General features: G+C 63.4%; 55 protein-coding genes (2 of these 55 cut by a window edge). 20 read left to right on the top strand and 35 right to left on the bottom strand.

The genetic code is table 11. The annotated features are described in order from the left end of the window. The 4 genes in view from NKI17_RS02135 to NKI17_RS02120 are tightly spaced (at most 20 nt apart) and all read right to left on the bottom strand, a layout consistent with a single transcriptional unit that may run on beyond the window. Positions 1-470 carry the 5' portion of an ABC transporter substrate-binding protein gene (locus NKI17_RS02135; RefSeq protein ID WP_352905337.1) on the bottom strand. 718 nt of this gene lie to the left of the window's left edge, so the window shows 470 of its 1188 coding nt (coding positions 1-470); its start codon is at positions 468-470; its stop codon lies off the left edge, out of view. 20 nt (positions 471-490) lie between these two features. After that, the gene (locus NKI17_RS02130; RefSeq protein ID WP_352575676.1) at positions 491-1633 is read right to left on the bottom strand and encodes an extracellular solute-binding protein; all 1143 of its coding nucleotides are present in this window, start codon (positions 1631-1633) and stop codon (positions 491-493) included. 20 nt (positions 1634-1653) lie between these two features. Next, entirely contained in the window at positions 1654-2814 is a 1161-nt protein-coding gene (locus NKI17_RS02125; protein WP_352569300.1) for a CaiB/BaiF CoA transferase family protein, read from the bottom strand. 3 nt (positions 2815-2817) lie between these two features. Then, positions 2818-3369: a MaoC family dehydratase gene (locus NKI17_RS02120; protein ID WP_023676078.1), complete on the bottom strand. Its 552-nt coding sequence runs from the start codon at positions 3367-3369 to the stop codon at positions 2818-2820. 190 nt (positions 3370-3559) lie between these two features. Here NKI17_RS02120 and NKI17_RS02115 point away from each other — a divergent pair, with 190 nt between their 5' ends. Next, entirely contained in the window at positions 3560-4657 is a 1098-nt protein-coding gene (locus NKI17_RS02115) for a lactonase family protein (protein WP_352569302.1), read from the top strand. Between the two features lie 7 nt (positions 4658-4664). On the opposite strand, the gene NKI17_RS02110 is transcribed toward NKI17_RS02115, so the two are convergent. Beyond that, the gene (locus tag NKI17_RS02110) at positions 4665-5378 is read right to left on the bottom strand and encodes a GntR family transcriptional regulator (RefSeq protein ID WP_023676076.1); all 714 of its coding nucleotides are present in this window, start codon (positions 5376-5378) and stop codon (positions 4665-4667) included. 258 nt (positions 5379-5636) lie between these two features. Here NKI17_RS02110 and NKI17_RS02105 point away from each other — a divergent pair, with 258 nt between their 5' ends. The 6 genes from NKI17_RS02105 (at position 5637) to NKI17_RS02080 (ending at position 11574) form a co-directional block, all read left to right on the top strand. Next, positions 5637-6725, top strand: a complete 1089-nt coding sequence (locus NKI17_RS02105; protein WP_352569303.1) for an ABC transporter ATP-binding protein — start codon at positions 5637-5639, stop codon at positions 6723-6725. Positions 6726-6761: 36 nt separating this feature from the next. Then, a complete protein-coding gene (locus NKI17_RS02100) occupies positions 6762-8051 on the top strand; it encodes an ABC transporter substrate-binding protein (RefSeq protein ID WP_023676074.1) in 1290 nt (429 codons plus the stop codon). 203 nt (positions 8052-8254) lie between these two features. Then, entirely contained in the window at positions 8255-9166 is a 912-nt protein-coding gene (locus NKI17_RS02095) for an ABC transporter permease (protein ID WP_023676073.1), read from the top strand. A 4-nt stretch (positions 9167-9170) separates the two neighbouring features. Beyond that, positions 9171-9989, top strand: coding sequence for an ABC transporter permease (locus NKI17_RS02090; protein WP_352451583.1), 819 nt, complete (start codon positions 9171-9173; stop codon positions 9987-9989). A gap of 2 nt (positions 9990-9991) precedes the next feature. Beyond that, complete coding sequence (locus tag NKI17_RS02085; protein ID WP_023676071.1) at positions 9992-10732, top strand: aspartate/glutamate racemase family protein; 741 nt, start codon at positions 9992-9994, stop codon at positions 10730-10732. A 5-nt stretch (positions 10733-10737) separates the two neighbouring features. After that, positions 10738-11574 (top strand): GNAT family N-acetyltransferase, encoded by an 837-nt coding sequence (locus NKI17_RS02080; protein WP_352569307.1) that lies wholly within the window; start codon positions 10738-10740, stop codon positions 11572-11574. Positions 11575-11625: 51 nt separating this feature from the next. Here the strand turns inward: NKI17_RS02080 and NKI17_RS02075 are convergent, their stop codons facing one another. From NKI17_RS02075 to NKI17_RS02050, 6 genes are all read right to left on the bottom strand, one after another. Beyond that, positions 11626-11772: a hypothetical protein gene (locus tag NKI17_RS02075; RefSeq protein WP_352452379.1), complete on the bottom strand. Its 147-nt coding sequence runs from the start codon at positions 11770-11772 to the stop codon at positions 11626-11628. A gap of 76 nt (positions 11773-11848) precedes the next feature. After that, positions 11849-13141 carry an NAD(P)/FAD-dependent oxidoreductase gene (locus tag NKI17_RS02070; RefSeq protein WP_352782114.1) on the bottom strand — a complete coding sequence of 431 codons (1293 nt, stop codon included), beginning with the start codon at positions 13139-13141 and terminating at the stop codon, positions 11849-11851. Then, the gene (locus NKI17_RS02065; protein WP_352782149.1) at positions 13138-14115 is read right to left on the bottom strand and encodes a branched-chain amino acid ABC transporter permease; all 978 of its coding nucleotides are present in this window, start codon (positions 14113-14115) and stop codon (positions 13138-13140) included. Before NKI17_RS02065 ends, NKI17_RS02070 begins: the two co-directional genes overlap by 4 nt. Beyond that, positions 14112-15020: a branched-chain amino acid ABC transporter permease gene (locus NKI17_RS02060; RefSeq protein ID WP_352634462.1), complete on the bottom strand. Its 909-nt coding sequence runs from the start codon at positions 15018-15020 to the stop codon at positions 14112-14114. Before NKI17_RS02060 ends, NKI17_RS02065 begins: the two co-directional genes overlap by 4 nt. Next, a complete protein-coding gene (locus NKI17_RS02055) occupies positions 15017-15766 on the bottom strand; it encodes an ABC transporter ATP-binding protein (protein ID WP_352452381.1) in 750 nt (249 codons plus the stop codon). Before NKI17_RS02055 ends, NKI17_RS02060 begins: the two co-directional genes overlap by 4 nt. After that, positions 15763-16560, bottom strand: coding sequence for an ABC transporter ATP-binding protein (locus NKI17_RS02050; RefSeq protein ID WP_352796150.1), 798 nt, complete (start codon positions 16558-16560; stop codon positions 15763-15765). The genes NKI17_RS02055 and NKI17_RS02050 overlap by 4 nt, the downstream gene beginning before the upstream one ends. Before the next feature lie 126 nt (positions 16561-16686). Here NKI17_RS02050 and NKI17_RS02045 point away from each other — a divergent pair, with 126 nt between their 5' ends. Genes NKI17_RS02045 through NKI17_RS02020 form a run of 6 tightly spaced genes read left to right on the top strand, consistent with a single transcriptional unit; the run spans position 16687 to position 21066 of the window. Next, positions 16687-17424 (top strand): GntR family transcriptional regulator, encoded by a 738-nt coding sequence (locus NKI17_RS02045; protein ID WP_352505374.1) that lies wholly within the window; start codon positions 16687-16689, stop codon positions 17422-17424. Next, the gene (locus NKI17_RS02040; protein ID WP_031211593.1) at positions 17421-17909 is read left to right on the top strand and encodes a DUF3830 family protein; all 489 of its coding nucleotides are present in this window, start codon (positions 17421-17423) and stop codon (positions 17907-17909) included. Before NKI17_RS02045 ends, NKI17_RS02040 begins: the two co-directional genes overlap by 4 nt. Next, positions 17910-18269 (top strand): TIGR04076 family protein, encoded by a 360-nt coding sequence (locus tag NKI17_RS02035; protein WP_352472221.1) that lies wholly within the window; start codon positions 17910-17912, stop codon positions 18267-18269. Beyond that, on the top strand, positions 18266-19321 hold the full coding sequence (locus NKI17_RS02030) for an aldo/keto reductase (protein WP_352796148.1): 1056 nt from the start codon (positions 18266-18268) through the stop codon (positions 19319-19321). The genes NKI17_RS02035 and NKI17_RS02030 overlap by 4 nt, the downstream gene beginning before the upstream one ends. Then, the gene (locus NKI17_RS02025) at positions 19318-19758 is read left to right on the top strand and encodes a DUF4440 domain-containing protein (protein ID WP_352569313.1); all 441 of its coding nucleotides are present in this window, start codon (positions 19318-19320) and stop codon (positions 19756-19758) included. Before NKI17_RS02030 ends, NKI17_RS02025 begins: the two co-directional genes overlap by 4 nt. A 48-nt stretch (positions 19759-19806) precedes the next feature. Beyond that, a complete protein-coding gene (locus NKI17_RS02020; RefSeq protein ID WP_352569314.1) occupies positions 19807-21066 on the top strand; it encodes an ABC transporter substrate-binding protein in 1260 nt (419 codons plus the stop codon). 75 nt (positions 21067-21141) lie between these two features. On the opposite strand, the gene NKI17_RS02015 is transcribed toward NKI17_RS02020, so the two are convergent. From NKI17_RS02015 to NKI17_RS02005, 3 genes are all read right to left on the bottom strand, one after another. Next, complete coding sequence (locus NKI17_RS02015; RefSeq protein ID WP_352575528.1) at positions 21142-22059, bottom strand: sigma-70 family RNA polymerase sigma factor; 918 nt, start codon at positions 22057-22059, stop codon at positions 21142-21144. A 10-nt stretch (positions 22060-22069) separates the two neighbouring features. Further along, the gene (locus tag NKI17_RS02010; protein ID WP_023676056.1) at positions 22070-22609 is read right to left on the bottom strand and encodes a dihydrofolate reductase family protein; all 540 of its coding nucleotides are present in this window, start codon (positions 22607-22609) and stop codon (positions 22070-22072) included. A 140-nt stretch (positions 22610-22749) separates the two neighbouring features. After that, a complete protein-coding gene (locus NKI17_RS02005; protein ID WP_352452390.1) occupies positions 22750-23289 on the bottom strand; it encodes an Lrp/AsnC family transcriptional regulator in 540 nt (179 codons plus the stop codon). A gap of 48 nt (positions 23290-23337) precedes the next feature. On the opposite strand from NKI17_RS02005, the gene NKI17_RS02000 reads away from it, so the two are divergent. Then, positions 23338-24519 carry an MFS transporter gene (locus tag NKI17_RS02000; protein ID WP_352796145.1) on the top strand — a complete coding sequence of 394 codons (1182 nt, stop codon included), beginning with the start codon at positions 23338-23340 and terminating at the stop codon, positions 24517-24519. Positions 24520-24568: 49 nt separating this feature from the next. Continuing rightward, positions 24569-25000 (top strand): GNAT family N-acetyltransferase, encoded by a 432-nt coding sequence (locus NKI17_RS01995; RefSeq protein WP_352796142.1) that lies wholly within the window; start codon positions 24569-24571, stop codon positions 24998-25000. Here the strand turns inward: NKI17_RS01995 and NKI17_RS01990 are convergent. The 9 genes from NKI17_RS01990 to murA form a co-directional block, all read right to left on the bottom strand. Beyond that, positions 24997-26112, bottom strand: coding sequence for an anhydro-N-acetylmuramic acid kinase (locus tag NKI17_RS01990; protein ID WP_352796241.1), 1116 nt, complete (start codon positions 26110-26112; stop codon positions 24997-24999). The two genes, NKI17_RS01995 and NKI17_RS01990, sit on opposite strands and share 4 nt — an antisense overlap. Positions 26113-26122: 10 nt before the next feature. Then, positions 26123-27124 carry a serine hydrolase domain-containing protein gene (locus NKI17_RS01985; protein WP_352569319.1) on the bottom strand — a complete coding sequence of 334 codons (1002 nt, stop codon included), beginning with the start codon at positions 27122-27124 and terminating at the stop codon, positions 26123-26125. A gap of 69 nt (positions 27125-27193) precedes the next feature. Continuing rightward, positions 27194-28942 (bottom strand): ABC transporter ATP-binding protein, encoded by a 1749-nt coding sequence (locus NKI17_RS01980; protein ID WP_352569320.1) that lies wholly within the window; start codon positions 28940-28942, stop codon positions 27194-27196. Continuing rightward, a complete protein-coding gene (locus NKI17_RS01975; RefSeq protein WP_352569321.1) occupies positions 28939-29778 on the bottom strand; it encodes an ABC transporter permease in 840 nt (279 codons plus the stop codon). The genes NKI17_RS01980 and NKI17_RS01975 overlap by 4 nt, the downstream gene beginning before the upstream one ends. After that, a complete protein-coding gene (locus NKI17_RS01970; RefSeq protein ID WP_352569322.1) occupies positions 29778-30737 on the bottom strand; it encodes an ABC transporter permease in 960 nt (319 codons plus the stop codon). Before NKI17_RS01970 ends, NKI17_RS01975 begins: the two co-directional genes overlap by 1 nt. A gap of 34 nt (positions 30738-30771) precedes the next feature. Further along, positions 30772-32292 (bottom strand): ABC transporter substrate-binding protein, encoded by a 1521-nt coding sequence (locus tag NKI17_RS01965; protein ID WP_352569323.1) that lies wholly within the window; start codon positions 32290-32292, stop codon positions 30772-30774. A gap of 99 nt (positions 32293-32391) precedes the next feature. Next, complete coding sequence (gene murQ / locus NKI17_RS01960; protein ID WP_352569444.1) at positions 32392-33315, bottom strand: N-acetylmuramic acid 6-phosphate etherase; 924 nt, start codon at positions 33313-33315, stop codon at positions 32392-32394. A gap of 185 nt (positions 33316-33500) precedes the next feature. Further along, complete coding sequence (locus NKI17_RS01955; protein WP_352569325.1) at positions 33501-34391, bottom strand: glucosamine kinase nucleotide-binding domain-containing protein; 891 nt, start codon at positions 34389-34391, stop codon at positions 33501-33503. After that, positions 34388-35644, bottom strand: coding sequence for a UDP-N-acetylglucosamine 1-carboxyvinyltransferase (murA, locus tag NKI17_RS01950; protein WP_352569326.1), 1257 nt, complete (start codon positions 35642-35644; stop codon positions 34388-34390). Before murA ends, NKI17_RS01955 begins: the two co-directional genes overlap by 4 nt. 186 nt (positions 35645-35830) lie before the next feature. Here murA and NKI17_RS01945 point away from each other — a divergent pair, with 186 nt between their 5' ends. From NKI17_RS01945 to NKI17_RS01935, 3 genes are all read left to right on the top strand, one after another. Then, on the top strand, positions 35831-36679 hold the full coding sequence (locus NKI17_RS01945) for a MurR/RpiR family transcriptional regulator (protein WP_352569327.1): 849 nt from the start codon (positions 35831-35833) through the stop codon (positions 36677-36679). Positions 36680-36921: 242 nt separating this feature from the next. After that, the gene (locus tag NKI17_RS01940; protein WP_352569328.1) at positions 36922-38031 is read left to right on the top strand and encodes a carbohydrate kinase; all 1110 of its coding nucleotides are present in this window, start codon (positions 36922-36924) and stop codon (positions 38029-38031) included. A gap of 12 nt (positions 38032-38043) precedes the next feature. Beyond that, positions 38044-38973 carry a pseudouridine-5'-phosphate glycosidase gene (locus NKI17_RS01935; protein ID WP_352569329.1) on the top strand — a complete coding sequence of 310 codons (930 nt, stop codon included), beginning with the start codon at positions 38044-38046 and terminating at the stop codon, positions 38971-38973. A gap of 35 nt (positions 38974-39008) precedes the next feature. Here the strand turns inward: NKI17_RS01935 and NKI17_RS01930 are convergent, their stop codons facing one another. The 12 genes from NKI17_RS01930 to NKI17_RS01875 all read right to left on the bottom strand — a co-directional run bounded on the left by NKI17_RS01930 (position 39009) and on the right by NKI17_RS01875 (position 54713). Then, the gene (locus NKI17_RS01930) at positions 39009-40409 is read right to left on the bottom strand and encodes an FAD-binding oxidoreductase (protein WP_352905336.1); all 1401 of its coding nucleotides are present in this window, start codon (positions 40407-40409) and stop codon (positions 39009-39011) included. Between the two features lie 185 nt (positions 40410-40594). Next, positions 40595-41851, bottom strand: a complete 1257-nt coding sequence (locus NKI17_RS01925; protein WP_352905335.1) for a VWA domain-containing protein — start codon at positions 41849-41851, stop codon at positions 40595-40597. After that, positions 41844-44102: a DUF5682 family protein gene (locus tag NKI17_RS01920; protein WP_352905333.1), complete on the bottom strand. Its 2259-nt coding sequence runs from the start codon at positions 44100-44102 to the stop codon at positions 41844-41846. Before NKI17_RS01920 ends, NKI17_RS01925 begins: the two co-directional genes overlap by 8 nt. Positions 44103-44106: 4 nt before the next feature. Continuing rightward, positions 44107-45186, bottom strand: a complete 1080-nt coding sequence (locus NKI17_RS01915; protein ID WP_352905332.1) for an ATP-binding protein — start codon at positions 45184-45186, stop codon at positions 44107-44109. A gap of 20 nt (positions 45187-45206) precedes the next feature. Next, a complete protein-coding gene (locus tag NKI17_RS01910; protein WP_352905331.1) occupies positions 45207-46640 on the bottom strand; it encodes a DUF5691 domain-containing protein in 1434 nt (477 codons plus the stop codon). Continuing rightward, a complete protein-coding gene (locus NKI17_RS01905) occupies positions 46637-48037 on the bottom strand; it encodes an SWIM zinc finger family protein (RefSeq protein WP_023676035.1) in 1401 nt (466 codons plus the stop codon). The genes NKI17_RS01910 and NKI17_RS01905 overlap by 4 nt, the downstream gene beginning before the upstream one ends. A gap of 192 nt (positions 48038-48229) precedes the next feature. Beyond that, complete coding sequence (locus tag NKI17_RS01900) at positions 48230-49510, bottom strand: amylo-alpha-1,6-glucosidase (protein ID WP_023676034.1); 1281 nt, start codon at positions 49508-49510, stop codon at positions 48230-48232. A 32-nt stretch (positions 49511-49542) separates the two neighbouring features. Then, the gene (locus NKI17_RS01895; protein ID WP_352455248.1) at positions 49543-50583 is read right to left on the bottom strand and encodes an ABC transporter ATP-binding protein; all 1041 of its coding nucleotides are present in this window, start codon (positions 50581-50583) and stop codon (positions 49543-49545) included. A gap of 21 nt (positions 50584-50604) precedes the next feature. Continuing rightward, positions 50605-51447, bottom strand: coding sequence for a carbohydrate ABC transporter permease (locus tag NKI17_RS01890; protein ID WP_023676032.1), 843 nt, complete (start codon positions 51445-51447; stop codon positions 50605-50607). Further along, a complete protein-coding gene (locus NKI17_RS01885) occupies positions 51444-52289 on the bottom strand; it encodes a carbohydrate ABC transporter permease (protein WP_352905330.1) in 846 nt (281 codons plus the stop codon). The genes NKI17_RS01890 and NKI17_RS01885 overlap by 4 nt, the downstream gene beginning before the upstream one ends. A gap of 75 nt (positions 52290-52364) precedes the next feature. Then, positions 52365-53633, bottom strand: a complete 1269-nt coding sequence (locus NKI17_RS01880; protein ID WP_352575559.1) for an ABC transporter substrate-binding protein — start codon at positions 53631-53633, stop codon at positions 52365-52367. 36 nt (positions 53634-53669) lie between these two features. Next, the gene (locus NKI17_RS01875) at positions 53670-54713 is read right to left on the bottom strand and encodes a LacI family DNA-binding transcriptional regulator (protein WP_352569335.1); all 1044 of its coding nucleotides are present in this window, start codon (positions 54711-54713) and stop codon (positions 53670-53672) included. 228 nt (positions 54714-54941) lie between these two features. Here NKI17_RS01875 and NKI17_RS01870 point away from each other — a divergent pair, with 228 nt between their 5' ends. Both NKI17_RS01870 and NKI17_RS01865 read left to right on the top strand, forming a co-directional pair. Next, positions 54942-55916: a sugar-binding transcriptional regulator gene (locus NKI17_RS01870; RefSeq protein ID WP_352905329.1), complete on the top strand. Its 975-nt coding sequence runs from the start codon at positions 54942-54944 to the stop codon at positions 55914-55916. 44 nt (positions 55917-55960) lie between these two features. Beyond that, positions 55961-56010, top strand: the 5' portion of a protein-coding gene (locus NKI17_RS01865; protein ID WP_352905328.1) for an ABC transporter substrate-binding protein. The gene runs 1396 nt beyond the window's last position; the window shows 50 of its 1446 coding nt (coding positions 1-50); its start codon is at positions 55961-55963; the stop codon falls past the right edge of the window.

Genomic DNA, 56010 nt, shown 5'->3' with positions numbered 1-56010 from the left:
GACCCAGCTGCCGTGATGAAGGGGATGCCGGCTTTGGCTGCGGCATCGATGGCGTCGTCCAGCGCCGTTGCCGAGCCGGGGATCGAGGTGATGATCGAGCATTTCTTGTCGATGAAGGCGCGGATCTGGTTGATCTGCTGACTGGCGTCGTTGTTGGAATCCGACACCTCGAAGCTCGCCACGGTGCCGTCGGCGATCAGGCCGTCGACCAGCCGCTTCAACTCCTTGGTCACGGTGACGCGCCACGGATTGCCCTGGTAGGACTCGGAGTGGCACCATTTCCACGGCTTTGACGGCGGCGTGAAATTATCCCAGGCCGACGGCAGCACCTTTTGCGGCGCGCCGTCATATTGTGCCTTCAGTTCGGTCGGCAATCCAGCAATCACGCCCGAAACGTCTTGAGCGCAGGCTATGGTCGTGACCGATGCAAGTGCGGTTGCGGCCAAAAGGCCGCGGATCAGGCTGTTCATGTTCTCCTCCGTTCGGTTGTTCAGGCTCCTCCGCCGGCAACGCCGGACACCTGCGTCGAAAGGCTCTCCCGAAACAGGCGATTGAGATCGGCAACGACGCGAGCGGCATTGTGCCTTTCGCTCTGGCCGAGATTGATGCGATCGGACGCCGCCTGCTGGAACGCCATGTAGCCGTCGTGCCGCGGCCTCACCCAGGCATCTTCGAGCGTGGCCCGGGTGTCCTTGTAGAAATTGCCGGCGGCGGCGTTGACGGCGGCATCCGTCCAGGCTGCCGCATGGCCGGGCTGGCCGCCGGCCGAGGCGTAAGGGCCGCGCTGCACGTCACCGCTGGCGATCCAGTAGGCGAAGTCGATTGCCGCCTGCCTGGCCTTCGAAAAGGCCGACACGGCAATGCCGGTGCCGCCGAGCGCCGAGCCGATCGGGCCGGCATTGCCAGCGGCCGGGATATCCGCGAAAGCCAGGCGGTTGGGTCGAAACCCGGCGATGGCATAGGAGACATAGCCATAGATCAGCGGCGCGCAGGCGATCCGCGAGCCGGATCCGGCCATTTGCTCCAGAACCGCGATCGGATCCATGCCAAGACAGGCCGGGTCGACGAGGGCTGCGATCTCGCGCATCATCTCGAAGACCTGCTTGCCCGCTGCCGGATCCACATGGTCGCCAGGGCCTTCACCGGCGGGCCGGCCGAGATTGCCGGCAAGCGTGTAGAACACCATCAGCGAATGCGGCGGCCTGAGCGGCAACAGCACGTGGCCTTGCCGGGCCAGATCGAGGGCATCGGCCCAGCTCGCCGGCGCAGCCGAAAGCATGTCGGGCCGCCATGCCTGCACCTGGCTGGCCGCGTCGATCGGAAACGCCCACTGCCGGCCTTGCCAGTCGTAGCTCGGAAAGGACCGGCCGACACTGCCCGCCGCAAGTGCTGCACGTTCGGCTTCCCGGCCGGCGACATCGAGCGGCGCCAGGCAATTCTCGGCGGTGATCTGGCCGACATGCGGATGGTCGACGACGATCAGGTCGTAGGCACGGGCCAGTTCCTCGACCGGGAAGGATTCGAAATCCTGCAGCGAGCGCTTGTCCCATTCAACGGCGATGCCAGTTTGTTGCTTCCACAGTCTCGAACAGGCGACCATCGGGTCATAGCCGCGCGGATGGCTCCAGGTCATGCCTTTGAGCGTGACGTCGCTCACAGCCCGAACTCCACGCGGATTTTTGCGCTGTGCTCGCCGATGCGTGGCGCGGCCCGCTCGACCTTCGCGCGGATGCCGTCTACCCTGAGCGGCGAGCGCGTGGTGAGGATCGAAACATCATCCTCGCGCGTCACCGTCTGCAGCATGTCGAGGACCTGGAAGCCTTCGCTGGCCATCATTTCCGGCCAGGTCAAAACCTTGGCGCACCAGATGTCGGCAGGCTCGAGAATGGCAAGCCATTCGTCGACCGTCTTCGTTGCGATCTTTTGCGCGATGATCGCCTTGATCTCGTCGCGGGCGGTGAACCAGGTCGACGGCTGGTCGCGATAGGGCGCAAGCTCCTCGAGCCCGAGGAGATCGGCGAGTTTCGAGATCGGCGTCATGGCGATCGCCAGATAGCCGCCCTTGGCCGGATAGACGCCGTAGGGCGCCGAGAGATAGGCGTGCGCGCTGCGGAAGCTCGACCGCCGCGGCAGCCGGCGCCCGTCATTGAGATGCGTGGTCAGCACCTCGAACTGGAAGTCGACCAGCGCTTCGAGCAGGCTGGTCTCGACATGGCTGCCCTTGCCGGTCACGCCGCGCCGCACCAGTGCGGCGAGGATGCCTTGCGCGGCGGCGGAGCCCGCCAGCATGTCGGCGATCGCCAGGCCGAAGGGCACCGGCCCTTGGTCCTCGTCGCCGTTCAGCCACATCACGCCGGAGCGGGCCTGCGCCAGCAGATCCTGCCCGGGCCGCTTGACCCACGGGCCTTCCTCGCCATAGCCGCTGATCGAGGCATAGACCAGGCGCGGATTGATCTTGCGCACCGCCTCGTAATCGAAGCCCAGGCGTTCGATGACGCCGGGCCTGAAATTCTGGATCAGCACGTCGGCCTTGGCCAGCAGGCCGCGCAGCGCCGCAAGGTCGGCCTCGTCCTTTAAGTCGATGGCAAGGCTTTCCTTGGCGCGGTTGATCGCATGGAAAATGGTGGAATCGCCGCCGATCTCGGTGTCGCTGAGATAGAGCCGGCGCGACAGATCGCCGCCGTCCGGCCGTTCGATCTTGATGACGCGAGCGCCGAGGTCGAGTAGTCGCAGCGAGCAGTAAGGCCCGGACAAGAACTGGCTCATATCGACAACGATGAGCCCGGTCAGCGGCAGTTCGGCAATGGCAGCCATTGCCTATTTCTCCGTCTTGCCGGCGAAATCGGCCGGATTGCGGTACTTCACCGTCTGCAGGTGCTCGCAATAAAGCACGAGCTCGCCTTCACCCTTGAAGACTTCATAGCTGGCGCGGATCAGCCCCATTTCCTTGTATTTTGGCTTCTTGTCGAGGTTGGAGCGGATCGAATAGATCGTGTCGCCTATGAACACCGGCTTGATGAAGCGCAATTTGTCGTAGCCATACGAAAAGGCGTTGATGCAATTGGTGGCGACGAGACCGAGCCCGGCTGAGAACACGAAGGCCCCTGCCACCAGCCGCTTGCCGAAAATGCCTTGCGTCTCGGCGAACATCTGGTCCTGCACGTATGGATGGATGTCGAGCACCAGCGTGTTGAAGAGATGGCTGTCGCCCTCGGCAATGGTCCGGCGCAGCGAGCGGATCTTCTGGCCGACCGGCCAGTCTTCGTAGAACCAGTTCTCCGCGTTCCAGACGGGAAGGTCGGCGTGATTCCTAGGCATGTTGGCGGGGTGTGTCGATGCCACGCCCACGGTTGGCGCGAAACCGCTCATGACGACTTCCTCTGGGAGCGGGAATCGTCCATCAGGGCGCGCCGCAGACCAGCGAAATGCATGATCGATCCTCCCGTCAATCTTCTTTTGTGAATAGTATTTTCACATATGGGGTTGTGTTGCAAGCGTGAACAGGCGAAATTTTGCCTGCTCCGTCGGGGCCAATGCCGGCGGAACAAGGGAGGAAGTGATGCAGAATGCCTGTCTGGTTTTCGTCGGCAGCCTCAATCGCGACGCCCCGTATTTTCAGGGCGCGCGCGGCATCGGGCTGGGTGTCTACAGTTTCGACGAAGGGACGCTGCAGACGAAGAAACTGGCCGAGACGGGAGACATCGACAATCCCACCTTCCTGTCGGTGACGCCGGACGGCTCCCACATCTATGCCAACTCAGAAGTGTTCACCTGGCGCGAAGGGGTGGTCTCGGCCTACCGTTTCGACAGGCAGACCGCCACGCTGTCCTACATCAACAAGCAGCCGACGCTGGGCAGCATCACGGCGCACAACGCCATCACGCGCGACCGGACGAAGCTGCTGGTCGCCAATTACGGCATGGGCGAGGGCGGCCCCGATCGCTCGGTCGTGGTCTATGGGTTGGGTGAGAATGGCGGCCTGACAGCGCCGTTGTCGAGCGTTGCCCATAGCGGGACCGGACCAGATCCTGCCCGCCAGGAGCGGCCGCATGCCCATAGCGTAACCGAGACGGTTGCCGGCGGCATGGCGATCGTCGCTGACCTCGGCATCGACCGGCTGGTGTCCTATCGCATCGGCTCAGACGGCAGCCTGACGAAGCTCGCCGAGTCGGCGCTTGCGCCAGGCGCGGGTCCGCGCCATCTCGCACTGCATCCGGGCGGTCGCTTCGTGTTCGTCATGAACGAGCTGGATTCGACGGTTGTCTCGCTGGCGCTGGACGAAGCATCAGGCAAGCTTACGGTGATCGACAGCAAGCCGGCCGTGCCGCCCGAGGCGCGCGACGGCAATCACTGCGCCGACATCCAGATCTCGCCTGACGGCCGCTTTCTCTACGGCTCCAACCGCGGCCATGACAGCATAGTGGTGTTTTCGATCGACCAGCAAACCGGCAGGCTTGCCCTTGTGGGCTATACGCCTTGCGGCGGCGCCACGCCGCGCAATCTGGCACTGACGCCCTCGGGCGGCCATCTGTTCTCGGCCAACCAGAATGCCGACCGCATCTCGATTTTCGCCCGTGATGCCGCAACCGGCCGGCTGACCGACACCGGCCGATCCATCGAGATTGGCACACCGATGTGCGTGAGGATCGTGCGTTGACGCGATCTCAGAACTCGAGCGCCTGCCTGAGTGCCGGGCCGCTCCTGACGCGCAAATCGAGGTCGGCCTCGATATGGTCGATGTGGTGCAGCATCAGCGCGCTGGCGCGTTCGGCATTGCCATTTTCCAGCGCCTCGAGGATCTGCGTGTGTTCGTTGTGGCCGCAGCTCGAGATGCCCGAGCGGCCATAGAGTGCGATCACCAGCGATGAACGAGCGACCAATTCCTCCATGAAGCGCTGCAGGATGACGTTTCCCGCGACCGACGCCAGAAGCAGGTGAAAATCCCCCGACGCCTTGATCTCCGATCGCCTTGCGTTCGGTCCGCGTTCGGCGATGAAACGGCCTTCTTCGTCGAGCTGGGCCTTGAACGCGGCGACATGCGCCGGCGTCATCCGTCCGGCGGCGGCAATCGCGATGCCTGGTTCGATGAGCCGGCGCGAAGCAAAAACCTGCCGCGCTTCCTCCGGCGACGGATTGGCGACGAAGGCGCCGCGATTGCGCTCGGTGCGCACCAATCCCTCGAAGGAAAGCATCTGCAGTGCCGCACGCGCCACGGTGCGGCTGACATCGAACAGCGTGCCGACTTCGCCTTCGGATAGCTTTGTTCCCGGCGCTAGCCGGCGATCGACGATCGCGTCGCGCAACTGGTCGCGGATCGCCTGCGCGCGATCCTCGTTGGCGGCCTCGATAGCAGGGAAGGTCTGGTCGGCAATGTTCATGGCAGTGGTCCTGCGTTCTTCTACCCTGAATCGCATCGCTTGGACGAGAGACAAAGTGAATACAGAGATGAAAAAGATTGCATACGATCTTTGCGAAGATCGGCGGCAATCGCCTATAATTTGTGCATTGCACAAGGGCGACGTATCGGCAGCTATATAGAGGCGGCCCTGATTTCTTCGAGGATTCAGTCGGTTGGTGCGGCGGCGCGCAACTGGCACGCATGATGCTTTGGCTAATCCGACCAAAGGGGAAGCTGGATGTCCAAAGCCGCCGAAATCGACATTGTGTCCGTTTCGAAAGTCTATGGCGCGACGACTGCCGTCGAAGGCATCAGCCTGAAAATCCCTGCGGGTACCTATTGCTGCCTGCTCGGTCCGTCCGGCTGTGGCAAGACCTCGACGCTGCGCATGATCGCCGGGCACGAGAGCATATCGAGTGGCGACGTGCGTCTCGGCAACACAGTGGTCACCGACCTGCCGCCGGCCAGGCGCGGCACTGCCATGATGTTCCAGTCCTACGCACTGTTTCCGCATCTCGACCTGATCGACAATGTCGCCTTCAGCCTGAAGATGAAAGGCGTCGGCAAGGAGGAGCGCCGCGCCAAGGCACTCGACATGCTGAAGCTGATGCAGATGGAGGCCTATGCCAGCCGCCGCCCGGCGCAGCTTTCCGGCGGGCAGCAGCAGCGCGTTGCTCTTGCGCGCGCATTGATCACCGATCCCGAGGCGCTGTTGCTCGACGAACCGCTTTCGGCGCTCGATCCTTTCCTGAAGATCCGCATGCGAGCCGAACTGAAGAAGCTGCAGACGTCGCTCGGCATCACTTTCGTCCACGTCACCCACAGCCAGGAAGAGGCGATGGCGCTGGCCGACCTGATCGTGGTGATGAACGATGGCCGTATCGAGCAGGCGGCGCACCCTCGCACGGTGTTCGAGCGGCCGGCCACGGCCTTCGTCGCTCGTTTCATGGGCGACCACAATGTCATCTCCGGGCGCGTCGCCGGCAGTCGCGACGGCATGGTCGTTTTCGATGTGCCCGGCGGCGTCACGCTCGCGGCCAGCGGGCAGGGCAGGGAGACCGGGGAACCCATCGACATCGCCATTCGCACCGACCACGTGCGCATCGGCGAGCCGCCGGCAGCCGGGCTCGGCTTCACCGGCATCGTTTCAAACGTCGAGTACCGCGGTTCGACCGTGAAGCTCTCGGTCAATGGCGCCGGCATCGAGGATTTCACCGTAATCGTCGACGACACCAGCTTCTTCGCCAGCCCGGTTGCCGTCGGCGACGCAGTGCCGATCGCCTGGGACGCCGAGGACGCGATCGTCCTTGGTCGTCTCGATTCCTGAAATCCAGCATAACCAATCAAAACAGGGGAACTGAACATGACCAACACCACCGACAAGAAGACTGGAATATCGCGACGTTCGCTGCTCAAGACAGGTGCCGCCGCCGTCGGTTTCGCCGCCGGTTCCGGCGCCATATCTGGCTTTCCGACCATCTGGGCGCAATCGAACATCACGCTGCGCCAGTTCGGCACCGGCGTATCCAACCTCAATGCCATCGCCGACAAGTGCAAGGCCGATCTCGGCATCACGCTGGAGATGACAGCAACCGATTCCGACGCCGCCGCACAGCGCGCCGTGACGCAGCCCGACAGCTACGACATCGCCGACATCGAATACTGGATCTGCAAGAAGGTGTTCCCGACAGGCGTCCTGCAGCCGATGGATGTCACCAAGCTGAAATATTACGACGAGCTGGTGCCGCTGTTCAAAACCGGCAAGCTGGCGCCGGACAGCGTTATCGCCCAGGGCACCGCGCCGCACACGGTCGGTTACGTCGAGGCGCAGGACAGCAAGGTCTTCGCCAAGGCGCCGACCAACTGGTTCACCATGGTGCCGACGATCTACAATGCCGATACGCTCGGCATCCGCCCCGACCTCGTCGGCCGCGATATCACCACCTGGGCCGACATCATGGATCCGGCCTTCAAGGGCAAGACCGCCATCCTCAACATCCCGTCGATCGGCATCATGGATGCGGCGATGATCATGGAAGCCACCGGCAACATCAAATACGCCGACAAGGGCAACATGACCAAGGAGGAGATCGACAAGACGATCGACTTCCTGATCAAGGCCAAGCAAGCCGGCCAGTTCCGCGCCTTCTGGAAATCCTTCGACGAGAGCGTCAACCTGATGGCTTCAGGCGAAGTGGTGATCCAGTCAATGTGGTCGCCGGCCGTGGCCGCGGTCCGCTCCAAGGGCATCGCGTGCCGGTTCCAGCCGCTCAAGGAAGGCTACCGGTCCTGGGGTGGCGGGCTTGGCCTGGCAGCCCATCTCTCCGGCGCCGAACTCGATGCCGCCTATGAATACATCAACTGGTACACGTCCGGCTGGGTTGGCGGCTATCTCAACCGCCAGGGCTATTACTCGGCCAACATGGTGTCGGCCAAGAAGTTCATGTCCGAGGACGAGTGGGGCTACTGGATCGAAGGCAAGCCGGCAAAGGGCGATATCCTGTCGCCGGACGGCAAGGTCATGGAAAAGGCTGGCGCCGTGCGTGACGGCGGCTCTTTCGAAGAGCGCATGGGCAAGGTCGCCTGCTGGAACTCGGTCATGGACGAAGACCGCTACATGGTGAAGCGCTGGAACGAGTTCATCGCTGCGTAGGTACAACGTCTTCCCCTTCTCCCCTTGTGGGAGAAGGTGGATTGGCGCGCAGCGCCAAGACGGTTGAGGGGTGCCGGCCGGAGCGCTGTTGGTGCCAAGCTGGAACACCCCTCATCCGACCGAGCTTCGCTCGGCCACCTTCTCCCACAAGGGGGAGAAGGAAAGGCGGCTTCGCCGCATCGCTGACTTATACCGAGATGTTCATGACAGCCGCGCTCGAACGCCCCGCCACCGCCGCCGCCAAACCCGCCAGACGCCGCCGGCTCTCGATCGGCGCCCTCGTCCCCTATCTCCAGGCAACACCACTTGCCCTGATCCTCGGCGCGTTCCTCCTGCTGCCAATTCTGATGATCGCCGTGGTCTCATTCTGGGATTACGATTTCGCAGCGATGTATCCGGATTTCCTGACCACCAATTATTCCGACACGCTCGGCTCCTGGGTCACCTGGAAAACCTACCTGAATACGCTGAAATACGCCGCCATCGTCTGGGCGCTGACGCTGTTCATCGGTTTCTGGGTCGCCTATTTCCTTGCCTTCCATATCAGGACCACGGCCATGCAGATGGTGCTGTTCCTTGTCTGCACGGTGCCGTTCCTGACCTCCAACATCATCCGCATGATCTCGTGGATTCCGGTGCTTGGCCGCAATGGCCTGGTCAACTCGACGCTGGTGCAAATGGGGCTGATCCCGAAGCCGATCGAATGGCTGCTCTATTCCGAATTCGCCGTGGTGCTGGCCATGGTGCATCTCTATACGCTGTTCATGGTGACGCCGATCTTCAACACGCTGATGCGCATCGACAAGTCATTGATAGAAGCCGCGCGCGACGCCGGCGCTTCCGGCTGGCAGGTTCTGTGGAACGTCGTCATTCCGCTCGCCAAGCCCGGCATGGCGATCGGCACCATTTTCGTCGTCACCCTGGTGATGGCCGACTTCTCGACGGTGCAGGTGATGTCCGGCGGGCAGAGCGCCTCCGTCGCGCTGATGATGAAGAACCAGATGTCGCTGCTGCAATATCCGGCAGCCGCCGCCAACGCCGTCGTGCTCTTGGTGCTGGTGCTGCTGATGGTCGCGGGCATCCTGCGCATCGTCGACATCCGCAAGGAGCTGTGAGGCGATGAGCCAGGACAAGCGCACCCTCGAATTCTATGTGTTGGCGGCGTTCTTCGGTCTTTTCGTGTTGTTCCTCTACGGCCCGCTTTCGGCGATCCTGATCCTCTCTTTCCAGGGCGAGAACGGCGGTCTGACATTTCCGCTGAACGGCGTGTCGCTGCACTGGTTCGCCAATTTGTTCGAGCGCCAGGCGGTCGGCGACTTCGGCGGCAGCTTCAAACGCTCGCTCGTCCTTGGCCTGATGGTGATGGTCGTCACTGTCGCCGTGTCGCTGCTCGCCGGCCTGGCCTTCCGGCAGAAATTTCGCGGCGCAACCGCACTGTTCTATCTGGCCGTCGCCAGCCTGGTCGTGCCGTCGATCATCATCAGTCTCGGCATCGGCGTCGTCTTCCAGCAGATCGGCTTCCGCCCCGCCTGGTACACCTCCGCTTTCGGCGCCCATCTGACCTGGACCTTGCCTTTCGGCGTGCTGATCATGTTTGCTGTCTTCAACCGGTTCTCGCCAGCCTATGAGGAAGCCGCGCGCGATCTCGGAGCATCGTCGTGGCAGACCTTTGCCCATGTCGTGCTGCCGATGATCGCGCCCAGCCTGATCGGCGTCGGCCTGTTCGGCTTCACTCTGTCATATGACGAGTTCGCCCGCACGCTGATGACCTCGGGCACGTTCAACACGTTGCCGCTCGAAATCTACGGCATGACGACGAATGTCACGACGCCGGTGCTCTATGCGCTGGGCACCGTGACGACCGTGTTTTCCTTCCTGGTGATCCTGCTGACGCTCGGCGCAATCGTCTATGTCGGCCGCCGCCGCGAGCGTGCCTGACAGTGCAGATCCTCGTCGTCAATCCAAACACCACCGCCAGCATGACCGATACTATCGCGGTCGCCGCCCGATCGGTCGCTGCTCAATCGACGAAGATCGTTGCCGTCACCTCGTCGATGGGACCTGTATCGATCGAAGGCTATTACGATGAAGCACTTGCCGTGCCCGGCCTGCTGGTCGAGATCGCCGCCGGCGAACGCTCGGGCGCGCAAGCCGCGATCATTGCCTGTTTCGACGACACCGGCCTCGATGCCGCGCGCGCCATGGCCAACATTCCGGTCATCGGCATTTGCGAGGCATCGCTCAGCACGGCCTCGTTCATCGCCCAGCGCTTCACCGTCGTCACCACCACCGGACGTTCGCGCGTGCCGGTCGAAGGGTTGGTGCAGCGCTATGGCATGGCAGGGCGCGCGCGTGTGCGCGCCGCCGACATCCCGGTTCTTGCCCTCGAAGATCCGGCGTCCGACGCACTGCTCAGGCTGCGCAACGAGATTGCGCGCGCCATCGACGAGGATCGCGCCGAGGCGATCGTGCTCGGCTGTGCCGGCATGGCCGATCTGGCGGCGGCGCTGCAGCGGGAATTCGGGCTTCCGGTCATCGACGGCGTGGGCGCTGCCGTGAAACAGGCCGAGGCCTTGATCGCCCTTGGCCTGACGACATCCAAGCGCGGCGCCTATGCAAGCCCGTTGGCAAAGTCCTATCATGGCGCGTTGAAATCCTTCGCGCCTGGCGCCGCCGAGTGATCGCAATGCCCCGAACGATCCGAACGCTCGCACGTGAAGAAGTGCAAACCCTTGTCGATTGGGCGGCGGCGGAAGGCTGGAATCCCGGCCTTAACGATGCCGCGCTGTTTCAGGCAGCCGACCCGCAGGGCTTCATCGGTGCCTTTATCGATGGCGAGATGGCGGCCGGCATTTCGGCCGTTGCCTATGGCGACGGTTTCGGCTTCATCGGCCTCTACATCTGCCGGCCGGACAAGCGTGGCCAAGGCCATGGCAAGGTCGTTTGGGATGCCGGCATAGCGCGGCTCGGCAAGCGCACGATCGGCCTCGACGGTGTCGTCGAACAGCAGGCCAACTACCGCAGCATGGGTTTTGCACCGGCCTACCGGACGATCCGGTTCATGGGGTCACCGAATGTCCCGGCAGCCGTCGGCAACGACATTCGCGCCATAGGGCCGGAACTCGTGCCGGACATACTGGACTATGACCGCCGCTTCTTTCCCGGTCCGAGGCGATCCTTCCTGGAACACTGGCTGCGCCCGCCGCATATGGCGCTTGCGATCCTCAAGCACGGCGCCATTGCGGGATACGGCGTCGCGCGCCAATGCCGGGACGGCTGCAAGATCGGCCCGCTCTTTGCCGACAGCCTGGACGCGGCAAGCCATCTCTTCGCCGCGCTCGCGCACATGTCCGGTCCCGGAAACGTCCATCTCGACGTTCCCGAAACCAGCCGGCAATTTGCAGACTTGCTGTCGTCCGCAGGCCTTCAGCCGGGCTTCGAGACGGCTCGGATGTACAAGGGAAAGGCGCCGCAGCTCGTGCAGTCCGGAGTTTTTGCGATAACGACGTTGGAGTTGGGGTGAGGCGGTACAAGCCGACTTCCAGTGCAAAGTCGGGCAACAGGACTACGCGGTCTATTTCTCCTGAACTGAAATGCCGGAATCGTCGATGCGAAGTTCCACGCCTTTCGGCCTAGTCTCCTCGCGATAAACGTAAATCCCCAACGCAATAACGGCGACGGCCAAAGCGCCGATGATGAGATAAAGATAGTTCTGCTTCATCCGCTGTCGTTAACAACATGATGTGGGCGAGTCTAGCAGTTCGGGTATCAGGACGGCGGCCGGAGACGCACGTCGATCAGCCATCCAGCCGGTCGCGCAGCATGCTCCAGGGGAGCACCATGTTTGGTGCATGCCGCATCAGGCTATGGAACGGGATCGGCGACGGCGGCGCAAACGGCAGCGGCAAATCCTGAGGTTTTGTTCCATCAGCCCAATCCGCAAGCACCTTGCCCATCGCAGTGGTCATGGCGATGCCGCGTCCGTTGCACGCCAAGCCGGCGATCAGCCCGGGGCCGAGATCGACGAGGTGCGGCAGGAAGTCGGGCTCGACGGCAGCCATCCCCGACCAGCTGTATTCAAGCGGCGGGATGTCCGGGAGATCGAGATGCCCGGCAAGCCGCCGCCAGATCGCCCGCGGCACCCGCGTGTCGGCACCGGGGCCAAAAACATGCATGCCGCCGGTGATCAGCCTGTTTTCGCCGTCGAAGCGGAAGGTGAAGAGATTGCGTCGTGTGTCGCCGACGCCTTGCCCGCCAGGAAGCAGGCGAGTGCGTATTTCGCGCGGCAGCGGCGCTGTCGCGATCTGGAAGATTTTCAGCGGGAAATAGGTTCGCTGCAACGCCCGATCCAGCGCTCCGCCATAGGCGTTGGTGGCGACCAGCACCTTTCCTGCGCGTACCGAACCGGAGGCCGTCTTCAAAGCCCAACCATCGCCTATGTGATCGATCGACGCGACACGCGTATGCTCGAAGATGCGCGCTCCGGCCTTTTCCGCCGCGTCGGCCAATCCGCGCGCATATTCGACCGGATTGAGGACGCCACCCGATCTGTCGATCCAGCCGCCGAGATAACCGCGAACGCCGGTCAGCTCTTCGACCGCCTGTCTATCCAGCGCAACAGCCGGCCTTCCGCGTGGTGCCCATTGTTCGGCGCGCGATCTGGTCTTTTGCAAAGCGGCCGGTGAATGGGCTGGTTGTATCCAGCCGCTCTGGACGGCATCGCATTCGATGGCATGCCGCCTGATCAGGTCGAAGACGAGGTCGGCGCTGCCGGCGGCGAAATCTACAAGGCGTTCGCCGCGTTCGGGCCCGAGCTGGGCAATGATATCGTCGGGGTCTCTTTTCGCGAAATTCGGCACGACGAAGCCGGCATTCCTGCCGGTTGCCCCCCAGGCGATGATTTCCGCCTCGAGGACGGCAACCGAGATGCCTTTCTCGGCACTGTGCAGCGCGGTGGAAAGGCCTGAAAACCCGCCGCCGACAATTGCCAGATCGACATCGAGTGCGCCTTCGAGGGTGGGCCGGTCGCGGCGACTGCGGCTGACGGCATGCCAAAGGGAAACGCCGCGCGGCCGGGTCACAGCGTTCATGAGCCGCTCTCGCTCGGGGCCACGCGTGCACGCTTGCCGAACTTTGGACGCCGCGGCCTGTCGCCAAACAGGCCGTTCGGCCTGACCAGAAGGATGACGCACAGCATCACGCCGATGGCGACGATCTGCAGCGAAGCGGCGCGGGCCTGCTGTTCCGGCGAGAACAACATACTGGTCAAGGCTCCCGATCCGGCCCATATCGCCCAGACCAGGATGCTGCCGATGACGGCGCCGATGTTGCTGCCCGAGCCACCGACGATCAGCATCACCCAGACCTGGAAAGTCAGCGCCGGCAAATAATTGTCCGGGGCGATGAAGCCGGTGAAATGCGCCTGCAGCGCACCGGCAAGCGCCATGATGGCGCCACCGACGGCAAAGGCCTGGACGCGGTAGAACCGTGCGCTTTTGCCTAGGGATATCGCGGCCCGCTCATCCTCGCGAAGCGCCTTCAACACGCGCCCCCACGGGCTGCGCGACAGATGCTCCAGCGCGAGATAGACGATCAGCGTCACCACCGAGACGATCGCAAGGTTCGAAAGGTTGAACAGCAAAGGCGTTTCGGCAAGACCGCCGAACGGACGCGGAATGAAGCCGATGCCGAACGGCCCGCCGGTCAGCTTCTGGGCATTGAGCGCTACCAGTTGCACGACGACGGCGACGCCGAAAGTAGTGATCGCCAGATAGTCCGATCTCAGACGTAGCGTGGCAATGCCGGTGATGGCGGCGGCGACGCCGCCCAACAGCATGGCGCCAAGCCAGCCGATAAGGATCGGCAGGTCGAAGCCGCCCAGGCGCGCGGCATCGTCGGGCGTGGTCAGCAGCGCCGAGGTGTAGGCGCCGATGGCAACGAAGCCGGCGACCCCGACATTGAAAAGCCCGGTCAGCCCCCATTGCAGATTGAGCCCGAGCGTGATGAGCGAAAAGATCAGCGCGGTGGTCAGGAAGAAGGCGCCGTAGCCGAGCAGATCCATCAGCGTTCCCTCACTCCGAAAAGGCCGATGGGCCGCACGAACAGCACCGCCATCAGGATGATGAACGAGACGGCTGCCCGCCATTCGGCGCCGATCAATTGCACGGCAGCCGCTTCGGCCATGCCGATGATCAGGCCGCCGAGAACGGCGCCGGGCACGCTGCCGATGCCGCCGAGGATGGCGGCCGCGAACATCGGCAGCAGCATCTCGAAACCCATGAACGGGCGGATCTGGATGAGAATGCCGATCATGACGCCGGCGACGCAGGCCAGCGCGCCACCGATGATCCAGGTGACGCGCACCACCCTGGCGACGTCGATGCCGACGATGCGGGCAAGTGCCGCGTTCTGGCTCAATGCCTGCATCGAGCGGCCGGTCTGGGTCCGCGTCATCAGGAGATGCACGCCGAGCACCAGCACGGCGGTCAGCAACAGCAGCGCGATCTGGTCCGGGGTGATGCGGATGCCGAAACCTATCGGCATGGCGATCTGGATCGCCCGGCTGAAATAGGTCGGACGCGAGGTGAAGATGAATTCGAGCAGGCTTCTCAGCGCCATCGAGGCGCCGAAGCTCGCCATCACCACGATGATCGCCTGGCCCTTGGCCCGCAGCCGCGCGAACAGCACGATGTCGAGCGCCAGCGCCAGCAGGCCGGTGGCCGCCATGCCGATGATGAGTGCGACGATCAGCGGCCAACCGAAGGAGAGGGGCGCGATCGGCGCGATCTTGCCGAAAATCGCGCCAATGGCGCCAACCACGGCGAGCGTCGCATAGGCGCCCCAGGCCATGAAGTCGCCATGGGCGAAGTTCGAGAAGCGCAGGATCGAATAGGTGAGTGTCACGCCGATGGCGCCGAGGCCGATCATCGACCCTGCCAGCAGTCCGTCGACGACGAATTGCAGGTTCATGCCGCGCTTCCTTGTCCAAGGTCGAGGCGGCGCTGGCCAAGATAGAGTTCAGCGACGACCGGGTCGTTCCAGAGCTCGGAGGCGACGCCCTGGTGCCGCTCCTTGCCCTCGACCAGCACATAGGCGCGGTCTCCAATGGCAAGCGCTGCCTTGGCGTTCTGTTCGACCAGCAGAATGGTGACGCCGGACTTTCGGATGCCGGCCAGCATCTCGAACACCATCGCCACGAATTTCGGCGACAGGCCGGCCGACGGCTCGTCGAGCACCAGCACCTTGGGATGGACGATCAACGCCCGGGCGACGGCCAGCATCTGCCGCTGTCCACCCGACAGATTGCCCGCGGCCGTTCTGCGCTGACGGGCGAGATCGGGAAAGGCCGCATACATTTCCTCGATGCGGGCTGGGACCTCGCGCGGCCTCAGGATGCCGCAGGCGACCCTGAGATTGTCCTCGACCGACATCAGCGGGAAGATGTTCTCTGTCTGTGGCACGAAGGCAAGGCCAAGGCGGACCATGATGTGAGCGGGCGACGCCGTGATATCCTTGCCGTCCAGCAGCACCGTGCCGCCGGTGATCGGGACAAGGCCGGCGATGGCCTTGATAAGGCTCGACTTGCCGGCGCCGTTGGGACCGAGAACGACGACGATCTCGCCCTGGTCGACGGTGATCGAAGCGCCGCGCACGATCGGAACGCCAGGCTCGTAGCCGGCTTCGAGATCGCGGACATCGAGTACCTTTTGGCTCATGCCGTGCCTCCGAGGTAGGCCTCGATGACGCGCGGATCGCGCGCCACCTCCTCCGGGGTGCCTTCGCACAGAAGCTGGCCGCTCGCCATGACCAGCACGCGGTGGCAAAGCCGCGTCACCATGTCGATATTGTGCTCGATCAGCAGGAAGGTGATGCCGCGCGCATTGATGTCGCGGATGCGGTCTATAATGATCTCGAGCAGGGTTGCGTTGACCCCGGCCGCCGGCTCGTCGAGCAGGATGATCGCCGGGTCGGCCATCATCACGCGGGCCAACTCGAGCAGCTTGCGCTGGCCGCCTGAAAGCACGCGCGCAGGTTCGTGCGCGAGGTGAGCGATCGTGACGAGCTCGAGCAGTTCGACGGCTCTTGTCTCGGCAGCCCTTTCTTCGGCAGCGACCCGCCGGGGCGTCAGGAAATTGGCGAGCAGTTTTTCTCCGGCCTGCCCTTGCGCGGCCAGCATGACGTTTTCGATCAGCGTCAGGTTAGGCAAGGGCCGGGGGATCTGGAACGTGCGGCCAAGGCCGCGGCCAATGCGGCGATGGGCAGCCTCCCCCGACACCGATACGCCGTTGAGGAGGATTTCGCCGCTGGTCGGCAGAATGCTGCCGGCGAGCAGGTCGAACATCGTGGTCTTGCCGGCGCCGTTCGGGCCGATAAGGCCAAGTATTTCGCCCGGCCGGACGTCGAACGAGACATTGTTGACCGCGACCAGGCCGCCGAAGCGTTTGACGACGTTCCTGGCCGTCAGAACCGGCGTGCGGATCTCCTCCTGCCGTTCCGTCGTGTCGCCCATCAATCCCTCAGGCCGAAAAGCGATCCTGGTCGCCTATGATTTGATTTGTGATCACGCTTGCTTTGATCACGCTATTCGGCTTTAATTTCTTCCGCAAGCCGAAAACGGCCAAGACCGGGATTGCCTATGCAGAAGGCCGCCATCGAAAAGAACAATGAGATGATCGCAGCCCAGCTTACGCCGGTCGGCCGCGAGACCGTGCAGGATCGCGTCTATTCGGAGTTGCGCCGCGCCTTGATCGGCGGTCTTTTCGAGCCGAGCCAGGTTCTGACCATCCGCGGCCTCGCCGACGCGCTGGTCACCAGCACCATGCCGGTGCGCGAGGCGCTCGGACGGCTGATCACCGAGAAGGCACTGGAAGCGCTTCCCAACCGTTCGGTGCGCGTGCCGCCGATCACGCTGGAGCGCATCGACGACCTCTTGCGCGCCCGTTCTCTGATCGAGGGCGAAGCGATCGCGCTGGCCGCCACGCGCATGAACCCGCGCCAGATCGCTTCGGTCGAAGCCATGCTCGGCGAGTGGGACGAGATGCGGGCGCTGAAGCACAAGAAGGATATCGACCGCGAGGCCACGCTCAACCAGAGCTTCCATTTCGAGATCTACCGTTGCTGCGGTTCCGCCGTGCTGATCCCGATGATCGAGAGCCTGTGGTTGCAATCCGGGCCTTGCATCCGCGTTGCCATTTACGCCTTCTCCGACGCCGGCGAGGTCGATACGGCCCACTACCACCGCAGCATCGTCGCAGCGCTTTCCAGGCAGGATGCGCAAGCGGCGCGCGAGGCGCTGGTGGCCGACATCAGCCGGCCCTTCGCCTTTCTGCGCGACAAGCTCCAATCCACAAGCAAGGAAGGATTGAGGGCATGACGGTGCCTGGCATCAACATCACCGAGCCACACTCGATGCTTTCCGTGACCGCGCTGCTGTTGCCTGAAAAGGCGCCCGACAACGCTGCCTTCCTGCTGGCGTATCTCGAGCAGCCGCGCGTCGTTGCCGGCATCCATGCGATGTGGACGGGGCCGGAAATCTCCTGCCCGGTTCCATCAGCCGAACTTGAGGGCCAAACCTATGCCAGGCCCTTGCCGGCGGAGAACGCAACGCTGACGCCGCAGCCGGGCGACATCGTGTTGTCCTACGTGCCGCCGCGCATGTGGGGCGGCAACCCGAATGCCATCTTTGACGTCGGCCTGTTCTACGGAGCGGGTGCACGCCTGCTGTTCCCGATCGGCTGGCTTGCCGGAAGCGTCGTCGCGCAGGTGGTGCCTGAGGATCGCGATAAATTCGCAGCCGCTTGTGGCGTGATCCGCCGCAACGGTGCCTGCGACATCACCTTCACCCGGGTGGAGATCTGAATGGCTGAGACCGACGACAGTTTCGAACTCTTCGACCTTCGCGTCGAGGCGGTTATCCCCGAGGGCAAGCCGATCTATTGCGGCGCCAAGCCCGGCGACTATTTCGAGTTGAAGGGCGAGATGCTGTCGATGCCGGCGGGGCAAGGTTTCTCGATCTATTCCATTGCGGCAGTGTTGCCGCTTCTGGCCGCAAAGCAGCGCCCGACCCACAGGAACGACTGGATGACGTCGGACGCCGAGATCGCTTGCCCGGATCCCAATTGTGCCAGCCGGCTCCGGATCGTCAGGACCGGCAAGCGGCGGTTCAGCCATGCCGAAACGACGGCGGTGCCGCTGCCGAAGGAGAATGACCGGAGATGACCGCCAAGGCTTTCGAGCTCAGCCCCGGCTATACGATCTCGCGCGTTATCCGCGGCGGCTGGCAGCTTGCCGGCGGGCACGGCGCGATCGACCGCCAACAGGCGGTAACTGACCTGATCGCCACCTTCGACGCCGGCATCAGGACGTATGATTGCGCCGATATCTATACCGGTGTCGAAGAGCTGATCGGCGCGGCGCGCCTGCGCCTTGCCAATGAGCGTGGCCTCGACGCTGCCACCAAAATGAAGGTGCACACCAAGCTGGTGCCTGACCTGGAAAGGCTTTCCAATATCAGCCGCGACTACATCAGAGGCATCGTCGAGCAGTCGCTGCGGCGGCTGAAGACCGAGCGGCTCGATCTCGTGCAGTTCCACTGGTGGGACTATGCGCTGCCCGGCTACGTCGAAGCGATGGGCTGGCTCAACGAAATCCGCAGGGAAGGCAAGGTGCGCAACATCGGCACCACGAACTTCGACACGCCGCGGTTGGCCGAGATCCTGGCCGCCGGTGTGCCGCTGGTCAGCCAGCAATTGCAATACTCGGTGCTCGACCAGCGGCCAGCCAACAGCCTTGCAGCGCTCGCCAGCCGGCACGGCGTCAGTTTCCTCTGCTACGGTTCGGTGGCGGGCGGCTTCCTCAGCGAAAAATGGCTTGGCGCTGCCGAGCCGCAGACGCCGCTCGAAAACCGATCGCTGGTCAAATACAAGCTGATCATTGACGACTTTGGTGGCTGGGAGCTTTTCCAGGAGTTGCTTCGCACACTGAAGGCCGTCGCCGACCGCCACGGCGTCGATATCGCCACCATCGCCAGCGCCTGGGTGCTGGAGCAGCCGCAAGTGGCGGCCGTCATCGTCGGCGCCCGCAACCAGGCGCACGCCCTTGCCAATGCCAGAATCATGGACGTCGCGCTCGATGCCGACGACCGGGCGAGGATCGCTGCCCTGATCGCGCAAAGCCGTGGGCCGCTGGGCGACGTCTACACATTGGAACGCGACCGTCACGGCCGCCACGGCTCGATCATGCATTACAATTTGAATGCAGGCAGGAAATGAACGCGGCCACGGACGAAAAACCTTCCTTGCTTTCCCGCGCCAGCGCCGAGGTGGTCGATCTCCACCGCTTCTTCGTCGACTGGTTCAATGCGGCGAGTGCGGACAATGCAGATTTCAACCGGTTCGAAAGCGTCATGGGCGAAGGCTTCCAGATGGTTGCGCCGGACGGTCAGGTCCTCGATCGTGACGCGGTGCTTGACCATGTCAGGGCAAGCCGCGCCACCTCGGATGGCGATTTCAGTATCTCGATCGAGGATATCCGGGCCGGCTGGCAGGCAGGCGACACGATCGTCGTCTGCTACATCGAAACGCAGCAGCGGGCCGGCAAACATAGCCGCCGCCGCTCGAGTGCCGTTTTCACCACCAGTTCATCGGCGCCCAACGGCGTCGAATGGCGACATCTGCATGAAACCTGGCTGCAGATGCCGGAAGGCTGAACAGGCTCAAGACATCAATGAGAGTCGTGTAACAAAAGGGGAACAACAATGAAAAAGACCATACTTCAGATCACCACCGCGCTCGCACTGCTGACAGCGGCCGGCGCAGCGCAAGCCGCCGATTGCAAGATCACCGTCGGCCTCGTCATGGAACTGACAGGCCCGGCCGGCGAGTACGGCCAGGCCGGCGCCAAATCGGTCGAGATGGCCTTCCGCGACATCAACGACGCGGGCGGCGTCCGCGGCTGCGATCTCGCGACCGACACGCGCGACAGCCAGAGCCAGGGCAACATTGCGGTCGACGCCGCGACGCAGCTCGTGCAGGTCAAGAAGGTGCCGGTGATCATCGGCGGCATCATCTCCTCGGTGTCGATCCCGATCCTGACCTCGGTCACCGCTCCGGCCAAGATAGTCCAGGTGTCGCCTGCTTCCTCGTCGCCGACGCTGACGGCGCTCGGGCGCGACGGCAAGACCAACGGCATCTTCTTCCGCACCATCACATCTGATGCGCTGCAGGGCGTCGCTGCCGCCAAATATGCCATCGACAAAGGCTTCAAGAAGCTGTCGGTCATCCACGTCAACAACGATTTCGGCGTCAACATGGTGGCGGAATTTTCGCGCGCCTATAAGGCACTCGGCGGCACCATCGTCTCCGACACGCCCTACAATGAAAAGCAGTCGAGCTATGCCTCGGAGGTAACCGCGGCCATGGCCGGCGAACCGGACGGGCTTTACCTCGTCAGCACGCCTGTCGACGGCGCAACCATCGCCCGTACCTGGATTTCTCAGGGCGGTGTCCAGAAATTCCTGCTCAATGACGGCATGAACAGCCCGGACTTCATCGAATCCGTTGGCGCGGATTACCTGAAGGATGCGTACGGCACTTCCTCCGGCACCAGCCCGACCGCATCGACCGAGTATTTCACCAAGAACTACAAGGAATTTTCGGGCATCGAACCGTCGAACCCGGCGGCCGACCGGTCGTATGATGCCGGCGCCATCGTCGGCTTGGCCATCGCCATTGCCGGCTCCGAGGATCCGGCCAAGATCAAGGAGGCTATGTACAAGGCGGTCGACCCGGCCGGCACGCCGATCTATGCCGGCAAGGACGAGTTCGCCAAGGCGCTCGGCCTGATCAAGGATGGCAAGCCGATCCGTTACGAAGGCGTCATCGGCCCGGTTGCCTTCGACAAATACGGCGACATCACCGGCCCGTTCCGCCTCTGGAAGATCGTCGATGGCAAGGTGACGACCGACGGCGAAATGACCACGGATGACGTCAACGCCCTGCAGGCGAAGCTTCAGTAAGCCGCCTATGTCTTGTTCGGCATCGATCCCATTCCATTGAGGTTGATGCCGGACACTTGCATGTCCTGTTGCTGGTTAGGCCGGCCTGGAAACGACCACCGCACCAGCCGCCGGCATGATCCAAGGGCAGGCATAGTAATCGGCGATGCGATTTATGGTCCCGCCGGCGGCTTCGATCCGAACTGGATGGGCCGGCTTCCAACCGTTTTCGCCATGGTGGAGCACGAGCAGCACCGCCTGGCCATCGATCTCGCCAACCGCCATTTTCCAGGTCGTCGAGGCTCTTTCATATTCAACGAAGTAAGGTGATTCCGACAGCCTGCCCTTGAAGCAATCCGCGACACGCAATTGTGCGTCGGCGCTGGTCAACGCCCGTACCCCATCCCAGTCGCGGCGGTTGAACAGTTCGACATAGCGGCTGAGCAATTCCAGGAGTTCCGGATCGCGTTGGGGCTCCGAACGGACGATTGGCTCGCCTGACAAGGCGGCCAATTTCGAACGGCCACGGCTCAACGCAGCCTTGACGCCGCCCACAGTCGAGCCGACGAGGTCGGCGATCTCTTCCAGCGAATAGTCGAAGACGTCCTTGAGCAGGACGCAGGCGCGTTCTTTGGGCGGCAGGTGGATCACCAGCCGTTCGATCGCGCGATCCGCGCCCTGGCCCGCCGGCTCGACCGGCAGGATGATCTCGTCTTCGGCGAAATTGGCCTCCGCATGCTGACGCACCTGCCGGCTTCGCAGAAAATCGATGCAGCGATTATGTGCAATGCGAAACAGCCAGGGGCCAAGAGCACTCGCATCGTCCAGCTTCTCGATCTTCCGATAGGCCTCGAACAGCGCCTCTTGCATCACGTCTTCGGCGTCGAGCGTTGAACCGGTCATGCGTGCACAGTAGCGGTGCAGCCGTCCACGCAAATGCGCGACTGTCTCCAGAAAACCGGCGTAGCGGACGTCGAAAAGCCCGGTCGGGTCAAGTCTTGGCTGCATCTTCATGGCATACGGATCATAGCGGGACATAGGTCAACGTAATGACGCCGTTCTTGAAACGGTGGGTATCTATAAGCTCCAGTCTGACCAGGGACGGGTCGACATCCTGGAAAGCGCGTTTGCCATGGCCGACGCGGGTCGGCACGATCGAGAGCTGATACTCGTCGACAAGCCTGTTGGCGAGCAGCGTCTGGTCGAGATTGCTCACTCCGTACTTCAAAATGTTGCCGCCGGCCTGCTGCTTGATCCTGGCAATTTCGGCAGCGATGTCGCCTTCGATCAGCGACGCGTTCCAGCTCACTTCCTTGAGGCTGCGCGACGCGACGAGCTTCTTCAGCCCGTTCATGCGATCCATGTACTTGCTGCCTTTGACCTGCGGCCAACGCGCCGAAAACATTTCGTAGGTGACGCGGCCGAGCAGGAAAAAATCCGCCTCGCCGGCCTTTTCATAGGAGTGTTCCTTCATCTCCTCGTCGAAGAACGGTGACGCCCATTCCATTGGTGCTTCGATGACGCCGTCCAGCGAAATGAAGCTGCCCACGATCAATTTTCTCATCGCGTGTCTCCGGTTGCGCAACAGGCATCCCGTTGAACCCCAAGAACCGGCGCAAACGAACCGGCCCGACGGATGACCACAGGATGCAGTGCCTAAGACGTTTCCGGTTCGACTTTGGATACGCGTGAGAATCGTTTGAGCTAATAAAGCGGCTTGGCCATGTGCCGGGGCGTCGGCCACTCCGTCGTAATCCCCGGCTGCACCGGCCGCTCGAGATAGGTCGAGAGCACGACGTAGCTTCGCGTCGAGGTGACGCCGGGTGTTTCGTAGAGGCGCGACAGCAGGCCTTCGAGTGCCCGCGTGTCCTCGGTGCGGACCTTGATCAGCATGCATGTGTCGCCGGCCACCGAATGGATCTCCTCGACTTCGGGGTGTTCGGAGATTGCCATCAGCTCCGGCGTCTTTCCCCACCCCTTTGTGTCGATATGGACGAAGGCAAGCAGCGGCTTGTGCACCGCCTTGGGATCGATGATGACCGCGGTGTTGCGGATGGCGCCGCTGCGCCGGAGACGCTTGACGCGTTCATGGGCTGCCGGCGGTGAAAGGCCGACGCGGTCGCCGAGCTCGGCATAGCTGATCGTGGCGTCGTCGACCAGAACGCCTAATATTTTTCGGTCGGTTGCATCGATATCGCGGGCGGCAGGCCTGTTCTGCGGAATGCCATCTGTTTCTTCATCCATAATGAAATTCCCTATTGATGCAGAATTTAATACGGCCATTATTGCCATATGTCGAACACTGATCAAGTCGCCACATTCGCAGCGGCGCCCAAGCCGCCAATCCCGGCCCTCGCTTACCTGCTGACGGGGTGCATTGCTGTGATCGGCTCGAACTCGCTGGTGCTCGGTCCGATCGCGCCGGCAGTGGCCGCGTCCTTCGGCACAAGCGTACCGGCGGTTATGATCGCGTCGGCCGCGTTCGGGCTCGGGACGTCGGCAAGCGCCTTGTTCCTGGCGCGCTATATCGATCGGCTTGGCGCCCGCCGCATGCTGCAAGGGGCGTTGCTGCTGCTGGCGGTAGCGCTCGTCGCCAGCGCCGCTGCGCCGACCGTGACGGCGCTGGTCGCGGCCCAGCTTCTCGCCGGCATCGCTGCAGGTGTCGCCATGCCGGCAATCTATGCCAGCTCCGCCGCGATTGCGCCGCCCGGCCGCGAAAGCGGCACCATAGGCGTCGTGCTGACTGGCTGGACGCTGAGCATGGTCGCCGGCGTGTCGCTGTCGGCCGTACTTGCCGATCTGGTACATTGGCGTGCCGTTTTCGCGGCGGTCGCGGTGCTCGCAGCACTCGCATTGGCCAGCCTGGCTCTGACGTCGCTCAGCGATGTCAGGAAGAGCGGTCCGGCGCCGACGCCACTGGGCGCCTTGAGCGTTCCGGGCATCGTGCCGCTGCTGGTCGCCTGCGCCGCCTTCATGACCGCGTTCTACGGCATCTATGGCTATCTTGGCGATCACCTTCACAATGGCTTGGGACGGCCGGTCAGTGCCAACGGGCTGGCCGCGCTCGCCTATGGCGCCGGATTTGGCGCGGCGGCGCTTCTTGACGGCGTTATCGATCGCCTGGGTGCGCGGCGTGTCATGCCGTTTGCCTATCTGCTCGTCGCGGTCGTCTATGTCGCGATTGCCGCGGCAAGCAGTAGTTTTCATCTGACCATAGCGGTGATAGCCGTCTGGGGCCTTGCCAATCATTTCGGGCTGAACGTCCTGGTGATGCGCCTGTCGGCGCTCGACCCTGCGCGTCGCGGCACGATTATGGGTTTGAACAGCGCGGTGACCTATCTTGCGGTGTTCGTCGGCACCACGGCGTTCGGACCGCTCTATTCCACGTGCGGTTTTGCAGCATCGGCGGTGATTGCAGCTTTGCTCATGCTAATCGCTGCTGCGGTAGCGGCGTGGCGTTCGCCGAACCTATAGCGCAGCAAGGCTTGCTTCTCGGTCCCGTCCTTCGATAGATGCTTGGCGGATGAACAATACAACGCTTGAGACAACCGCCGATCCCTTGCCGCACGAGTTGGCTTTTCTTGGAGAGCGGCTTACGGCGTTCAACGACGGTGATGTCGGTGCCTCCGGCAGGAAGACACTGGCCGTGTTCGTGCGCGATGAGCACGGCGCTATTGTCGCCGGCATCTCGGGATACACCGCCTGGGGCTGGCTCTATGTGCAATGGCTCTGGGTCGATGAAAAACTGCGCGGTCACCGCATGGCTGGCAGGATGCTCGAGGCGGCCGAGAGGGAGGCGATCGCGCGCGACTGTCACGGCGCCTGGATCGACACGTTCAATCCCAAGGCCGCCAAGGCCTATGAGCGCCAGGGCTATCAGCCCTTCGGCGTGCTTGCCGATTTTCCCGTCGGCCGCAGCCGCATCTTCCTGCAGAAGAGGCTGAAGCCTGACTAGCCGGCAAGGCGTCCGCCGCACATCGGCTGGGGCACGCCGGTCGTACTGGGGAAGCTGATCGGCAAGCCCCTGAGCACGCGCACTGCCAGGAACGCAAAACACTCCGCCTCCACCGCATCGCCCTTCCAGCCCATCACCTCGGCCGGCACGGCCTCGACACCGGCGCGGCTGGCAAGCATGGCCATGATCGTTGGATTGTGGCGCCCGCCGCCGCTGACCACCAGCCGCTTCGGCCGGCGCGGCAGGAGATCGAGCGCCTTGCCGACGGCGGCCGCGGTGAAGGCCGTCAGCAGTGCTGCACCATCCTCGGCGTTCATCCCGTCCGCCATCGAGGCGCCGAAATCGAAACGGTCCAGCGATTTCGGGTAGGGTTTGGTCAAATACGGATGCTGCAGGAGCTTGGCCAGCCGTGCCTCGTCGACCGTGCCGGCGCGGGCAAGGGCGCCGTCGCGGTCCATTTCGCCGAGCCCCTTCGATTTGATGAAATCATTCAGCGGTGCGTTGGCGGGCCCGGTGTCGAAGGCAACAACATTGTCCGTGCCGTCCCACCAGGTGATGTTGGCGACGCCGCCGAGATTGAGTACCGCCGTGTCGCCGGTGGCGTCGGCTTCGCGCAGCAGCGCGGCGTGATAGGCGGCCGACAGCGGCGCGCCCTGGCCGCCGGCGCGCATGTCGGCCGAGCGGAAGTCATAGGCGACCCTGGTGCCAAGGATGGCATGCATCAGCTCGCCGTCGCCAAGCTGGCGGGTCTGGCCCAGTCGGCCCACTTGCGGGGCACGGTGCAGCACGGTCTGGCCGTGGAAGCCGACGACCCCTATATCGGCCATCGTCAGCCCGTGGCTTTCGACCAGATCCTTGACCGCCGCGGACTGGGCGCGCGTCAGCGCTTCCTCTGCCTCGTGGAAGATTGCCGGTTCCGGCCCTGTGAAATTCCAGCTCCTTGCCTGCCGCAGCGTCTCTTCCAGCAAGGTCCGGATCGACTGCGGGTAGGGGGCCAGCGTGTAGATGCCGAAGTCGTCAATCCGTTCGCCGTCGGTCTTGATCAGCGCGACATCGATATTGCCGTCCAGCACGGTGCCGGTCATCAGGCCGACGGCCCAGATTGGTTCCATCATTTGGCTCCTAAGCTCCGTTGACGAGATCGCCGACCGACTGGCGAAGCGTAACAATCCCGCTGTTGAAATGACGTGTCGGATGGATCCGGTTGGTGAGCAAGGTCCAGGCTCTGCCTTTGTCGAAGTCGACCCACAGCCCGACACCGGTAAAGCCGGTATGCCCGATGGTTTCGGGGCTGCATACCCGGCCGCCGGACCAGCCTTCGTGGGGTCGCTCCCAGCCATGGGTGCGGGTTGCCGACAAGGGCGTGCGCATTAGCGCGATCGAACGCTGCGACGCGCCGGTCCCGTCCAGCAGCCCTTGCGCAAAGTCGAGGACCGAAGCCGCCGTTCCGAACAGGCCGGCGTGACCGGCACCTTGCAAGGCCGAGCAATTGTCGTCGTGGACTTCGCCGCAGAGCACGCGATGGCGCCATGTGCAGTCTTCGGTCGCCGCCGCTTGATCCGGTTCGGCGGAGAACGCGAAGCCCGGACCGGGATCCATGTCGCGAATGGTCTTGCCAGACAGGCGCTCCAGGACGAAGCCGAGCAGGATGAAGTTGATATCGGAATAGACCGGCTCGCCAGCCTGCCATTCGCGCTGCAGGATGAAGGCGCGCAGCAGGTCCGGATCGTGGCCATAGGTGTAGATCGGTGCGACGGCGGGAAACGGTGTCTGATGGCCGAGACACTGGCGAAACGTTACGTTCCGTTCCCAGGCTTTTTCGTCATATTGGCGAAGGTCGGGCAGGACGGAAATCAGCGGCGCGTCGAGGTCGATGAAGCCTTCTTCCGCCAGTGCCAGGATACGCGACGTGGTGAAGATGACTTTGGTCAGGGATGCCAGGTCGAACCATGTCCCGACATGCATCGGCCGTATCTTGGGCACGACTTGGGCTGAGCCGATTGCCCGGACGATGCGTTCGCCGTCCCCGTCAACTGTGCCGAGCACGCCGCCCGGAATGCGCGATGCGGCCACGGCCGCTTCGAGCGGGGCGAATGCGCGGGAGAAGAGATCATGGTCGATCAACTACGCCTCCGTTCGGAAGGCAGCGATGGGGCTGTCCCTCCGGCCTTTCATATTCTTGGGCGACAATCATCACACTTCCACCCGTGCTCTATGATCCGGCCCGAATTGCTGCCAATTGGCCGGGCCCGGCTCAAACCCCAGCGGACGCACGAGCGAGGGGACCTGGCGCGTGTCCAGCTCGAAACGTTCATGCCGCCGGTCTATAGTAGGAACTGCCGCGATAAGCTGTTTGGTATAGGAGTGCTTCGGCTCCGAGAGCACCGATCTGGCATCGCCGATCTCGACAATCTGGCCGGCATAGATGACCGCGATGCGATGGGCGATCCGCTCGACGACAGCCATGTCATGCGAGATGAACAGATAGGCCAGCCCGAATTCACGCTGCAGCTCGACCAAAAGCTCCAGCACCCTGGCCTGCACCGACACATCGAGCGCCGAAACCGCTTCGTCGAGGACGATAACCGAAGGATTGAGCATCAGCGCGCGAGCGATGCACAGGCGTTGCCGCTGGCCGCCGGAGAATTCGTGCGGATAGCGCTGCAGGCTGTTTTCCGGAAGGCCGACGCGTTTCAGCAGCGCGGCCATTTTCGCTCGCGTTTCAGCAGTTATCCGTCCGCCGGTAGCGATCACCGGCTCTGCGAGGAGATTTTCGACGGTGAGTCTGGGATTGAGCGAGCCATAGGGATTCTGGAACACCATCTGCACGGGAAGGGCGCTCTGCCCGGCGGCGGCCTTGCGCGCGCTGGCCGAGATTGTGCCGCGCGTCGAGCGCACCAGCCCCAGAATCGCGCGGGCGGTGGTGGACTTTCCGGAACCGCTCTCGCCGACGACCGCCAATGTCTCGCCCGGCATTAGCTCGAAATCCACACCGTCCACCGCGTGCACGGCACCGCTGGCGCGGCTGAAAAACCCACCCTTGACCGGAAATCGCACTACGAGGCCATCGACCTTCAGCGCCGGCTCGGCAGCTTTTTGCTTTTCGCGTTGCGCGTCCCTGCGTGTCGCGCTGCCGCCGGCGAAATGCGGAACCGCATGTAGCAGATGCCGCGTATAGGGATGCTGCGGATCGTCCAATATCTGGTTCAATGCGCCCTGCTCGACAGCTTCTCCGCCTTGCATCACCATCACCTTGTCGGCGATGCCTGCAACCAGACCGATGTCGTGGGTGATGAAGATCATCGACATCCCGGTTTCCTGTTTCAATTCGGCGAGCAGCGCCATGATCTGCGCCTGCACCGTAACATCCAGCGCCGTCGTTGGCTCGTCGGCAATGAGCAGGCGCGGGTTGCACGCAATCGCCATGGCGATCATCACCCGCTGCAGCATGCCGCCCGACAGCTGGTTGGGCGTGTATTTCAACCGCCTCGCTGCGTCCGGAATACGGACGCGGTCGAGCGCGTCCTTGGCCGCCGCCGTTGCTTGTCGTCCGGTCAGGCCGCGATGCAGGCGAAATGATTCCTCGATCTGCCAGCCAATGGTCAGCACCGGATTGAGCGAGCTCATCGGCTCCTGGAAGATCATGCCGATTTCGCCGCCGCGGATCTTCGTCAATTGCGGCTCGGCTGCGGCGGTCAGGTCGAAGGTGCTGCCGTCGGCCCGCCTCAGCTTGATCGACCCGCCGGTGATGCGGCCGCCGCCATAATCGACAAGGCGATTGATCGACAGCGCCGTAACCGATTTGCCCGAGCCGCTTTCGCCGACGATGGCCAGCGTTTCGCCGTCGGCGAGATCGAAGCTGACGCCGCGCACGACCTCATTGGCTTGCGGGTTGCGACCGAAGCCGACGCGCAATCCGCTGACGGACAGCAGCGGGATCATGCGATCGATCTCCGCATCTTCGGGTCGAGGACATCGCGCAACGCATCGCCGAGCAGGTTGAAACCGAGGATGCCGATCATGATCGCCACGCCCGGGAAGATCATCAGCCAGGGAGCTGTCTCCATCAGATTGCGGCTGTCGCTCAGCATCAGGCCGAGCGACGCGGCGGGCGGCTGCGTGCCGAGTCCGAGGAAGCTTAAGCCGGCTTCGGTCAGCAGTGCCCAGGCCAGCGCCAGCGTCACCTGAACCGTCAGTGGCGCCACCAGATTGAGCAGCAGATGCCGTGTTACGATATAGCCCGCACTGCTGCCGAACGTGCGGGCCGCGTCGACGAACTCGCGCGCCTTGAGCGACAGAGCCGGACCTCGCACGACGCGCGTGAAGATCGGTGTGTAGACGATGGCGATGGCAATGACGCTGGTCAAGGTTCCCGGTCCCGCAACCGCGACGATCAGCAGCGCCAGCAGGATCGCCGGGAACGCCAGCACAACGTCCATGATGCGCATCACTAGGCCGTCCCAGCGGCGCCCGAACCAGGCTGCCGCCAGCCCGAGCACGGTGCCGGCCAGTGTCGCGACGGCGACCGAAAAGAAGGCCACGATGAAGGACTGGCCGATCCCGGTCATCAGCCGGCTTGCGACATCGCGGCCGAATAGGTCCGTGCCCATCCAGTAGGTGCTATCAGGCACATGCAGCCGTTCGACCCGGTGCTGCGTCAGCGGATTGTGCGGCGTCAGCCCCAGCATGCCAAGCACGGCAAGCAGCAGATAAAGCGCAACGATCGCACCGCCGATGCGGCCGCTGGGATGCGCAAATATAGCCCGCAATGTCGCCATCAGTGCTCGCTTAGCCGGATACGCGGGTCGAGCGCGACATAGGCGAGGTCGACGAGGAGATTGACGATCATGAAGTTGAAGGCGATGAACAGCACGCTTCCCTGCACCAGCGCGTAGTCGCGCTGCAGGATGGCATCCAGCACCATGCGGCCGAGACCGGGCAGCGCATAGATCTGCTCGACGATGACAGCTCCGCCCAGGAGGTAGCCGAACTCTATGCCGCTCAGCGTCACGACCGGGATGAGCGCGTTGGGCAAGGCATGCCGCCAGATGACGCCGCGCGCCGAAACGCCCTTGCTGCGCGCCGTCCTGACATAGTCGTCGCTGAGCACATCGAGCATCGCCGAACGCGATATGCGGGTCACCGAAGCCGCGAAGGCAAATCCAAGCGTGACCGCAGGCAGCAACAGCTGGCCGAGATTGCGCAGCGGATCCTGCCACAGCGGCGAAAACTCGCCCATCGCCGGCAAAACGCCAAACCCCGCCGACAGCGTGTAGATGATCAGCAGGGCAAGGACGAAGTTCGGCGTCGACTGCCCGATCATTGCGACAACGCGCACGCCGAGGTCGGACAGCTTTTCGTTATGGGTGGCGGCAAAGATCCCCGCCGGCATGCCGACAAGCAGGGCGATGACCATCGACAGCAGGGCGAGTTCCAACGTTAGCGGGAAACGCTCGAGGATGACGTCGAGCACCGGCCTGCCATAGGTGGACGAAATGCCGAGATTACCTTGGAAAAGACCAAGCAGCCAGCGCCAGTATTGGACGAACCAGGGCTGGTCGATGCCGAAATAAGCTGCAAGCGCATCGCGCTGCTGCGGCGTCAGCAGGCCGGCTTCGGTCCCCAGCATTGCCGTGATCGAATCGCCCGGAACCATCCGGATCGCCAGGAACACCACGATGGACACGCCAAGCAGGACGAGAGGGAAGGTCGCCAGTCGCCGCATCAGATAGTTCACGCGAAGAATATCCTCTCGTCCGGCATCAAAGCAGCTACTGGATCGTCACCTTGGCGAGGCTGAACAGCGAGCCTGTCGGCACCGGTTCGAATCCTGCGATATTCTTCTGCTGTGCCGTGTAGCTGTAGGACGTGTAGAGCCAGATCCAGGGCGACATCTCAGTGATGTGCTTCTCGAAGTCGGCGAAGATCGCTTTGCGCGCTGCCGGGTCGGTCTCGGTGCGGCCCTTCTGCATAAGACTGTCCAGCGTGTCGTCGATATAGTTCGCCACCTTCTGCAGATTGCCCGTCTTGGTCCAGTAGCGGTTGTACATAGTGTAGGGATCGGCCCTGCCGCCGTTCAGCGCGACGGCCATGTCGAAATCGCCCTTCAGCCAGGCGTCGACATAGACGTTGAGCTCCATCATCTTGATGTCGAGCTTGACGCCGATTTCTGCGAGCTGCGACTGGATGACCTGGGCTTCCGCCGCTGCCGTCGGCGGCTCGCCGGTGGCGCCGATCACGGTCGCCGAAAAGCCGTCGGCATAGCCGGCTTCGGCCATCAACTGCTTGGCCTTCTCAATGTCGCGCTTATAGCAGAACAACTGCTTCGGATCGGTCGCCAGTGCCGGGATGGTCAGCGGGCCGGTGACCTTGCCTTCGCCGAGCGAGGCGGTGTCCAGCACTTCCTGCCGGTCGATGGCGCAGGAAATCGCCTGACGCACCTTGAGTTCGGTCATCGGCTTGCGGGAGGGATTGAGCTGCAGCACGTGATAGGCAAGCACCGGCACGCGGTTCAACTGCAGGCTGGCTTCCTTGGGCACCAGCGTGGCGACAAGCGGATCGTTGAGCAGGGCAAAATCGATCTGCTTGGTGCGCATCGCCGCCAGGATCGCCGTCTCGTCCGGCAGCACGCTGATATCGATGCCGTCGACGCCGGTCGCGCCGCCTGCCCAGTCCTTGTTGGCGACAAGCACTTCCTTGGAATTCGGATCCCATTTTTCGAGCTTGAACGGACCCGAGCCGATCGTTGTCGTGCCGATCGAGCCGGCCGCGATTTCGCTTGCCGGGACGATCGCCGCATTGACGTCGCTCATCGCCGTCAGGATCGGCACGTCCGGCTGCGAGAGGTGGAACACGACGGTGGCGGGATCGGGCGTGTCGATGCTGGCGATCGAGAGAAAGTTGGCGCGCGCCGCAGCACCCGTCTTCTCGTCAAGTATGCGCTCGAACGATGCCTTGACGTCGGCCGAGGTTACGGCGGCGCCGTTCTGGAATTTTGCTTTCAGATTGAGCTTGAAGCTCAGCTCCTTGCCGTCCGGCGAGAACTGCCATGAATCGGCAATCGCGGGCGTGATTTGCAGGTTTGCGTCGAGCCGCACCAGCGGTTCGTAGATCAGCTCCAGCAGCCGCAGTGAGGAGAATGCCGTCTGCTTGTGCGGATCAAGACCGGTGGCGTCCTGCGACCACGCCATATGCAGCGTCGCCGCACTCGCCTGCACCGGTAGCGCGGCGATGCCAACCATTGCCGCGAGCGTCATGCCGGAAAGCAGTTTCTTGCCAATGTGCCGTACCATTGTCGTCTCCCATTATTGTTAAACCAGATGCCTTGCAGTTCCCCGGACCGCTTCAAAGGGACACACGCCCCGGAACATCGGCCCAGTATCCATGCGGTCTTACACCGTCTTTTCGCCTATCGCCTTGCGCAGGAAACCTCCCGCGTTGGCAAGCGCCTTACGTGCTTCTTCGACACCCATGCCGGTGATCGTCACCAGGATTGCCAGTTTTACATCATTGCCGGTCTGGTCGAGTGCCTGTCGTGCCTGCTGTGCCGCGCAGCCGGTCGTCTGCATCACGATCCTGACCGCCCTTGCGACAAGCTTCTTGTTGCTTGGATTGAGGTCAACCATCAGGTTCTGATAGCTCTTGCCGATGCGGATCATGCTGGCGGTAGACAGCATATTGAGCACCAGCTTTTGCGCGGTTCCCGATTTCAGCCGGGTCGAGCCGGTGAGGACCTCCGGGCCAACCACCGGAGAGATGCCAATATCGGCAATGCCCGCAATGGTCGATCGAGGATTGCAGGACAACGCCACGGTGGTGGCTCCCACTTCCTTGGCATAGGTCAGGCCACCGATGACATAAGGTGTGCGTCCGCTGACAGCGATGCCGACCACCACGTCGCCAGCGGTCAGCTTGATGTCCTGCAGCGCCTTTATTCCCTGTTTCGGATCGTCCTCGGCGCCTTCCGCAGAGTGCATCAGCGCGTCGACGCCGCCGGCGATCAGGCCCACCACCATGTCCTCGGGTACGCCGAAGGTCGGCGGACATTCCGAGGCGTCGAGGACGCCGAGCCGGCCGCTGGTGCCAGCCCCCATATAGACAAGGCGTGCACCGTTCTGGAACGCGCTCACGATCCGGTCCACGGCCGCAGCAATATCGGGGATGACCTTCTCGACGGCTGCCGCAACGCCTTTGTCCTCGTCATTGATCTTGCGCAGCACCTCGAGGGTCGGCAACAGATCGATGTCCATGGTCTTCGGGTTCCGGTCCTCGGAAACCAGCCGCTCCAGCTCCGACATCAACCCTTGTTCGACCACTTCGCTTACTTTCAAGTGCGACTGCGAGCAGGACTGTGATGCCCGCGGCAAGCGGCGTCCAGTGCTTGCACCTGGCCGTCGGCTCCGTACCGGCTGCGCCGGTTCTGTTTCGTTAACTTTTTAGAATTCGATATTCCCTCTGTCAACGGAAAGTAGGAATATTATATTCCTTGCCGAGCAAGGCATCACTGGCGGCAGAGGGATTTTCTGGCCAGGATTATGGCTCCCGAAACCGCATCGCCGTCGGCCGGCTTCAGCCGTCGGCGGACGTCGGGAGCGAGCCATGGCTCAAGCGGGCTGGACAACCCTCCGAGCAACGTAACCCGCGGCGCGCCTTTTTCGAACAGCACCCGCACGAAGGTGTCGATCTGCTCGGCAGCGCCTTGCACGATCCGCCGACCGGCCGGATCGCCCTGGTCGGCATGGCGGATCACCATCGGCGCCATGGCGGCATAGTCCGTCGCGCTGGCGCGGTCCATCCAGGCCACCGCCTCGAACGGATCGTCCTTGAAGCGCTGCATCACCTCGGCCAGCAGCGCCGTCCGCTCATGCCGGCCGTCATGGGCTCGCAAGGCAAGCTGCACTGCCTTCAGTCCAAGATCGGCGCCGCTGCCCTCGTCGGAAATCGGAAAACCGTAGCCGCCGACGCGCAGGTCGCGCCCTTCGACAAAGCCGAGCCCGATCGAACCGGTCCCGGCTATGACGATGGCGCCGTCTTGACCCGAATGCGCGCCAAGGCAAGCCGCGACGCCGTCGCTGAGGAAGTCGATGCTCGCAAAGGGTTGTTCGATGCCATGAAACGCCTCGAGCGCACCCTTACGGCCGATGCCGGCAACACCGATACCCGCGCGGATCCTGGCGATTTCCGCCGCCGCGAACCCTGCCTCTTCGATCGCCGCGCCAAAGGCTTTGGCAATCGAGGCCCAGGCCACCTCTATACCGAGTCGCGTTGTCGCCGGGCCCGACAGGCCTTGCCCGAGCACGCTTCCTGCCTCGTCTTCGATACGCGCCCGGCAGCCGGTTCCGCCGCCATCGACGCCCAGGAAATAATGCGGAGACGCCCCACCGGCACTCATTGCCTTATTCGTTCGATCTGGGCGCCGCACAGCCGGAGCTTGCGGTCCAACTGCTCGTACCCGCGGTCGAGATGATAGACGCGATTGATCGTCGTCTCGCCCTCCGACACCAGCGCTGCCAGCACCAGCGAGACGGAGGCGCGCAGGTCGGTCGCCATCACTTGCGCGCCCTTCAGCTTCTCGCCTCCGCGCACCAGCGCCATGGTGCCTTGCAGCTTGATATTGGCGCCGAGCCGCATCAGTTCAGGCACATGCATGAAGCGGTTCTCGAAGATCGTCTCGCGCAACAGCGAAGCGCCCTCGGCACAGCACATCAACGCCATGAACTGCGCCTGGAGATCGGTCGGAAAGCCCGGATAGGGCTCCGTCGTCACGTCGACCGCCTTGAGCGGCCCGTCTCTCGATACGATCAGCCCGCGGTCGCCCGGCCATATTTTCACACCGGCTGCTTCGAGCAGCTGGACGACGGATGCCATGTGCTCGAGCCGCGCGTGGGTGAGCTCGAGCTGACCGCCGGTGATGGCCGCTGCGACGGCATAGGTGCCGGCCTCTATCCGGTCCGGGATGATGTCGTGCGTGGCGGCGCGCCAATCTGTGCTGCCCCCGATCAGGATGCGGTGCGTGCCGGCGCCCTCGATCCGCGCGCCCATGTCGTTCAGGCAGGCGGCAAGATCGGCCACCTCCGGCTCGCGGGCCGCGTTGAGGATCTCGGTCTCGCCGTTTGCCGTCGTCGCCGCCATCATCGCCGTTTCGGTCGCGCCGACCGACGGCGAGCTCAAAACGATGCGCGCGCCTTTCAGTCCGCCCGGCGCAGACGCGACGATCAGTCCGTTTTCGATCGCGATATCGGCGCCAAGTGCGGCAAGTGCGGCGACATGCATGTCGACCGGCCGTGCGCCGATCGCGCAGCCGCCAGGCAGCGAGACCCGGGCATGGCCGAAGCGGGCAAGCAGTGGACCGAGAACCAGCACCGTCGCGCGCATGCGCCTGACGGTATCGTAGCTTGTCTCCCTGGAAGCGGCAGCACTGGTATCGATTGTGGCGGCATGGGCCGATCTGGTGACTTCGGCCCCATGAAGGCCGACGACGCCAAGCATGTTGTCGACATCCGTCACCTCAGGCAGGTTGGTCAGCTGCAGCGGATGGGGGCTGAGCAACGCCGCTGCTATTTGCGGCAAGGCCGCGTTCTTGGCGCCGGAGATCGTCACCGCGCCCTCAAGCCTGTGCCCGCCGACGATCCGCAATTTGTCCATGGCTCTGACCTAATCCCGAGCTGTCGGCGTGTCTACGATCTTTCATGTCCGAATCGTCGACATGCCCGAAGGCTGGGCCGCAACCGCACCAGTCGAGATTTGATGGTTCATTCTTCGCTGTCAATCAGAGACGGAATAATTTATTCCTTGGCTTGGCATTGTCGATGACAGGCAATGGAGGAACGCATGTCCGTCCTGAAGAAGATCGAGGCCAAGCTCGAAGTCATGGCGCCCGGCGACCGCGAGATCGGTCGGTATATCGTCGATAATCCCGACGAGATGCTCCGCCTGTCGACGGCGGCGCTTGCCGCCGAGATCGGCCGCAGCCAGTCGAGCGTCGTCAAGTTCAGCCAGAAGCTCGGCTATTCCAGCTATCAGGAGCTTAAGCTCGCCGTCAGCGAGGCCAAGTCGCAGGAATGGCACGTGCCGGCCGGCATGATCCACGGTTCGATCGAGGTCGGCGACAGCTATCTAGTCATCTTGCGCAAGCTGATCGGCAGCAAGCTTTTGTCGATGCAACAGACCGTCGCGGCCAACACCGAGCAGGAAATCGGCAAGGCCCTCGAAGCGTTGAACGATGCGCGCCGTATTCATTTGGCCGGCGTCGGCGCATCCTCGCTGGTGGCGCGCGACTTCTCCTACAAGCTGATGAAGCTCGGCCGCAACGTGCTGCACGACAGCGACAGCCACGTGCAGATGGCCAATGTCTCGACGCTTGGACGAGGTGACGTGCTGTTCGCGCTCTCCTATTCCGGGGCGAGCATCGAAACCCTGCGGATAGCCGAACTTGCCCGCAAACGTGGCACGACCGTGATCGCCGTCACTGGACTTCGCGACAATCCGCTGAGCCGGGTTGCCGACATTCGCCTGCACACGATCGCCAACGAAGAGCGCGCGCGCTCTTCGTCGATAACCGCACGCGACGCACAACTGACGCTGACCGACCTGCTGTTCATCCTGCTCGTGCAGAAGCAACCTGACGCCAACGAATACGTCCACAACAGCGAATTGGCCGTCTCGGTGCTGAAGGCTTAGCGCTCTTCGCCGTCTCGCGTTAAGGCCTCAGTTCCTCCCTGGCGCTGCACGCCGACAAGAGCAACTTTCGTCCTCCTTGGTGAAATAGCTTTCTTCAATGTGCTCACCCGCTTTCTTCGTCCGGTTGGCAGAGAGTCGCGGGAGCGCTGATTGGTCAAATGCCGCCGGTCGAAACAAATGTTGACAATGTCATCTGTTGTTGCGAAAGCGTTCAGCCTCGAATTTGACGGCCGGGTGAGACAATGGACGACCTTGGAGCACAGGAACAAGCGGTTCTCAACCTCATTGCGGCGAACCCATTCGCCGGCCAGCAGGACATAGCAACGGTGCTCGGCATCGCCCGCTCGACGGTCGCGGCCCACATCGTGCAACTCGTCAACAAGGGATACATTCTCGGCCGTGGTTACGTCTTGCCGACGTCCAAGCGCATGGTCTGCGTCGGCGGCGCGGTGCTCGACCGCAAATACCACGCCAAGAAGGATCTGATTTTCGAGACGTCGAACCCGGTCGACGGCTATCGCAGCTTCGGCGGGGTTGCCCGCAACGTCGCCGAAAACCTTGCCCGCCTCGGCGTCGACATAAGCTTCGTCTCGATCGTCGGCGACGATGAAACCGGCCGCTCACTGGTGCGGCATCTGCGCGACCTCGGCGCCGATGTCAGCCAGGTCATCACCACCACGGAACGGCCGACGGCGGAATACGCGGCCATCCTCGACCGCAACAACGACCTCGTGCTCGGCATTGCCGACATGGAGATCTTCGATCTGTTTTCGTCGTCCTATCTCGACCGCTTCTGGCCGCATCTGGCTTCGGCGACATGGGTGTTCATCGACTGCAATCTGCCGGCCGCGACCCTCGCAGCACTGATGTCGCGCAAGCAGGGTGCGCGCTTCAAGCTCGCAGTCGACACGGTATCGGCGCCGAAATCAGCGCGCCTGCCGAAGGACCTGACCGGCATCGATCTTCTGTTCACCAATCATGACGAGGCCAATACGATGCTCGGCATGACGGATGCCGACAGGCGGCTGACGCCGGAGGAAGCAGCGGCAGCGCTGCGCGCGGCCGGCGCCGGCGAGGTGGTCGTGACCGTGGGCGCGCATGGATTTGCGGTTGCGACCGAGAGCGGTGTGACGACCATGCACTCCGTCCCGGCGCAGCCCGTCGATATCACCGGCGCCGGTGACGCGATGATCGCCGGCACACTGTACAAGGTGCTTTCGGGTGAGCCGGTCGCTCATGCCGTGCGCACCGGCGCGCTGCTTGCCACACTGACCACCGAGAGCGAATCCAGCGTCCATCCCGATCTGTCGCCGCGCTTCCTTGCCGCCGGCATGTACCGCATTCCTGCCTGAAAGCGAGATGATATGAAACCTTTCCTTGTCCGCCTGAACGATGAAGTCGCTGCTGCGCTTGATGAAGGCCGCGCGGTGGTGGCATTGGAATCGACGATTATCACCCACGGCATGCCATATCCGGCCAATCTGGAAACTGCCCGTGGTGTCGAGACCGTAGTGCGTGAAAACAGCGCCGTGCCCGCCACGATCGCAGTGGTCGCCGGCAAGATCAAGGTTGGCCTCGACGACCGTGAACTGGAAGAGCTGGCAGCGGCAAAGGGCGTGGTCAAGGCTTCCGGGCGCGATCTCGCCGCCATCATGGTGCGCGGCGGCTCGGCCGGAACCACCGTCTCGGCGACGATGCGGATCGCCGCTTTAGCCGGGATCGGCATTTTTGCGACCGGCGGTGTCGGCGGCGTGCATCGCGGCGCCGAAGCCACTTTCGATATCTCCGCAGACCTGACCGAACTCGGCCAAACCGGCACGACCGTCGTCTGCGCCGGAGTTAAGTCGATCCTCGATATTGCGAAGACGCTGGAATACCTGGAGACCCAGCGTGTGCCGGTGATCGCATACCGGAGCGACGATTTTCCGGCCTTCTACACCCGCTCCAGCGGGCTCAAGGCCGATCATCGCCTCGACACGCCCGACGAGATCGCGCGAGCCATGCTGCTGCATGACGAGATGGAATCCGGCACCGGCATTCTCGTCGCCAACCCTATCCCCGAAGCGGACGCGCTCGATCCGGCGTTCATCGACGGCACGATCGCAGCGGCCGTGGCTGAGGCCGAGAAGCGCGGCATCGGGCGCAAGGAACTAACGCCGTTTCTGCTCGCACGCATCAATGAGCTTTCGCAAGGCCGCAGCCTGAAGGCCAACATCGCGCTGGTCCGCAACAACGCCGCGCTTGCTGCCCGCATTGCGGTGGCGCATGCGGAATTGAAGAGCGCGACCAGATAGAGACAGCATCCGGCCAGCGCTACCGGCCTTCGATTTCAGCCCGGCGCGAGGTCGAAGATGCGCCCGGCATTGAGGATGTTGTTCGGGTCGAAGGCTACTTTCAGGCGGCGCATGGCCGCGATCTCGGCGTCGCTGCGCACAAGGTGCAGCCATTCCTTCTTGTCGAGGCCGATGCCATGTTCGGCCGAAACGCCGCCGCCGGCGGTGGCAACACCGCGGTACACGATGCCGTATGCGGCCGCCGGATCCGCGGTGCGAACCTGATAATGCAGATTGCCGTCGCCGAGATGGCCGAAGACGTAGATGTCGGCGCCAGGGTCGACGGCCCTGATGGCGGCTTCTGTTTCGCCCAGGAAAGTCGCCATTCTCGCCAGTGGGATGCTGATATCGACGCCGATCAGGCCTGCCATCGAAAACAGGAAACGGTTGGCCTGTTCTCGCACCGCCCAGAGCGCCCGGAATTCGCGCGGCGATTGCGAGACGACCACGTCGTCGATCACGCCATCTTCAACCGCCTGCATCAGCACCGCGGCAAAACGTTCGCCGTCGCGGTCGGGCTCGCTGCCCTGTATCTCGGCAAGCACATAGACGGGCGAGCCGGCGGGCAGCGGCGCCGGCGCCTCCATGCCGGCGATCATGGCGCCATAGAGCGGTGCGAAATTCACCTCATAGGCCGACAGCAAGGGCCCGAGCTTCCGCCTGAGCAGCGCAAGCAACGTGATCGCCGCGTCGAGCGAAGCAAGCGCGCAGAAGGCGTTGATCTCGGTGGCCGGCTTCGGATGCAGCCGCAGGCATGCGCGCGTGACCACGCCGAGCGTGCCTTCGCTGCCGATGAACAATTGGCTGAGGTCGTAGCCGGAGTTGTCCTTCGCCAAACCCTTGAGCGAGGTCAGGATACTGCCGTCGGCAAGCACCGCTTCCAGGCCAAGCACCTGAGCCCGGTACATACCGTAGCGCAGCACGCGGATGCCGCCGGCATTGGTGGCGACATTGCCGCCGACGGTGGCCGTTCCACGCGCTCCGATGTCGACGCCGAACAGCAAGCCGGCCGCATCGGCGGCTTCCTGCACCGCTTGCAGCGGCGCGCCGGCCTCGGCGATGATGGTCGCCGCCTCGCGGTCGAGAGCGTCAACGGAAGTCATGCGCTCCAGCGACAGCACCGCTTCGCCGCGCTGGATGCGCGCCGCGCCCGCAAGACCGGTGCGGCCACCCTGGATGACGAGCCTCTGCCCGGCCTCGTTGCACAGGCGCAGAATGTCCGACACCTCGCCGGTCGTGCGTGGACGCAAGACGATCGCCGGCGGCGCGCCGTCCTTGCCGTCGGGATCTTCCCGGTAGCGTGGTCCGGCCTCCTCAGCCGAGACAATCCCTGACCTGTCCAGCTGCTTTTCCAGCCGCGACAGAAGCTCGGCGGTTCGCGAGGAGAGGGCGCTCACGGATGCTATTGGCGCGCAGATATCGATGCAACGCACGCGAAGACCGGCGAGGATTGCAGGAGCGGCTTGACGCGAATTTCGCTGGAAAGAAAACATGCGGAAAACCCGCCAAAAATGCAGTCGGTTGCTGTCGCCATGCACCGCTCCTGTGTAACAGGTCGACCATAGGCGCGGACCGCGTTTTGTCAAACTGTGGTAGTTGGTGATGGGTGGCTCGACGCCTGCGTTTCGGCGCGGACCACCTTGATGTCGGCGCCTGCCGCCCATGCTCCGATATCGTCGCGGCGTAAGGCCGCAGCCATCATGTCCGGAAACAGATCCGGCGTGCAGGCAAAGACGGGAATACCAAGGGCTGCTACCGAGCCTGCCATTGTGGGATCGTAGCCGGGCCGGCCTTGATCGGTCAGCGCCAGAAGCACGACGACATTTACGCCGGATCGAACCAGCGCTGCCAGTCGCCGCAGCAGGTCCTGGCCATTACCGCCTTCATAGAGATCGGTGATCAGCACCAGATGCGACTTGGTGGGCCGTTCGATACGGTCGGCGCAATAGGCGACCGCCTGATTGATGTCGGTGCCGCCGCCAAGCTGCACGCCGAACAGCACCTCGACGGGATCGCTGAGCTCTTCGGTCAGGTCGACGATCGCCGTATCGAAGCAGACAAGCTTGGTGCGCACAACCGGCAGCGACGCCATCACCGCCGCGAAGATCGAGGCGTAGACCACCGAGCTTGCCATCGAGCCGGACTGGTCGACGCAGAGAACGACCTCATCCAGATCGACAAGCCGGCGCTGCTTGCGCATGAAGCCGACCAGTTTCTCCGGCACGATGGTCCTATGCTCGGGTTGATAGTGGCGAAGGTTCGCCGAAATAGTGCGCTGCCAGTCGATATCGCGTGCACGCGGGCGGTTGGTGCGTCTCGATCGATCGAGAGCGCCGCGTATCGCCTCGGCGGTCTTCTGCTCCAGCTTCTGCATCAGCTTGCCGACGATATCGGCAATGATCGTCCGGGCAATGTCCTTGGTCTTGGCCGGCATGACCGAGCGCAGCGAAATCAGGTCGGCGACGAGATTGACGTCCGCCTCGATCGCCTTGAGGAATTCCGGTTCCATCAGCATCTGCTTCAGGTCCAGCCGTTCGAAGGCGTCCTTCTGGACGATCTGGACGACCTGCGCCGGAAAGAAGGAGCGGATGTCGCTCATCCATTGTGCAACGCGCGGCGCCGACCGGCCAAGGCCGCCACGCCGCTTGCGTGGGTCGGCAGAAGCGGCGCTAATGCCGTCGCCGTAGAGAGCGTCGAGTGCCGCCGAAAGCCGTTTGTCGTCGCTGGAAAGTGCCCCAGACGTTTCGTCATCGGCGCCGATCGCCAGTCGCCAGCGGCGCTCCCTTCCGCCATCGGCAGTGAGCGGGCCGGGTTCGTTCATTTCGGCCTCGTCATCCATTGCCGGTTTCTCCGTTGAGCAATGGTCCAAGCAGCCCCAGGTGCCGGCGCCATGCCTCGCCGCCATCCGGCGTCGGCGTCAGGCCAGCCGGCAAGCGCGCGGCGCGGCCGAGGACCGCTTCGATCAGCCGGCGGCGTTCCATGCGATCCAGATTGGAAAAGACGCGGCGCAGCAACGGCAGGTGCGCGATGAAAGCATCTTCGTCAAGGGATCTGAGCCACCCATCGACCGCACCGCGCAGACCCTCGTCATAAATCAGCCGTTGACCGGCTGTGCTGAAGAAGCCTTCGAAGAACCCGGCCGCGTCAGTGACAGGCGTCCCCGGTGACAGGCGTCGCCCGAGCAGCCCGGCAGCGGCTTCGGCGGACAGGCGACCAGCTTCATACAGCAGGTGTGCGGCGCACCCGGCCAGCAGCGCCGTCGACCGTGACGCCTCCAGTACGGCCGCCAGCCCGTTGCGCCATCCGTCCAGCACGTCTTGGCCGGGTTCGACCAGCCTGATCGCCTCATCGGCCTTGCGCATCGCACCAACCAGTGTCGCGGCGGCCTGCTCATCCAGATCGCGCGCAGCGTAGGGAAGCGCGATCGCACCTTCGACGATCAGCCGCTCCATGAGGCCGGACAGCCGGTCCGTTTGCGTTTTGCGGGCCTCGCCGTAGCGGACAATGTCGGCGAGCGGCGGCACCGACGCCAGGATCTCCAGGCATTCACTGCTGCGCGCCGCGCGTGCCTCCAACGCCGTGAGGCCGGCAGTCGATGCTTCCGACAGGCCTGCAGTGATGGCGCTCTGGACCAGTGCCGCAAGCGTATCGAGCGTCGCCGCCGTTTCGATCATCTGGATCAGGCGGCCATTGGCAGCCTTTTCGATAGTCGGCCCGTAGATCAGGTTCTCGACCAGACGAACGGCATATTCCGGTTCCCACGCTAGGGTCCACCGCTCGCGGAAGGTGCCACGGCTGCGACCGGCATCGGTCAGTCTGCCCCAATGCACACCAAGCACGTGCAGCCGATGCAGCAATGTCGAGCGAAACAGCCCGCTCTCGCTTCGCAGGTCGACCGACAGTTCCCGCTCCAGCGCCTCGGGTTTTAGGCGCGCCGCCTTTTGGCTACGCTGCAGATCCTCGATCAGTGGCGCCAGCGGTGTGTCGGGCGGAATTTCGCCGACGTCCGAACCCAGAAGCAGCTCGGCCTCGACCAGCCCCCACAGCAACGCTTCGCCGTTGAAGAGGGCGGCGATCGCGGCGTCGCGCAATTCCTCAAATCCGGGTTTCGGTCGTTCGCGAATCGCGGCTAGCGTCCGGGCGAGCCGCTCCGCTTCGATCAACGAAGCGGTCGAGATCAGGTGACCCTTCGCCCGCAGCACGGCGGCGATCGTCGCAAGCCACAGGGTCGCCGCATCGCGCCGGCCGCGCGTGCGCCAGAGATGCTTGCACCAGCCCGGTGCGACGACGCCCGCGCCATAGCCGTATCCCCGCGCCAGGCGCGGTCCCGTCCACGGTGCCCATGTCATTGTGCTCTTGCGCCGGGCAATTCCCTTGATCAGGACCTGATCGTTTTTCTGAGTGTGGGTGGCCTGCAGCGCCGGCACATGCCATGCCCCGCAGACGACGGCGATCGGCCCGTCGAACTGCTTACGCGCCTTGGCGATTTCGAGCCGCATATGCGCCTCGCGCTTGGCTTCGAACTGCGCGATCGGACCCTCACCACTCCGCAGTGTCGTCATCGCATCGGCGATGGCCGCAAATATGGGGCCGGGTTCCGGGTTCTGTTCAATGATGTCCGACCACCAGCTTTCGCCGTCCTCATAACCGGCGGCGTGTGCCAGCATGGCTATCGGATCACGCGGAAGCGGAGCCGCGTCACCATCCTCGGGGGCTTGGGTAGCTTCGGTCGCATCGGTGTCCTCCGCGCCACCGATCGCAGCAGTGGTGAACCGTGCCGATGACGGCAGGTCGATAAACTGCAACGTCGCCTTATTGCCCACAGCCCAAAGCGCCGCCTGGTATTCGGGCGAGAACTCGGCAAAAGGCCAGAAGCTTGTCGAAGCCGGATCGTCCTCCGGATAGCAAAGGAGCGCCACAGGCGGCTGCATTTCGGGGCGGGCCAGCATGGGCAGAAGCTCAGAGGCGTCGATCGGCCCCTCGATCAGCACGGCGACCGGGTTCAAATCCTGCAGTGCCTGCACCAGGCTGTCGGCGGAACCCGGCCCGTGATGGCGTATCCCGAAATAGGCAATGTCGCCGTGGCCCATGGCGTCAGATCGCTGCGTTCAGCGCCGCGTAATAGCCGGCATAGTCGGCCCGCTTCTTGAGCACGGTTTCCAGATATTCCTCCAGCACCACCTTGTCCTGTACCGGATCCTTCACGATCGCGCCGACAAGGCTGGCGGCGAGACCTTCGGCGCCGAGCTTGCCACTGTCGAACCACGCCGCCTGGCTGAGCCCGCCAACCATCGTGGCGATCGCTTCTGCGGTCGACAGCGAGCCGGAAGGCGTCTTCAGCGTCACCTTGCCGTCGGCAGTCGCGCCGGAGCGCAATTCGCGGAAAATGGTCAGCACACGGGCGATCTCCTCGCCGACATTTTTCGGCACCGGCAGGTCGAGTCCGCCAGCCATCTCGTCGACCCGTTTGGAGACGATCGCCACCTCTTCGGCCATGTCTTCCGGCAATGGCAGCACCACGACATTGAAGCGACGCTTGAGCGCCGAGGAGAGCTCGTTGACACCTTTGTCGCGGTTGTTTGCCGTGGCGATAATGTTGAAGCCGCGCTGGGCGTAGATCGAGGTGTTCAATTCCGGGATAGGCATCATCTTTTCGGAAAGCACGGTGATCAGCGTGTCCTGCACGTCTGAGCCCATGCGGGTCAGTTCCTCCGGCCGGCAGAGCTTGCCGTTCTGCATGGCTCGGTAGAGCGGCGTCGGCACCAACGCTTCCTGGCTCGGGCCCTTTGCCAGTAGCTGCGCATAGTTCCAGCCATAGCGGATCTGGTTCTCGTCGGTGCCGGCCGTGCACTGCACGATCAGCGTCGAGTCGCCCATGATGGCGGCGGCAAGATGTTCAGACACCCAGGACTTGGCGGTTCCGGGAACGCCGAGCAGCAAGAGTGCACGGTCGGTGGCGAGCGTCGCTACCGCGGTTTCCATCAACCGGCGGCGACCGACATATTTTGGCGTTACCAAGGTGCCGTCACCGGCCTTCCCGCCTAGCAAATAGGTCAGCACAGCCTGTGGCGACAGGCTCCAGCCGGCAGGCCTCTGCCGGTCGTCATCGCGCGCCAGCGCCTGCAATTCCGAAGCGTAGGCCTGCTCGACCGGGAGGCGGATGGCTGCGTTCATTTTGCTGTTCTCCGGATTGGTCATGTGTTGCTTCCAGGCCCCGCCAGTGATGCATTGAGACGTAGAAGCCCGAGTGAAGGAGCCGCGGGCGGCACGCCCGCCGCGACCATGTCGTCGATCAATTTCGCTGCCGTGGTCGCGGTGGCAAGGAAGCCGATCGTCTCCAGTACATCGTCGAGACCCCGCCGCGCGGCGTCGTCTTTTCCGCCGGCGGCGGAACGCAGTGCGGCGAGCGCCTGTCCATTCGTCAGGTCGTCCCATTCCAGCCAGTCGACATCGATGCCTTCCGCCAGGTTGATCATGCCAAGATAAGTTGTCTCCTTGAGGATCAGCCTGATGAGGACACGCTTTCTGCGGCTGTCCAGGCGCGGCATGAGGTGAAGCACGAACAGCGCCGGTTTGCCGCCTTCGGCGATAAGCGTATCCGCCATCTGCGTAAGGGCGGCTTCGCTCCCTGAGGCGGCGACCATTCGTGCGATCAGGATGTCGGCTTTATTGTCGGCACCAAATTGCCAGCCTCCTATGAATTCGGCTTCCGTAGTGTTGAACCGTTCGGTAAGGTCGACGAGGTTGCATATCTCGAACAGTTCGGCGCGGCGTTGCTCCTGCACTTGGGATTTTAGTTTTGCTGGAGTGTAGATCGTCCGGCGGCGGATGAAGCCCGATCTGCCTTCAGTGATAAAGGCGGCGAGTTCGGCTACGGGATCGTCCGGTCCACCGTCGCTCGGGCGAACGTGCTCTCCTAATCTTGCCAGCAGCCGGCCAGCCAGTTCGCGCACCTTGCCGGACCTGTCGGCGGAAAGGCTTTTCAGGAAAGGCACGTCCTCGGCACTCAGGCCGAAGCGCATAAGCTCGACCAGCGCAAGCCTGACTTCCGCCGGTTCGCCCGACGCCTTGGCTTCGATCAACATTCGAGCCGATGTCGGGTCGGTACGGCGCATATCGGCAAGGACCAAGCGTCGCGCGGCGGGATAGAACTCATCCCAGTTTTCCGCAGTCAGTTTCTCTTGTGGGGCAAGCCTTTCCCCGTTCATGCTTGCTTGCCAGTCTACCCATGGTGCGTAGACGTCCGGGCTGTTCTGATCCGAGGGCATCCAGTCCATGGGATGGAGCACAAAGCCGCGGCTGGCGACGAGCGCCGCCACGCGTGCCTTTCGCCTCGCGTCGGCGGCGTGCTTCAGAGCGGCTCTCAACAACGGCCGAAATCGTGCCGGCAGAATGGGCAGGGCAAGTCTGGGCAGCGGCGGACGACGCTTGAGTGTCGTCGGCGCGGCCGGCCGCAGCGCGACGTCGAGCGCTTGTGCTGCGATTGCCAGGAGCCGGCGCTCCTGTTCGTCGGGACTTGCACCGCCGGCGATTGCCTTCCATCCGGCCGGAGCCAGATCGAACGTAGCACCGCCGGTGATCCAGCAATCGCGCATTGCCGCCAGGCCTGTTTGCTCGCTTTCGTTCACGCCAGATCAAGCCTCCCGAACTCGCTTTGCGCCGCCAGAAGCTCAAGCCGGGCGCCGTTCCAGAGCGCTGCCGTGGCTGCAAGGTCGAGGCCGAGCAAGGTTTGATCTACCGCGCCGGCGATCGGCAAGGCGATCCCCTGCGGTTCATCCTCCGCCTGCCACCATGCCGTGCCCCGATCGTCGAGCAGGATAGCACCGGGCGGCAGCATGAGGGGACAATCGGCGATCCAGGGCGCGGCGTCCTGATGGGAAGCATGCGTGGCGAGCGGATCCTTCGCGGTGCCAAAAGCAAAATCGGGCCACGCGCCGGGCACAACCTCCCCCATGCGCTCCACCACGAGGGCGCGGAGCGGCAGGCGTGATGGATAAAACACCAGTCGGGCATTGAAACGGTCGCCTGGTGCAAAAGCGTTGGACCGGCGCCCGGCCGAAGCCGGGAAAAAGTCGAGCAGCACGGCAAATTGCGGGGTGGCGCTTTTCAAATCGAGCAGCCAGGTCGAATGGCTGACCAGACCATCGCGGCGGCTCTCGATCTTCTCGCCGAGAACTTCCCAGAGGCTTTCAACCTGTCTTGCATCCGGACTGCTGAGAACCTGTTCGCGGGGTTCCGACGTTGATACGAGGCGCTTCAGCTCGGGGTCGTCGGGCTCCGACCGCCACGCCTTGGCCAGCAGCACGAGCTTGCCGAGCTCGCGGATTGCCGCATCAGACCGTTCCTCGCTGCGCAGCGCCATCAGGCGCGACGGAATCTCGTCGATACGGCCGGCGAGCGCGGCTGCCTTCATATCGACCAGCCGCGCAGCAATCCGCCGGCAACGGTCGCTGCTGGCGTCGACAAACCCGGACAGACCGAGCCGTAACTGGTCGGCAATCCACTGGTCAAGCTCATCGAGCCCAGCCGACACTGCTTCTCGTGTGCTTTCCGCCCGCTTGCGCTGCGCCGCCTCGCGACGCTCCAGCGCCGCGATGTCTTCAATGGCGGTGCTCTCGTCGGCTTGTGAGGCTTCGCCGATGCGCTTGGCTTCCGCACCGGGTACCGGTTGCGCCGGCTGTGGCGTTGTCTTCCTGCGTCGGCCAAGCCAGTCATTCACCCATTCCGGCGTGGTATTGGCAGCGGCAAAACTGGCTGGCGCGGTGGCGGCAATCCACATCAGGGCCAGAGTGTGCTTGCATGGGAATTTGCGCGAAGGGCAGGTGCATTTGTAGCCGTGATCACCCGTGTCGACCACCACTCGATAAGGATTGGAGCCGGAGCCCTGGCATTCGCCCCAGATGAGCGCCTGCTGCTCATGCTTTTCGAGCCGCGGCCAGTTCGTTCGTTTGGTGAGCTTGGAGGCGGCGCTCAGCGACGCCTGATCGGGAGCAAGCGCCTCAATGGTTTTCAGATCGAATTCCAAGCCGCGCTTCTCCCCGCCCCGACGCAGTATAGATAGCGGTTTGTGAAGAATTATTATAGCTCTGGCATGGTGAAGATTGGCATGCCTTGGCCCTGTTTTGATGGGCCGGGACATGCCTCAGACGCAAATGGGGTCGACTGTTATTCGGCAGACAGAACGGGCTTTGGTAGCCGGCGGCCTAGGCGGAAGCGTTCAGGCTCTGCCCTTCAGGAACTCGATCACCATTGCCGCGGTCCAGGTGAAGCGATTGCCGCCGAGCGGCTCGCCGCTGAGGGGATCGTAATATTCGGCAAAACCGCTCTCGGCGATCAGCTCGAGACTGGATTGCGTGATCCGTTGTGCGATTTGGCTGTGGCCGGCGGCGGCAAGGCCGTCGGCGATCATGTAGTTGACCACCAGCCAGACCGGGCCGCGCCAGTAGCGCTTTGGGTCGAAGCGCCCATCCTCAGGATCGTGCGACGGGACGATGTAACGCGCTTTGCCGGCGATGCGCTCGATCGTTGCAGCGATGGTCGCTGCCCGGCTTTCCGGGATGGCCGAAAATACCGACAGAATGCCGCCGACCGACGCGCTGTCAACATGCTTTCCGGCCACTCGGTCGAAACAAATGTACTGGCCATGCGCGTCGCTCCACAGCCGTTCCATTGCCGAAAGCCCCTTTTCGGCACGGGCGCGATTGGCTTCTGCGATTTCGGTTTCGCCAAGTGCCTCGGCGAGATCGGCAAGGTCGGCGGCGGAACGGATCAGGATGGCGTTGAAGCCGGGATCGACGACCTGGAATGGCGAGGCATCGTGCAGCCGGGCATTATCCCAGCCAAGCCCGCGGAAATGCTGCAACAGCCAGACATAGCGGTCATACTGTGCCTTGGTTGGACGATGCGCCGGATCGGCGTGCAGGATGTCGCGGCGGGTGTAGGGCTCGACGCCTTCGGTCGGCACGCGCTCGAACGCCTCGTCCCAGTCGATCGAGTTGTCGCGGCCGGACTCCCATGGGTGGATTATGGCGACCAGCCCTTCGCCGTCCGGGTCGCGATTTTCGTAGAACCAGCGGTGCCAGGCATCGATTTTCGGCAACAGCGCGCGGGCGCGATCGGCCGCCAGGGCCTTGTCCTTGGCCTGGTCGAACAAGCGGCGCACGGCAAAGCCGGCGACCGCCGGCTGGGTGATGCCGGAGGTGGCAGTCGGGCGGTTGGTTCGCCAGACCTCCGGCCCGGGGAAATAGCCGTCGCTCCAGACATGGAAGACGATGTGCGGCACCATGCCGTCTGGCCATTGGTGGGCGAACAGCGTGTCGATCTCGGTCCAGGCGCGCGCCTCGTCATAGTGGGCAAGGCCGAGCGCGGTCAGGCAGGAATCCCAGTTCCACTGAAACGGGTAGAGCCCCTTGGTCGGTATGGTATAGGTGCCTTGGTCATTTTCCCTGAGCACCTCGACGGCGCGGGCGATGGTTTCGTCGACAGCAAGAGATATCATCGGGGCGTTCGTACTTTCAGAATCGAAGGGGATCAAAGGGCGTTGGTGGTTTCGGGATCGAACCAGCGGATGCGATCGGGTTTGGGCGAAAGCCGCAAGTGATCGCCGACGGCGACCGTGGCATTCGATTCGAGGATGGCGCGGAACAGGCCGCCCTCGACGTCGCAGGTGACCAGCGTGTGCGGTCCGAGCGGCTCGACAACGCGCACGGTGGCGTTAATACCTTCGTTGCCGGCGTCCACATCCTCGGGGCGAATGGCGAATTCTATCGTCTGCTTGTCCGATTTGGGGCCGGGCAGCGTCAGCCCGGCGACGGTCCAACTGCCGTCGGCCGTCTTCGTCGCCGGGATGAAATTCATCGGCGGGTTGCCGATGAAGGAGCCGACGAAGCGGGCCGCCGGATTGCGGTAGACCTCTACCGGCGAGGCGGCCTGGACGATACGGCCCTGATGCATGACGGCGATGCGGTCGGCGAGGCTCATCGCCTCGACCTGGTCGTGGGTAACGTAGATGGTGGTGGTCTTGGACGCCGCGAGCACACCTTTGAGCTCGGCGCGCATTTCGAGCCGCAGCAGCGCGTCTAGGTTGGACAGCGGCTCGTCCATCAAGATCACGTCAGGCTCCATCGCCAGGGCCCGGGCCACAGCCACGCGTTGGCGCTGACCGCCGGAAAGCTGGCCCGAATAGCGCTTCAAAAGCTGTTCGATATGCATGAGCTCGGCGGTGCGGTTGACGCGCCCGTCGACCTCCTGCTGCGGCAGCTTCTTCATGCGCAGGCCGAAGGCGATATTCTCGAATACCGTCAGGTGCGGAAACACGGCGTAATTCTGGAACACCATAGCGATGCCGCGTTCGCGCGGCGGCAGATGGTCGACGCGACGGCCGCCGATCCAGACCTCGCCCTGGCTTGGCGTTTCCAGCCCGGCGACGATCCTCAGCAGCGTGGTCTTGCCGCAACCCGAGGCGCCAAGCAGCACCATGAATTCCTGGTCGGCGATGGTCAGGTCGATCGAATGCAGCGCTGTGAAGCCGCCGAAACGTTTTGCCACCTGCTTGATGACGATCTCAGCCATCGGCGTTCTCTTTTGTGCGCGTCATCGGTTGGCGATCCCCCACATGGCGAACAGATATTTGCGAACGGCGAAGATGAAGATCAGCGCCGGAATGACCAGTGCCGCGCCACCGGCAAATTTGAGGTAGAGCGGCGATTCGCCGAGGCTCTGCAACAGGAAGGCAGTCAGCGTCCGGTTCTCTATGGTGAGCACTGCGGCAGCAAACACCTCGTTCCAGGAGATGGTGAAGGCAAACACCGCCGACGCCGCGATGCCCGGCAGCGCCAGCGGCAGAATGACTTTTCGGAATGCCTGCAATCTCGTGCAGCCGAGCGTCCAGGCCGCCTCCTCCAGCTCGACGGGAATGCCGGAGAACAGCGAGAAGGTGATCAGCACCGCAAACGGCAGCGCCAGCGTGGTGTGGACCAGCGCCAGCCCGATCGCGGTGTCGTCGAGGCCGGTGCGGATGAACATCACCGCCAGCGGCAGCGCCAGCAGCGGCAGCGGGAAGGCGCGGGTCATCAGCACAAGGAAACGGAACGTTTCCTTGCCCGGGAATTCGAAGCGCGACAGCGCGTAGCCCGCGGGTGCGCCGAAGCCGATCGAGAGGAGCATCGTCAGCGTGGCGACGAGAACGGAGTTCCACAGCGCCTTGGCGACGCCGGCGAAATTGATGAAGAAAGAAAGGCTGCCGAAATCGAATGACGGGAAGAAGCGCTTGGGAAAGGCGGTCACCTCTTCCGGCGACGACAGCGCGTTGACGATCAACAGATAGATCGGCAGCAGCACCCAGACGCAAAGCAGGATGACCGTTGCGACCAGCAACCAGTTGCCGGCTTTGCGGGCCTCAGGCGCGGCAATCGAGAGCTCCGCGACAGTGCTCATATGCGAGTCTCCTTCGGCACACGCAGCACCCGCAGGAAGAACAGCGTGAAGCCGATCGAGATGGCGAGGATGAACAGCGCCATGGCGGCGGCGACATTGTGGTCCTGCAGCGTGAACTGCCAATTGTAGGTCTCGCCCATCAGCACCGGCAGATTGGTGCCGCCGAGTGCTGCAACCACGGCAAAGACCTCAAAGGCAAGGATGACGCGCAGGATGATCGCCGTCTGCAGGCTTGGGCGCAGCAGAGGCAGCGTGATCTTGATGAAGCGCTTCCACGGGCTAGCGCCAAAAACCTCCGCCGCCTCGTAGTATTCCCGGGGGATCAGCCCCATGCCGGCGACCAGAATGACCATCATGATGGCGGTCGCGCGCCAGATCTCGGCCAGCGCCACGGCGATGAAGATCGTCAGCTTGCTCTGGTAGCCGAGGAACATGACCGGCCTGTCGATGACGCCGAGATTGGAGAGCAAGGTGTTCAGGAAGCCGGACTGGTCGAAGATGGCGAGCCAGATCAGCCCGGCAGCGAGATCGGAGATGCCGAGCGGAATAGCGAAGATGTAAAGCGCAGCGCTGCGCCCGGTTTCAAGCCGCGACACCACCGTTGCCATCAGCAGCGCCATCACCAGTTGGATCGGCACGACGATGGCGCTCAGCAGCAGCGTATTGCGGACAGTGACCGGAAACTTCCAGCTGCCCGCCATGGTGCGGAAATTGTCGAGCGTAAAGCCGCCGTCGCGGGTGAACGCCTCGAAGGCGACCAACACGAACGGGTAGAGGAAAAAGACACCGAGAAACAGCGTCGCCGGCGTCAGCAGCAGATAGGGCAGGGCCTTGCTGTGCATGGAGCGCTCTCTATTCGAAGCTTCAAAAGGGGTGGGCGCCCGGCGCGCTGGAAATCCGGACGCCCGGGAGGATTCTTAATCGACCGGGCAGGCGCCTTGCGAGGGCTTGTCGGGCGCCCAGCATGGCGCCTTCGCCTGGTCGATGATCGCCTTCAGCGCCGTCGCCTGTTCGTCGAGCACGCCGTGCACATCCTCGCCGCCGAGCACGATGCGCTCGAAGCTGTCGGTGTAGATCTGATTGAACTTGCCGCCGAGGCCGCCAAGTCCCATCGGCAGCAGCGCCGGCAACGCATCGGGAGCTCCGGTCATGGTGGCGATCACTGGGCTGAAGGCCTTCACCGAGGCCGGCATGTCGTCGGGCAGCTTGACGTCGACGATGGGAAAGAAGTTTGTCGCCTTCAGCGTCGCGATCTGGGTTTCCGGTTTCAGCATATAGGCGACCAGCGCCTTGGCCTTGTCCATGTCAGGCGAGGTCTTCGGGATAGCGACACCGGCCACCACCGGCATGTAGCCGCGGCCTGCCGGGCCAGCCGGCGCCGGGAAGGCGACAAACTCGTCGGGTTTCTGGTTGAAGGCGTCGGCGAGGCGCGCCACGTGATCGAATGCCACCCAGACTTCGCCGGTCAGCAGCGGCTCCTGCATGAAGGCATAGTTGGTCGAATTCGGGTTGGTGTATTGCCACAATTCCTTGAACTTATTCCACGCCGTCTCGGCCTCCGCCGAGCGGAACTTCGTCACCATCGAGCCGGTATACGATGGAAGGAGAAAACCCTCGAAGAAACGGTGCTTCAGCCCTTTCGGGCCGGCCGGAAAACCGAATTTGGGCGAACCGGTCTTTTCAGCGATGTTTTTCGCCCACTCGATCAGTTGGTCATAAGTGATGGTGTTGAGATCGGTGCCGGCCGGCAGATATTGCAGCGCCTGTTTGTTGGCCGCCATCAGGAAGGTGGCCTGCATCCATGGCAGGTACTTCTGCTCGCCGGTGCCGAGCATGCCGAGCTTCTTGTAGGTCTCGTTGACCTTGACGCCACCGAGATCGACGCCAGAGAGATCGACAAGGTTCGCGCCGACGGTGGAGAAGTCTCCGTGCAGGCCGCCGAGCACGCCTATGGTGCCGGAGCCGGCCTGCAGTTCGGCCTGAAGGCGGGTGAGCCAGGGCCCGTCCTCGGCGACCTGATAGTCGACCTGGCCGTCAAACCCCTTCAGCACTTCGCTGCGCATCTTCTGTGTCTCTTCCACTGGTCGCGCCTGTGTCGACCAGAACAACACCTGCTGGGCTTGTGCTGCGCCGGCAGCAAGCGACAACGCCAGCACCGCACCTGCCAATGTCCTCAACGCATTCATCGTCCTCTTCCTCCCTGGTTGTGCGCCGCTAAGGCGTCAGTTCCGTCCTGTGGGTGCCGGGCCATGGCTTGCCCGCGAGACAAGTGTCGGCCGGACCAGCCGCGTCAGTGGCGCGTCCGGCCTGTCGCCGATGACGGTCAGCAGCATCTCGCCGATCTCGCGCGCGCACCGGCGGATCGAGGCGTCGAAAGTGGTCAGCCCCGGCGGCGCATAGGCGGAGGCGGCTATGTTGTCGAAGCCGATCACCGAAAGGTCGCGAGGAATGGCAAGTCCGGCGCGCCCCGCCTCTTCCATCACAGTCAGCGCCAGCTCGTCGAACAGCGCGACAATCGCCGTCGGCCGCTCGGTGGCGTGCAGAAGCCGGTTGATTGCCTGGATGCGGGCACCGCGATCGAAACGCGGCGCCGTCGCCACATCGAGCCTGACGGACGGATCGCCCCGGCGGGCGATCGCGGCGGCGAGCCCGTCCTGTCTGAGATGGCGAAATGTCATCGGCTCGGAAATCGTCACCAGGCCGAAATGGCGGTGTCCGAGATCGTAGAGCATGTCGAAGGCCTCGCCGAATGCGTGCGCGCCATCGGTATCGAGCCAATGGTAGGCAAAGTCGCCGTCGAGCAGCCGGCCATGCGCGACGAACGGGAAATTGCGGTGACGCAGATAGGCAAGCCGCTCGTCGACCTCGGCGATGCGGGTGACGACGACCCCATCGGCGCGTCCGGATTCGACGACATGGCGAAGCACGGAAAGTTCCGACTGGCCTTGCGCCGCTGCGGCCAGGATCAGGTCGGAGCCGTGCGAAACCAACCCTTCGCCGAGCCCGGTGACGAATTCGCCGAGGAAGGAATCGACCAGATTGGGGCCGCGGATCGGAAGCACCATGCCGACAAAGCCGCTGCGGCCGGAGACCAGCGTGCGGGCTGCGGTGTTCGGCACATAGCCGGCCTGATGCGCAGCCTCGGCGACACGTTGGCGCGTTTTCAAGGCAATTTGCTCGTGACCGGCAAGGGCGCGCGAAACGGTGGTAATCGACAGGCCGAGCTGCGCAGCAAGTTCCTTGAGGGTGGTAACGCGGGCCGGCATCGTTCCTCCCGAACGAAGTTTGAAACGTTTGTAATCACTTCAAGCGAAATTGCAAACGTTTTAAATGGTGCGCGGTCGGTGTTGTTTCTTGCCCGTTGGTTAGCGCGGCCCCTATTCGGCCCCGGCCGGCAAGCTCCTGGCCGGAGATTTAAACGCAGCGGTTGCTTGACTCGGGCGACGCCTTGTGAAAAATTTTGCAGCAACTGATAAAAATATCAAAGGGCGGAAATGGTTGGTTTTGGCAACGGCCTGCTGCGCGACGATGAGACCGGCATGGCAGCCCGCGCCGCATGGCTTCATTATGCTGGCGGCCTGACCCAGTCGGAAGTCGCCAAACGGCTTGGCCTGACCAGTCTCAAGGCGCATCGCCTGATCACCAAGGCCAATCAGGAAGGCCTGGTCAAAGTCTACATCGACGGCGAAGTCTCCGAATGCGTGGAGCTTGAGGATGAGTTGTCCGGCCGGTACGGCCTCGACTACTGCGAGGTGGTTCCGGACTTCGATGCCGAAGACCTGCCGCTCAAGGCGCTCGGCATTGCTGGCGCGCAGTTTCTCAAGCGCGAGATCGAACGCGGCGAAGAGGCGCTGATCGGCGTCGGCCACGGCCGCACGCTTGCCGCCTGCGTGGAATATCTGCCGCGCATATCGGCCGGCAGGATCCGTTTCGTCTCGCTGCTTGGCGGCCTGACGCGCAAGTTCTCGGCCAATCCGCATGACGTCATCCACCGCGTCGCCGAGCGGACTGGTGCGGAGGCCTATGTGATGCCCGTACCGATGTTCGCCAACACGGTCGAGGATCGAACGGTGTTGCTCGGGCAGAAAGGCGTCAGCGATGTCTTCGACCTCGCCAAGGTCGCCGACTTGCTCATCGCCGGCATCGGCACCGCCGAACGTGAGGCCTCGCTTGTCGCCACCGGTATGATCGAGAAGGGCGAGATGGAGGAGATCCGCCGCAACGGCGGTGTCGGCGAACTGCTCGGCCATTTCTTCGACGATGCCGGAAAGGCCGTTGCGACGACGCTTTCCGACCGGGCGCTGGCACTGGCGCGCGAAGACATCAGCAACCGCAGGATTGTCGCCGTCGCCGGCGGCAAGGTGAAGGTTCGCGCTATCAAGTCAGTGCTGGAGGGCCGCTATCTCAAAGGCCTGATAACCGACGAGCGGACGGCGCGATCGCTCGTAGAAAAGACGCCGGTCGGGTAGCCGGCAACCATTTCGTTGAAACTACCCTGTGGAGGAGAAGAAAAATGCATGAGAAAGAGAAAGACCTCATCGACGCGTTCCTGCGTGGACAAGT

Origin of the sequence: Mesorhizobium sp. M0816 (genome assembly GCF_040320005.1) — a bacterium.
In the GTDB taxonomy this organism is placed as follows: domain Bacteria; phylum Pseudomonadota; class Alphaproteobacteria; order Rhizobiales; family Rhizobiaceae; genus Mesorhizobium.
The sequence above is the reverse complement of the archived record's forward strand: the minus strand, read 5'-3'. Positions and strand labels throughout refer to the sequence as shown.

What these genes read in the sequence shown, in the direction of transcription:
- NKI17_RS02130 (WP_352575676.1), bottom strand. Translation starts at nt 1,633, where the DNA reads ATGACCTGGAGCCATCCGCGCGGCTATGACCCGATGGTCGCCTGTTCG.
- NKI17_RS02125 (WP_352569300.1), bottom strand. Translation starts at nt 2,814, where the DNA reads ATGGCTGCCATTGCCGAACTGCCGCTGACCGGGCTCATCGTTGTCGAT.
- NKI17_RS02120 (WP_023676078.1), bottom strand. Translation starts at nt 3,369, where the DNA reads ATGAGCGGTTTCGCGCCAACCGTGGGCGTGGCATCGACACACCCCGCC.
- NKI17_RS02115 (WP_352569302.1), top strand. Translation starts at nt 3,560, where the DNA reads ATGCAGAATGCCTGTCTGGTTTTCGTCGGCAGCCTCAATCGCGACGCC.
- NKI17_RS02110 (WP_023676076.1), bottom strand. Translation starts at nt 5,378, where the DNA reads ATGAACATTGCCGACCAGACCTTCCCTGCTATCGAGGCCGCCAACGAG.
- NKI17_RS02105 (WP_352569303.1), top strand. Translation starts at nt 5,637, where the DNA reads ATGTCCAAAGCCGCCGAAATCGACATTGTGTCCGTTTCGAAAGTCTAT.
- NKI17_RS02100 (WP_023676074.1), top strand. Translation starts at nt 6,762, where the DNA reads ATGACCAACACCACCGACAAGAAGACTGGAATATCGCGACGTTCGCTG.
- NKI17_RS02095 (WP_023676073.1), top strand. Translation starts at nt 8,255, where the DNA reads ATGACAGCCGCGCTCGAACGCCCCGCCACCGCCGCCGCCAAACCCGCC.
- NKI17_RS02090 (WP_352451583.1), top strand. Translation starts at nt 9,171, where the DNA reads ATGAGCCAGGACAAGCGCACCCTCGAATTCTATGTGTTGGCGGCGTTC.
- NKI17_RS02080 (WP_352569307.1), top strand. Translation starts at nt 10,738, where the DNA reads ATGCCCCGAACGATCCGAACGCTCGCACGTGAAGAAGTGCAAACCCTT.
- NKI17_RS02075 (WP_352452379.1), bottom strand. Translation starts at nt 11,772, where the DNA reads ATGAAGCAGAACTATCTTTATCTCATCATCGGCGCTTTGGCCGTCGCC.
- NKI17_RS02070 (WP_352782114.1), bottom strand. Translation starts at nt 13,141, where the DNA reads ATGAACGCTGTGACCCGGCCGCGCGGCGTTTCCCTTTGGCATGCCGTC.
- NKI17_RS02060 (WP_352634462.1), bottom strand. Translation starts at nt 15,020, where the DNA reads ATGAACCTGCAATTCGTCGTCGACGGACTGCTGGCAGGGTCGATGATC.
- NKI17_RS02055 (WP_352452381.1), bottom strand. Translation starts at nt 15,766, where the DNA reads ATGAGCCAAAAGGTACTCGATGTCCGCGATCTCGAAGCCGGCTACGAG.
- NKI17_RS02050 (WP_352796150.1), bottom strand. Translation starts at nt 16,560, where the DNA reads ATGGGCGACACGACGGAACGGCAGGAGGAGATCCGCACGCCGGTTCTG.
- NKI17_RS02045 (WP_352505374.1), top strand. Translation starts at nt 16,687, where the DNA reads ATGCAGAAGGCCGCCATCGAAAAGAACAATGAGATGATCGCAGCCCAG.
- NKI17_RS02040 (WP_031211593.1), top strand. Translation starts at nt 17,421, where the DNA reads ATGACGGTGCCTGGCATCAACATCACCGAGCCACACTCGATGCTTTCC.
- NKI17_RS02035 (WP_352472221.1), top strand. Translation starts at nt 17,910, where the DNA reads ATGGCTGAGACCGACGACAGTTTCGAACTCTTCGACCTTCGCGTCGAG.
- NKI17_RS02030 (WP_352796148.1), top strand. Translation starts at nt 18,266, where the DNA reads ATGACCGCCAAGGCTTTCGAGCTCAGCCCCGGCTATACGATCTCGCGC.
- NKI17_RS02025 (WP_352569313.1), top strand. Translation starts at nt 19,318, where the DNA reads ATGAACGCGGCCACGGACGAAAAACCTTCCTTGCTTTCCCGCGCCAGC.
- NKI17_RS02020 (WP_352569314.1), top strand. Translation starts at nt 19,807, where the DNA reads ATGAAAAAGACCATACTTCAGATCACCACCGCGCTCGCACTGCTGACA.
- NKI17_RS02015 (WP_352575528.1), bottom strand. Translation starts at nt 22,059, where the DNA reads ATGAAGATGCAGCCAAGACTTGACCCGACCGGGCTTTTCGACGTCCGC.
- NKI17_RS02010 (WP_023676056.1), bottom strand. Translation starts at nt 22,609, where the DNA reads ATGAGAAAATTGATCGTGGGCAGCTTCATTTCGCTGGACGGCGTCATC.
- NKI17_RS02005 (WP_352452390.1), bottom strand. Translation starts at nt 23,289, where the DNA reads ATGGATGAAGAAACAGATGGCATTCCGCAGAACAGGCCTGCCGCCCGC.
- NKI17_RS02000 (WP_352796145.1), top strand. Translation starts at nt 23,338, where the DNA reads ATGTCGAACACTGATCAAGTCGCCACATTCGCAGCGGCGCCCAAGCCG.
- NKI17_RS01995 (WP_352796142.1), top strand. Translation starts at nt 24,569, where the DNA reads ATGAACAATACAACGCTTGAGACAACCGCCGATCCCTTGCCGCACGAG.
- NKI17_RS01990 (WP_352796241.1), bottom strand. Translation starts at nt 26,112, where the DNA reads ATGGAACCAATCTGGGCCGTCGGCCTGATGACCGGCACCGTGCTGGAC.
- NKI17_RS01980 (WP_352569320.1), bottom strand. Translation starts at nt 28,942, where the DNA reads ATGATCCCGCTGCTGTCCGTCAGCGGATTGCGCGTCGGCTTCGGTCGC.
- NKI17_RS01975 (WP_352569321.1), bottom strand. Translation starts at nt 29,778, where the DNA reads ATGGCGACATTGCGGGCTATATTTGCGCATCCCAGCGGCCGCATCGGC.
- NKI17_RS01965 (WP_352569323.1), bottom strand. Translation starts at nt 32,292, where the DNA reads ATGGTACGGCACATTGGCAAGAAACTGCTTTCCGGCATGACGCTCGCG.
- NKI17_RS01955 (WP_352569325.1), bottom strand. Translation starts at nt 34,391, where the DNA reads ATGAGTGCCGGTGGGGCGTCTCCGCATTATTTCCTGGGCGTCGATGGC.
- murA (WP_352569326.1), bottom strand. Translation starts at nt 35,644, where the DNA reads ATGGACAAATTGCGGATCGTCGGCGGGCACAGGCTTGAGGGCGCGGTG.
- NKI17_RS01945 (WP_352569327.1), top strand. Translation starts at nt 35,831, where the DNA reads ATGTCCGTCCTGAAGAAGATCGAGGCCAAGCTCGAAGTCATGGCGCCC.
- NKI17_RS01940 (WP_352569328.1), top strand. Translation starts at nt 36,922, where the DNA reads ATGGACGACCTTGGAGCACAGGAACAAGCGGTTCTCAACCTCATTGCG.
- NKI17_RS01935 (WP_352569329.1), top strand. Translation starts at nt 38,044, where the DNA reads ATGAAACCTTTCCTTGTCCGCCTGAACGATGAAGTCGCTGCTGCGCTT.
- NKI17_RS01925 (WP_352905335.1), bottom strand. Translation starts at nt 41,851, where the DNA reads ATGGATGACGAGGCCGAAATGAACGAACCCGGCCCGCTCACTGCCGAT.
- NKI17_RS01920 (WP_352905333.1), bottom strand. Translation starts at nt 44,102, where the DNA reads ATGGGCCACGGCGACATTGCCTATTTCGGGATACGCCATCACGGGCCG.
- NKI17_RS01915 (WP_352905332.1), bottom strand. Translation starts at nt 45,186, where the DNA reads ATGAACGCAGCCATCCGCCTCCCGGTCGAGCAGGCCTACGCTTCGGAA.
- NKI17_RS01900 (WP_023676034.1), bottom strand. Translation starts at nt 49,510, where the DNA reads ATGATATCTCTTGCTGTCGACGAAACCATCGCCCGCGCCGTCGAGGTG.
- NKI17_RS01895 (WP_352455248.1), bottom strand. Translation starts at nt 50,583, where the DNA reads ATGGCTGAGATCGTCATCAAGCAGGTGGCAAAACGTTTCGGCGGCTTC.
- NKI17_RS01890 (WP_023676032.1), bottom strand. Translation starts at nt 51,447, where the DNA reads ATGAGCACTGTCGCGGAGCTCTCGATTGCCGCGCCTGAGGCCCGCAAA.
- NKI17_RS01885 (WP_352905330.1), bottom strand. Translation starts at nt 52,289, where the DNA reads ATGCACAGCAAGGCCCTGCCCTATCTGCTGCTGACGCCGGCGACGCTG.
- NKI17_RS01880 (WP_352575559.1), bottom strand. Translation starts at nt 53,633, where the DNA reads ATGAATGCGTTGAGGACATTGGCAGGTGCGGTGCTGGCGTTGTCGCTT.
- NKI17_RS01875 (WP_352569335.1), bottom strand. Translation starts at nt 54,713, where the DNA reads ATGCCGGCCCGCGTTACCACCCTCAAGGAACTTGCTGCGCAGCTCGGC.
- NKI17_RS01870 (WP_352905329.1), top strand. Translation starts at nt 54,942, where the DNA reads ATGGTTGGTTTTGGCAACGGCCTGCTGCGCGACGATGAGACCGGCATG.